The organism is Coleofasciculus sp. C1-SOL-03, from assembly GCF_040220555.1.
GTDB lineage: Bacteria > Cyanobacteriota > Cyanobacteriia > Cyanobacteriales > Coleofasciculaceae > Coleofasciculus.
The window spans coordinates 1-57,671 of the sequence record NZ_JAVJUO010000234.1 but is presented as its reverse complement, the minus strand read 5'-3'; the positions used below and the strand labels follow the sequence as shown (position 1 = coordinate 57,671).

46 protein-coding genes and 1 tRNA gene (1 of these 47 running past the window's edge) are annotated in these 57,671 nt (G+C 44.6%); 30 read left to right on the top strand and 17 right to left on the bottom strand.

Annotated features, from left to right (window positions below; genetic code table 11):
• Together sir and RIE73_RS35630 are read left to right on the top strand one after the other, a co-directional pair.
• Positions 1–446 carry the 3' end of a sulfite reductase, ferredoxin dependent gene (sir, locus tag RIE73_RS35635; RefSeq protein ID WP_446405663.1) on the top strand. Its footprint begins 1,459 nt before the window's first position, so only the last 446 of its 1,905 coding nucleotides appear in the window; its start codon lies off the left edge, out of view; the stop codon is at positions 444–446.
• A gap of 194 nt (positions 447–640) precedes the next feature.
• On the top strand, positions 641–1,264 hold the full coding sequence (locus RIE73_RS35630) for a LysE family translocator (RefSeq protein WP_446405669.1): 624 nt from the start codon (positions 641–643) through the stop codon (positions 1,262–1,264).
• 444 nt (positions 1,265–1,708) lie between these two features.
• Here RIE73_RS35630 and RIE73_RS35625 read toward each other — a convergent pair whose 3' ends face one another.
• The 3 genes from RIE73_RS35625 to RIE73_RS35615 all read right to left on the bottom strand — a co-directional run bounded on the left by RIE73_RS35625 (position 1,709) and on the right by RIE73_RS35615 (position 7,119).
• A complete protein-coding gene (locus RIE73_RS35625) occupies positions 1,709–2,896 on the bottom strand; it encodes a helix-turn-helix domain-containing protein (protein WP_446405662.1) in 1,188 nt (395 codons plus the stop codon).
• Positions 2,897–3,013: 117 nt separating this feature from the next.
• Positions 3,014–5,524 carry a HEAT repeat domain-containing protein gene (locus RIE73_RS35620; protein ID WP_446405661.1) on the bottom strand — a complete coding sequence of 837 codons (2,511 nt, stop codon included), beginning with the start codon at positions 5,522–5,524 and terminating at the stop codon, positions 3,014–3,016.
• Between the two features lie 101 nt (positions 5,525–5,625).
• Complete coding sequence (locus RIE73_RS35615; protein ID WP_446405660.1) at positions 5,626–7,119, bottom strand: hypothetical protein; 1,494 nt, start codon at positions 7,117–7,119, stop codon at positions 5,626–5,628.
• A 1,073-nt stretch (positions 7,120–8,192) separates the two neighbouring features.
• On the opposite strand from RIE73_RS35615, the gene RIE73_RS35610 reads away from it, so the two are divergent.
• Entirely contained in the window at positions 8,193–8,894 is a 702-nt protein-coding gene (locus tag RIE73_RS35610; protein WP_446405668.1) for a DUF547 domain-containing protein, read from the top strand.
• Here the strand turns inward: RIE73_RS35610 and RIE73_RS35605 are convergent.
• Positions 8,876–9,610, bottom strand: coding sequence for a TIGR04283 family arsenosugar biosynthesis glycosyltransferase (locus tag RIE73_RS35605; RefSeq protein ID WP_446405659.1), 735 nt, complete (start codon positions 9,608–9,610; stop codon positions 8,876–8,878). The genes RIE73_RS35610 and RIE73_RS35605 overlap by 19 nt on opposite strands.
• Before the next feature lie 142 nt (positions 9,611–9,752).
• Here RIE73_RS35605 and ubiG point away from each other — a divergent pair, with 142 nt between their 5' ends.
• Complete coding sequence (gene ubiG / locus RIE73_RS35600; RefSeq protein WP_446405658.1) at positions 9,753–10,508, top strand: bifunctional 2-polyprenyl-6-hydroxyphenol methylase/3-demethylubiquinol 3-O-methyltransferase UbiG; 756 nt, start codon at positions 9,753–9,755, stop codon at positions 10,506–10,508.
• A gap of 100 nt (positions 10,509–10,608) precedes the next feature.
• On the opposite strand, the gene RIE73_RS35595 is transcribed toward ubiG, so the two are convergent.
• Positions 10,609–11,622, bottom strand: coding sequence for a rhodanese-like domain-containing protein (locus tag RIE73_RS35595; RefSeq protein WP_446405657.1), 1,014 nt, complete (start codon positions 11,620–11,622; stop codon positions 10,609–10,611).
• Between the two features lie 212 nt (positions 11,623–11,834).
• Here RIE73_RS35595 and RIE73_RS35590 point away from each other — a divergent pair, with 212 nt between their 5' ends.
• From RIE73_RS35590 to RIE73_RS35565, 6 genes are all read left to right on the top strand, one after another.
• Complete coding sequence (locus RIE73_RS35590) at positions 11,835–13,853, top strand: alpha-amylase family glycosyl hydrolase (RefSeq protein WP_446405656.1); 2,019 nt, start codon at positions 11,835–11,837, stop codon at positions 13,851–13,853.
• Positions 13,854–14,413: 560 nt separating this feature from the next.
• Positions 14,414–15,610, top strand: coding sequence for a V4R domain-containing protein (locus RIE73_RS35585; RefSeq protein ID WP_446405655.1), 1,197 nt, complete (start codon positions 14,414–14,416; stop codon positions 15,608–15,610).
• Between the two features lie 84 nt (positions 15,611–15,694).
• Positions 15,695–17,245 (top strand): SpoIIE family protein phosphatase, encoded by a 1,551-nt coding sequence (locus RIE73_RS35580; RefSeq protein ID WP_446405654.1) that lies wholly within the window; start codon positions 15,695–15,697, stop codon positions 17,243–17,245.
• A gap of 2 nt (positions 17,246–17,247) precedes the next feature.
• Complete coding sequence (locus RIE73_RS35575; RefSeq protein ID WP_446405653.1) at positions 17,248–17,832, top strand: slr1658 superfamily regulator; 585 nt, start codon at positions 17,248–17,250, stop codon at positions 17,830–17,832.
• A 33-nt stretch (positions 17,833–17,865) separates the two neighbouring features.
• On the top strand, positions 17,866–18,210 hold the full coding sequence (locus RIE73_RS35570) for a slr1659 superfamily regulator (RefSeq protein ID WP_446405652.1): 345 nt from the start codon (positions 17,866–17,868) through the stop codon (positions 18,208–18,210).
• A 597-nt stretch (positions 18,211–18,807) separates the two neighbouring features.
• Entirely contained in the window at positions 18,808–22,950 is a 4,143-nt protein-coding gene (locus RIE73_RS35565) for a transporter substrate-binding protein (RefSeq protein WP_446405651.1), read from the top strand.
• A gap of 102 nt (positions 22,951–23,052) precedes the next feature.
• On the opposite strand, the gene RIE73_RS35560 is transcribed toward RIE73_RS35565, so the two are convergent.
• Positions 23,053–23,655, bottom strand: a complete 603-nt coding sequence (locus tag RIE73_RS35560; RefSeq protein ID WP_446405650.1) for a glutathione S-transferase family protein — start codon at positions 23,653–23,655, stop codon at positions 23,053–23,055.
• A 339-nt stretch (positions 23,656–23,994) separates the two neighbouring features.
• On the opposite strand from RIE73_RS35560, the gene RIE73_RS35555 reads away from it, so the two are divergent.
• Positions 23,995–24,486 carry a Nif11-like leader peptide family natural product precursor gene (locus tag RIE73_RS35555; protein ID WP_446405649.1) on the top strand — a complete coding sequence of 164 codons (492 nt, stop codon included), beginning with the start codon at positions 23,995–23,997 and terminating at the stop codon, positions 24,484–24,486.
• The gene (locus tag RIE73_RS35550) at positions 24,470–24,817 is read left to right on the top strand and encodes a hypothetical protein (RefSeq protein WP_446405648.1); all 348 of its coding nucleotides are present in this window, start codon (positions 24,470–24,472) and stop codon (positions 24,815–24,817) included. Before RIE73_RS35555 ends, RIE73_RS35550 begins: the two co-directional genes overlap by 17 nt.
• Positions 24,818–24,872: 55 nt before the next feature.
• Here RIE73_RS35550 and RIE73_RS35545 read toward each other — a convergent pair whose 3' ends face one another.
• The 3 genes from RIE73_RS35545 to RIE73_RS35535 all read right to left on the bottom strand — a co-directional run bounded on the left by RIE73_RS35545 (position 24,873) and on the right by RIE73_RS35535 (position 28,340).
• On the bottom strand, positions 24,873–25,730 hold the full coding sequence (locus RIE73_RS35545) for an HIT domain-containing protein (protein WP_446405647.1): 858 nt from the start codon (positions 25,728–25,730) through the stop codon (positions 24,873–24,875).
• 397 nt (positions 25,731–26,127) lie between these two features.
• Entirely contained in the window at positions 26,128–26,733 is a 606-nt protein-coding gene (locus RIE73_RS35540; RefSeq protein ID WP_446405667.1) for a vWA domain-containing protein, read from the bottom strand.
• Between the two features lie 521 nt (positions 26,734–27,254).
• Positions 27,255–28,340, bottom strand: coding sequence for a Fe(3+) ABC transporter substrate-binding protein (locus tag RIE73_RS35535; protein WP_446405646.1), 1,086 nt, complete (start codon positions 28,338–28,340; stop codon positions 27,255–27,257).
• A 408-nt stretch (positions 28,341–28,748) separates the two neighbouring features.
• Here RIE73_RS35535 and dprA point away from each other — a divergent pair, with 408 nt between their 5' ends.
• Positions 28,749–29,873, top strand: coding sequence for a DNA-processing protein DprA (gene dprA, locus RIE73_RS35530; RefSeq protein ID WP_446405645.1), 1,125 nt, complete (start codon positions 28,749–28,751; stop codon positions 29,871–29,873).
• Between the two features lie 453 nt (positions 29,874–30,326).
• A tRNA-Arg gene (locus tag RIE73_RS35525) sits at positions 30,327–30,399 on the top strand.
• A gap of 195 nt (positions 30,400–30,594) precedes the next feature.
• On the opposite strand, the gene RIE73_RS35520 is transcribed toward RIE73_RS35525, so the two are convergent.
• From RIE73_RS35520 to fabI, 3 genes are all read right to left on the bottom strand, one after another.
• A complete protein-coding gene (locus RIE73_RS35520) occupies positions 30,595–31,194 on the bottom strand; it encodes a type II toxin-antitoxin system PemK/MazF family toxin (RefSeq protein WP_446405644.1) in 600 nt (199 codons plus the stop codon).
• A gap of 1 nt (position 31,195) precedes the next feature.
• Positions 31,196–31,675, bottom strand: a complete 480-nt coding sequence (locus RIE73_RS35515) for a type II toxin-antitoxin system antitoxin SocA domain-containing protein (protein ID WP_446405666.1) — start codon at positions 31,673–31,675, stop codon at positions 31,196–31,198.
• 126 nt (positions 31,676–31,801) lie between these two features.
• Positions 31,802–32,578: an enoyl-ACP reductase FabI gene (fabI, locus tag RIE73_RS35510; protein ID WP_446405643.1), complete on the bottom strand. Its 777-nt coding sequence runs from the start codon at positions 32,576–32,578 to the stop codon at positions 31,802–31,804.
• Between the two features lie 284 nt (positions 32,579–32,862).
• On the opposite strand from fabI, the gene ntcA reads away from it, so the two are divergent.
• The 4 genes from ntcA to RIE73_RS35490 all read left to right on the top strand — a co-directional run bounded on the left by ntcA (position 32,863) and on the right by RIE73_RS35490 (position 37,118).
• On the top strand, positions 32,863–33,534 hold the full coding sequence (ntcA, locus tag RIE73_RS35505; RefSeq protein WP_446405642.1) for a global nitrogen regulator NtcA: 672 nt from the start codon (positions 32,863–32,865) through the stop codon (positions 33,532–33,534).
• A gap of 95 nt (positions 33,535–33,629) precedes the next feature.
• Positions 33,630–34,937 (top strand): SWIM zinc finger family protein, encoded by a 1,308-nt coding sequence (locus RIE73_RS35500; protein ID WP_446405641.1) that lies wholly within the window; start codon positions 33,630–33,632, stop codon positions 34,935–34,937.
• 126 nt (positions 34,938–35,063) lie between these two features.
• Positions 35,064–35,492, top strand: a complete 429-nt coding sequence (locus RIE73_RS35495; RefSeq protein ID WP_446405640.1) for a hypothetical protein — start codon at positions 35,064–35,066, stop codon at positions 35,490–35,492.
• Positions 35,493–35,582: 90 nt separating this feature from the next.
• Complete coding sequence (locus RIE73_RS35490) at positions 35,583–37,118, top strand: DUF5691 domain-containing protein (protein WP_446405639.1); 1,536 nt, start codon at positions 35,583–35,585, stop codon at positions 37,116–37,118.
• 156 nt (positions 37,119–37,274) lie between these two features.
• On the opposite strand, the gene RIE73_RS35485 is transcribed toward RIE73_RS35490, so the two are convergent.
• The gene (locus RIE73_RS35485; RefSeq protein WP_446405638.1) at positions 37,275–38,291 is read right to left on the bottom strand and encodes an Rpn family recombination-promoting nuclease/putative transposase; all 1,017 of its coding nucleotides are present in this window, start codon (positions 38,289–38,291) and stop codon (positions 37,275–37,277) included.
• 289 nt (positions 38,292–38,580) lie between these two features.
• On the opposite strand from RIE73_RS35485, the gene RIE73_RS35480 reads away from it, so the two are divergent.
• From RIE73_RS35480 to RIE73_RS35460, 5 genes are all read left to right on the top strand, one after another.
• Positions 38,581–39,687 carry an ATP-binding protein gene (locus RIE73_RS35480; RefSeq protein ID WP_446405637.1) on the top strand — a complete coding sequence of 369 codons (1,107 nt, stop codon included), beginning with the start codon at positions 38,581–38,583 and terminating at the stop codon, positions 39,685–39,687.
• 66 nt (positions 39,688–39,753) lie between these two features.
• Complete coding sequence (locus RIE73_RS35475; protein ID WP_446405636.1) at positions 39,754–40,185, top strand: FHA domain-containing protein; 432 nt, start codon at positions 39,754–39,756, stop codon at positions 40,183–40,185.
• A gap of 1,469 nt (positions 40,186–41,654) precedes the next feature.
• Positions 41,655–44,348, top strand: coding sequence for an MHYT domain-containing protein (locus RIE73_RS35470; RefSeq protein ID WP_446405635.1), 2,694 nt, complete (start codon positions 41,655–41,657; stop codon positions 44,346–44,348).
• Between the two features lie 77 nt (positions 44,349–44,425).
• On the top strand, positions 44,426–46,162 hold the full coding sequence (locus RIE73_RS35465; RefSeq protein ID WP_446405634.1) for a hydrogenase maturation protein: 1,737 nt from the start codon (positions 44,426–44,428) through the stop codon (positions 46,160–46,162).
• Positions 46,163–46,755: 593 nt separating this feature from the next.
• Entirely contained in the window at positions 46,756–49,116 is a 2,361-nt protein-coding gene (locus RIE73_RS35460; RefSeq protein ID WP_446405633.1) for a DUF5682 family protein, read from the top strand.
• Here RIE73_RS35460 and RIE73_RS35455 read toward each other — a convergent pair.
• Positions 49,102–49,395, bottom strand: coding sequence for a hypothetical protein (locus tag RIE73_RS35455; RefSeq protein WP_446405632.1), 294 nt, complete (start codon positions 49,393–49,395; stop codon positions 49,102–49,104). The genes RIE73_RS35460 and RIE73_RS35455 overlap by 15 nt on opposite strands.
• Before the next feature lie 21 nt (positions 49,396–49,416).
• On the opposite strand from RIE73_RS35455, the gene RIE73_RS35450 reads away from it, so the two are divergent.
• Positions 49,417–50,604, top strand: coding sequence for an AAA family ATPase (locus RIE73_RS35450; protein WP_446405631.1), 1,188 nt, complete (start codon positions 49,417–49,419; stop codon positions 50,602–50,604).
• Positions 50,601–51,257 carry a DUF4276 family protein gene (locus RIE73_RS35445; protein WP_446405630.1) on the top strand — a complete coding sequence of 219 codons (657 nt, stop codon included), beginning with the start codon at positions 50,601–50,603 and terminating at the stop codon, positions 51,255–51,257. Before RIE73_RS35450 ends, RIE73_RS35445 begins: the two co-directional genes overlap by 4 nt.
• A gap of 110 nt (positions 51,258–51,367) precedes the next feature.
• On the opposite strand, the gene RIE73_RS35440 is transcribed toward RIE73_RS35445, so the two are convergent.
• Positions 51,368–53,746, bottom strand: coding sequence for an NACHT C-terminal helical domain 2-containing protein (locus RIE73_RS35440; RefSeq protein WP_446405629.1), 2,379 nt, complete (start codon positions 53,744–53,746; stop codon positions 51,368–51,370).
• Positions 53,747–54,299: 553 nt separating this feature from the next.
• On the opposite strand from RIE73_RS35440, the gene RIE73_RS35435 reads away from it, so the two are divergent.
• The 5 genes from RIE73_RS35435 to RIE73_RS35415 all read left to right on the top strand — a co-directional run bounded on the left by RIE73_RS35435 (position 54,300) and on the right by RIE73_RS35415 (position 56,109).
• Positions 54,300–54,566 carry a hypothetical protein gene (locus RIE73_RS35435; RefSeq protein WP_446405628.1) on the top strand — a complete coding sequence of 89 codons (267 nt, stop codon included), beginning with the start codon at positions 54,300–54,302 and terminating at the stop codon, positions 54,564–54,566.
• 48 nt (positions 54,567–54,614) lie between these two features.
• Positions 54,615–54,863 carry a DUF1816 domain-containing protein gene (locus RIE73_RS35430; protein WP_446405627.1) on the top strand — a complete coding sequence of 83 codons (249 nt, stop codon included), beginning with the start codon at positions 54,615–54,617 and terminating at the stop codon, positions 54,861–54,863.
• Between the two features lie 329 nt (positions 54,864–55,192).
• Entirely contained in the window at positions 55,193–55,522 is a 330-nt protein-coding gene (locus RIE73_RS35425; protein WP_446405626.1) for a hypothetical protein, read from the top strand.
• Positions 55,523–55,595: 73 nt separating this feature from the next.
• The gene (locus RIE73_RS35420; protein ID WP_446405625.1) at positions 55,596–55,793 is read left to right on the top strand and encodes a hypothetical protein; all 198 of its coding nucleotides are present in this window, start codon (positions 55,596–55,598) and stop codon (positions 55,791–55,793) included.
• Positions 55,794–55,821: 28 nt separating this feature from the next.
• Positions 55,822–56,109, top strand: coding sequence for a DUF1830 domain-containing protein (locus tag RIE73_RS35415; RefSeq protein ID WP_446405624.1), 288 nt, complete (start codon positions 55,822–55,824; stop codon positions 56,107–56,109).
• Between the two features lie 59 nt (positions 56,110–56,168).
• Here RIE73_RS35415 and RIE73_RS35410 read toward each other — a convergent pair whose 3' ends face one another.
• Both RIE73_RS35410 and RIE73_RS35405 read right to left on the bottom strand, forming a co-directional pair.
• A complete protein-coding gene (locus tag RIE73_RS35410) occupies positions 56,169–56,993 on the bottom strand; it encodes a PhzF family phenazine biosynthesis protein (RefSeq protein WP_446405623.1) in 825 nt (274 codons plus the stop codon).
• A partial coding sequence (locus tag RIE73_RS35405; protein ID WP_446405622.1) for a PD-(D/E)XK nuclease family transposase occupies positions 56,990–57,671 on the bottom strand: 682 nt, incomplete at its 5' end. The genes RIE73_RS35410 and RIE73_RS35405, both read right to left, overlap by 4 nt.

The following is a 57,671-nucleotide window of genomic DNA, read 5'->3' as shown; positions in this document are numbered from 1 at the left end:
ACCATTTTGTCATCCGGATGACGGGATGTCCCAATGGATGTGCCAGACCTTACATGGCAGAATTAGGATTCGTCGGGAGTGCGCCTGGAAAATATCAAGTGTGGTTAGGTGGTTCACCGGATCAGACGAGGTTAGCACAAGCCTACATCGACAAACTGCCGATTGAAGAACTCGAATCCTTCCTCGAACCCATATTCATGCAATTCAAGCAGCAGCGCGAACTGGGGGAAAGTTTCGGTGATTTTTGCGATCGCGTGGGATTTGATGCGATTCGGGAGTATTCTGCCAATTACGAATTCCCCAAACCCACCAAGAAAACCCGACATCGGATTTCCCTCAACGATGATCTGTACAGCCGTCTCAAAGACGCCGCCGCCAGTCAAGGTAAGCCGATTAGCCATCTGGCTGCTGACGCGATCGAGGCGTTTCTCAATCAGTCATCTTGAATTTAGAGGTAACTGATTAAATGAATTAGGTAGGGGCACGATACTATCGTGCCCTTTATCAAATACCGTACTCTCATTGTGCCTTCACATGGTTGGGTTTCGTACCTGATACGGTTGGCGAATTATTTGTTAACATCCACAACGCTTATTCTGTCGTTGAGCGTGTTACACAATTACACAATAATTCAATTGTTATGCAAAGCAGTATGACATTTAGCACCATTGTTGCATTATTCAGTACAATGGTTGTTCTGGCTTCTATTCCCAGTGTTAGTGTATTAACTGTCTCCACCCGATCCGCTACGTCTGGCTTCATTCATGGTGTTTTCACCACTCTAGGAATAGTAGTCGGTGACATTATCTTCATTCTCATCGCCATTTGGGGTTTATCACTGCTGGCGGCAAAAATGGGAGGCTTATTTTTCCTGATCAAGTACCTGGGTGGCGCTTATCTGATCGGGTTGGGAATAGGGTTATGTCGGGCAAACGTGAATAAAGTGGAGACAGCCGCCGTTATAGAATCTTCTTGGCTGTCTAGTTTTATTGCCGGATTATCTATTACGTTAGCCGATCAAAAAGCAACCTTATTTTATCTGGGGTTTTTCCCAGCGTTCATTGATCTTTCCCAAATCTCTTATCTTGATACTATCATCATTATCGCGATTACTACAGTAGCCGTAGGCGGTGTCAAACTCGGTTATGCATTCATGGCGGATAAAGCGAGATTACTGATCAATTCTAGAACAAGAAAAGGAATAAATATGATTGCAGGCTGTATCATGATTGGTGTGGGAGTGTTTTTGATGATCAAACCTTAATTGACCTTTACAGCAGTTGGCAACCGCGTGAGGTACACCGGAATGTAGGGGCGCAAGGCTTGCGCCCTTATCGATGTACCGCATTAGACGGAACATTGCTATAAGAAATTCGGAAAGCTCATTTTTGTTACTGTACCTCATATATAGCAATCCTAAATAGGTTGTGAAAAATCAAAAAATAGAAAAAAGCATTGAAACTCTTTACCATTGCCCATTGCCCATTGCCCATTCCCGAAAATTATCATATTTTTGGACACGACTCAAATAGGATTGCTATAGTAGCGCGAAGTGCTGTATCGAAAAATTATGTTAGCTTGAACAAGCTGTAATGCATTTAAATTGGGTATTAGTAGCGAGCAAGATGCTCGCACTACAAGGACTCACAATTCTTGACATTATGGTTTAAATGCCGAACAGCGTAACTGTGAATTAATCTCATCCTCCTTAACGTCTCTCCCGAACCACCCATTCCTCAAAGAGTTTTGAACCCATCCTGTATCGCTCATCATCTAACTGGCGAATCACACCCGTTCCCGTTAAAACTTCCAGCGCATCCGCAACTTGTCCAAAACTCAATTGCGCTTGTTCTGCTACTGTCTCAGCCGTTCCCTCTCGCTGCTGAACGAGGGTATGATAAACGGTTTGTTCTACCTGACTAAAACCATAAGAACGTTGATCTTCATCCCACCAAGCGGAAAAATCACGGTCATGTTTTCGTTGTTGATGCAGCATAAAACTCTCAGTCGAACGGGATTTACCCATCTGATAATCATCGAAAATTTCATTAATCAGTTGTTGAGTGAGATAGGGATGATATCCAGCCCAATCTAGAATCGTATTCAATCCCAATTCTGTGAGAGGAACACCTTCATTTTGACTCCGTTGAACAATCAGCGATCGCGTGTCGGATTCGGTTAATGTCCCTAACCATTCTACATCGGCAATATTCAGCAGCGGAGAACCGACTCGTTGCTGATAATCTTTCAAGTCACGATAGCCAGAGAAACAGAATCCTAAAAAGGGGTTGATGGCGGTGTCGGTGTCTTTTAATCCCCGCAGATAACTCCAAGCATCATTTGCCCACTCTTGGCGGACAATAAATTCTGCGCCATCTAAGAGGAAGCAAATGCCTTCAAGGTTTTGCTTTTGCAGGTGTTTAATGATTTTTAATAAATCTTGGCGGAAGTCTTCGTGAATTAAACGCCGTTCTTGATAGGGATTGGTAACATTTAATTTAAATCCAGATATACCAAGTTCACCGCCAGAGAACTGTCTGAGTAAGCGGCGATAGGTTCGTCTCAAGCCTAATCGAGATTCGGCGTTGGGTGATTGGGTTTGCTTTTGGATCAGCGCTTCTTGTAATCGGAGAATTAGCAAATATCGGAAGTTATCTAGACTTTCGGGTTGTTCTTGTTGTAAATTAAAGAGAACAGGAAAAGCACGGCTATTGTGATTGAAAAGCGTCCATTGAATAGCATTCAACGTGCTAGTTTTACCCAAGCGGCGTCCACCGAGAATGATTCTCACTTGAAAAGGCGATCGCATGACATTGGCGAGGAGTTTCTGGCGTCCGAAAAAGGAGTCGGGTTTCGAGATGGCGAGTCTAAAGTTATCGAAGGGGCGATTGGTCATTGATAATTGATAATTGACAATTGATAATTGATAATTGATAATTGATAATTGTCAGCTAAAACGACAACATACCCATCATAAACCTCCTGCCTTCTGCCTTCTGCCTTCTGCCTCCTGCTATAGCTGCCATTGTTCAATTTCTTCGGGTTTCATTTGCATCCGTAGCCAGCGGGATAGCAGGGGAACCTGTAACTGATAGTAATCCTTGTGTGCGATCGCGTCTCGATGGATTAATCCTACGGCTTCTAGCCAGAGTAGGGCGTCTAGACATTGGCTTTCGGTGAATTCGGGGTTGAGTCGAGTGAACAAGGCTTCCTCGGTTATCTGTGGCTGAGTCTCTTGGTTACAGGTGAGGAGTTGCAGCAGCGCGATCGCACAGGTAAAATTACGCTTATCTAAGTCTGCCCAAATATTTTGGCTACAGTAGTCTTTGAGTACACCTGAATAGGTAAAGGGTTTATTCAGATAGCGTTGAGCAGCGGATAGGTTAATTTCGCCCTTATTTTCTGGGGCGACTTTTTTACAGAGTAAACTTGCCAATTGTCTGGCAATAAAGGGATGTCCGCCACTTTCTCGATGGATGGCGATTTGAGTCGCTTGATCAAAGGTGACGCCCATTAGTTCACCGATATCGGTTAACATTCGGGTTGTCTCTGACTGGGAAAAGGGAGAGAGAAAGTATTCTTTAAAAAAGCTAAACACTGGATTGGTGGGGACATCCAGTTGTTGCCATTGATTAATCCGATTACAGTCCGCATGAACATCAGCCACCAGTAAGGAGAGTTGGCGCTGTTCCTGACTTAATACCCGCAGTACGCCAAAACAAGCGTTGAATTCTTCGGTGCGTTCTTTGGCGTCAGTTTTTGTGGGAATAATCCGTTCAATTTCATCTAAGAAGCAGAGAATCGGGAGGTGATATCCGGCGGCTTGGAGTAAGGGAGATAAAGTATTAATGTGCTGGGTGAATTCAGAGATTAAATCTGGCGCAGGGCTATCTTGGGAAAAGGGTTTAAAGTTTGTAGTCAGCGCTTTAGCGTTTGTAGTCAGCGCTTTAGCGCTTTTGGCACTAAAGTGCCTACTACGAACCCAGCTTAAGTCAGCACCCTTTGATTGAGGATGGTGTTCATTGACTAACTTGATCAGTTGTTGCAAGACTTGATTAAATAATTCAGCCCCATAACGCTGTTTTCCGCCATAGCGTTGCAGGTCAATATGAACCACGGGATGCTGGCGCATGGCAAAACTTAATTGTAGGAGAATGGAGGTTTTGCCAGATTTGCGTAAGCCAAAGAGTCCAATCCCTTGGTTACGACGCAGTTCTTCTTCCAGACGATTGAGAAGTTCGACACGACCAAAAAACGAGAGAGTATCGCCAATAGCATTCCGATCATCAAACAAGTCAGCACCGGGTAAATAGCGGTCTGTATATTGGGCTAAAAGTCCCGAAGCTGTGCTACCATCTAATAATGCCTGTTCAATCGCGGCAAAAGGAATCGGAATCAGGATAAAATGGTCACGCAGCCTAACTTCTGCCATCCGCATTCGGAAAAGGGTATCTGGTGGTTCTCGATACAATAGAATACCTGCTTTGTGTTGAGAATTGCTCGTTAATTGGCTGGATTGTTTGACTAACTCAGTTACGTCTTCGTCAACAGGTTGGTCAAGGGTTAGCATGATTGGTAAAGGCGTATAGGATTTTAGTCTACCTGGAATCGAAGTAAGTTTGAGACTATGTTTCCCTTGACGGCTGGTGGTTGCGCCTGCGTGTTGGAAGAATTGCTGGACTTGTGAGCGAAATTGGTCTAGTCTTTCTTTCTGTTCTCTCGACTGAACAAGGACTCGACTGAACCGCAAGATTAAGTCAGGGCGACGCCAAACAATTATACCACCGATGATTGATAGTGAGGCGAGAGTGATAAAGATTAATTGAAGGAATTGAGAGAAGACGCGATCGCGCCGTTCAGCGTTCAGAATAGTTAGAGAGTCTCGTATCGTCTCAATGTCTTCCTGTTTAAAGCCTGATTGAATTGGATTGATGCTATCCTCAATCATTTGGGAAGAAATAATAGTATTTTGAGCTTGTTCTAAATTAGAGATAGCCTGCACTAAATCAGACATCGATAGACGCTCTGCCTTATTCTGGCGATGTTCAGCAATTTTAGCGATAGCCGAAGCCGCATTAGTGCGAATGAGTTCAGGCTGACTCTGTAAGGCTTCAGTCAGACTAGGAAAAGCCAGCGAACCCATTTGACTTAGAGCAAAAGTCGCACTATATCTAGCCGATACGTTCTCATGTTTAAGGGTTTCGATTAAGCTGGGAATAGCAGGTGAACCAATCTTGATTAAGGCAAAGGTTGCTCTGAGGCGAACCACTTCATCTTGTTCTGTTTTTAGGGCGGTAATTAACGCTGAAATAGCCGTTTCTGAACGAATTTCTCCCAAAGCCGAAGCCGCTTGACTGCGCTTGCGCCAATCGTCATCATTTTTTAATTGTTCTATATAGGAGGACGTTTCTTTATCAACAGATTCTTGTCCCCATCCCTGACTCACACTCAGCAGAGAGAATGAAAGGCTGATACAGCCAATTATAAGTAAGGTATAACAATTTCCTTTAGCTTGTGTAAGCATAGCTTGGGTTGGATGGTAGGTTCGTAGTGAGCGCTTTAGCGCTCTTTCTGGCACTAAAGTGCCGACTACATACAAATTAGGTTAACATTAAATACTTTGTTCTAATAATTAGGAATTTGCTCAGTGCTATAGGTAAGAGGAAGTGCATTTTGATTTTCTATTCTTTCGGTTAACCATTCAGGTTGCTCACTTAGGGAAATTGACATTGTACCATCAGGAGACACCTGATAAACCCATTCAAGCCCAGGACAAATCTCAGACTCCATATTCGGGACTGACGGGGACCATTTTCCAGCTTTGGCAGCTAGTGCTTTGACCTGCAATATTTTTTGAGTTAATTCTAAGTCAAGCATATAATGGGTTGCTTTACGAGGTTGATTGAACCAGGCTGGTACTATTGTCTGACCAGGAATATTCCACCAGGCTGGGGTTGTATCAATTGTTGCTGATTCGGCTGAATCCGACAAACATATATTCTGTTGCTTAGATTCTGCCAGACGTTTTATTTGTATATTATACGTATCAATTGCAGAAAAGCGAAGATAAGGTTTGAAAATAGGAAATTGGAGTAGTAAAGCCAATAATAAATCTTCCGGACTAAACACCTCTTCAGTTGAATATACAAGAGGTAAATATAAATGTGAACTTCGCATAAAGTTGAATTCAAATAAAAATTCTGTTTCTAGAGAAGTTAACAGTGATTGATGGTAGTCATGTTCTAGCAAGCGCTGTTGCCACTCTACGGGAAGATCTTCAAGCTTTCTGATTACACCTGTATTATATCTGCCCATAATTAAGACAACCAATTGACTAATCAGATAATAGTCGTTACGAAGTGACTGATTGAGTCTCCAGGATACCTCTAGCATTTCTTCGGCTTGTTTAACTTGACCACGGCTATTTTTTTCTAAGACATCCAGTAAAATCACGTTTTGGAAATTAACCAAATTCAAATAACTAGGCAAAGGAAATGAATAATCCCCCTCCACGATTGGAGTTATATCTCTCTCCCACTGTGGAACTTCATTATTTAAGATATGCTGACGAATTGCTTCTATATCTTTCGCATTATCTACTAAGTATTTCCTTAAGTTTTCAGGTATTGGATCAACGTCATCATTAGGTTTGCTGATTTGATCATTCAAATAATCTCCTAGTTCTTCTCGAATTTCCTCAAAAGCTTGTCGGTTACTTTCAGAGACAGCAAAATCTGGATGAGACAGGGTATAGGTGTCGATAGGAAACTCAGGTGTACTACCACCAGACATTCCCAATTTTGCCATCAAAGCTCGCAACTTCAACGCCGAATCATTTGGTTCAGTATCCGGAAACCGTTGAACAAATTCATCTAAATCTTGTTCAATTTCCTTTTCCTGTTGAGCAGCGAGGAAATTACCGCCAATCATCCAAATCGCTAATAATCCAATTACACTCGGTACGAACCAGCGAAGTGACTTGAGGAGAAAAATTAAACTAGGAACTGACCACTGTCTTAATTTAGCCGATGATATACCCATAACTCTAAACAGCCCTTGTTCTATACTTTTGGTTCCCGGAATAGGAGTAAATAAAATTTTAACTATTTTTTCTCGCATGGTTTTATTTCTCTGTGCATCTGTAATTCATTTCTCAAGCTAAATCGCTGCGGATAACTTGTCACCAATAATACCTACAGGATTTACACATCTACACCACGTATCGTGGTAAAGGTGCGTTACGCTACGCTAACACACGATGGCGGACTGACACAGCTAAAATTGTGGAATAGATTTGACATTTAAACTGGGCGCAAGGATGGTGCCCCTACAATTCTAATCCACCAAATAAGGTGTGCCACGACACTACACATAGAACACATAGAGGCTTTGCGTAAGTCCTAACCTAATAATATTTATTTTAAGTCATGGCTAATGCATTAAACTGCTTTTTTGTCAAATTTGTCCCTTTTCGAGTCTTTAAAATTGGGTAATGTAATATATTTGTATTGTTTAATTTTTTTTCGATACTAGAGAGGAAAAATTACGCATTTTCAAGGCATTTAAGCAATTTATGTAAAAAAATGGCTACAAAAAACACCCAATACAGCATTACTGTAACAACATACTACATACTCAAACCCAGGTCAACTCAGGATTTGCCAGTGACTTTTTCTACCCGCCCTAAACCCGATTGACTTGAGAATATTAAAACTAAAACCTAAAATTGAAAAGTTTTCCTTATTCAACCAGGCTTAATCAGCACCAACCTTGACTGAAAGCCAAGACAGCGTAACCACAAGCTAAGTTATCAGGGGTTGGTGGAATAAGTAGGTGGACACAATTAAAGTTAACGGTTGAGATTAGGGAACAGTTTCCGCGTCCGGATTTTCGACGACAGGTGGTGAGGGTTCAACCGTTGAGGAGGGTTCGATATCCGGTTGGGGTGGCGTTGGGTTAGTTTTCATCGTCACGTTTCCTTAATGTCGCTTGCGATCGCAGGATTCGGCGTTAGCCGTTTATGATCGAATAGGATAGATCGACTTATAACACTACGCACTAAGGTTAGGACGTAAAATGAAAATTCAAATCGCTCAATCCCTTGTTAGGTAAGCTTTTGTCTTCACTATTGCCTATTGCCTATTGCCTATTCCCTCTCCCCACCACAAGACTTCCTGAAGCAAACCCTAAGTATGATTGACTTTACAGTTTGGGATCAACTCCTACGCCAATACGTTGATAAAAATGGTCGCGTCAATTATCAGGATTGGTCACAGCAGTCATCCCAAACCCTGATGAATTGGCTATGGACTGTAGAACAACTCGATCCCAAATCTCTCTCCAATCCCGATGAACAATTAGCGCTATGGATTAACCTCTACAATGCCTCTGTTATCGCTTCCATTTTGGCACGCTACCCGATCAACTCCATCCTCCCCCGGATTTTCGGTATCCCTAACTGGTTAGCCTTTCTCTGGTTCTTCAGCCATCCTTTGCCACCCAATCGCCGTTACAGCCTCAACCAAATCGAACATAAAATCCTGCGCCGCGACTTCAACGAACCCCGCATTCATTTTGCCTTGGTTTGTGCAGCAATTGGCTGTCCTTTGCTGCGTACTGGTGCGTATTGGGCAGAATCAGTACGCAGCCAATTAGAGGAAGACGCCAGCCGCTTTATTAATAATCCTGATAAAGTTCGATACGAACCATCGAATCAAACCCTTTACTGTAGTCGCATCTTCAAATGGTACGGGGATGACTTTCTCAAAGTCGCTGACTCCATCCCCGATTATATCCGCACTTACCTGAACACTGAGAGTGCGATCGCGTCTGATACTCCCATTATTTACCTGGACTACGACTGGACACTTAATGATCAGCGAATATCCTCATAAAATTTTTTCAGATAAGCTGCAGGCATACCCAACCCCCACAAGACACCCACATAAACATAAATCGCTGTCGCTTTCAGTGATCCCCAACGTGCCACGCGGCGATCAGAACTCTGAACCACCCGATTCACCAAGCGAATTCGTCCCCGCCTGACCAACTTCAGACACAAATCCGCCTCTTCCATAATTGGTAACGTGCAATCAAACCCACCACAGTCCCAGAAATCGAAGCGGCGAACAAACATCACTTGATCCCCAAACAGCAAGCGCAATCCTCGACCAAATAAATGAGGTCGAAACAGTAGAGGCGCGTAATAGGTTTTCAGATAATTATGCAACGAGATTCCCCAGCGCGTTGTTCGTGAACCCATCATCAGGGAGATAAATCCGCCACAGACAACCGTTGGATCAGTTAAAGTCTGTTGGATGAGTGATATTAAATCATCCGGCACTAATGTGTCAGCATGAAGAAAACAGAGAACCTCTCCCTTTGCCTGCTGTGCGCCTTGGTTCATCTGGATTGAACGTCCAGCGTCCTTTGAGAGGATAACCTGTACTCCGGCGGATGACGCGATCGCGACGGTCTCGTCTTCACTTCCACCATCCACCACAATCACCTCTAAAGCAGGAGGCGTCAACACATTGAGATGGCGCAAGGTGCGTTCTAAACAACTTGCCTCATTTAGGGTGGGAATGATAATGGATACAGAAGATGACATGATTGATCGATAGTGTTGGTCTAAGTAGTCGGAAAAACTGTTGTAATGCGAGCATCTTGCTCGCTACTCATTCCCAATTTAAATGTGTGACCGCTTACTTAGAGCTTTCAAAATAGGATAAATATATAGATTTTGCCTTTAAATGATGAAAAATCAACCCCGAAAACGAAATGATTTAGAGTTTTATGACCGCATGGCTGACCGATGGTGGCAGCCAGATGAAAAAATATATACCCTTTCTTATCTCAATTCACCTCGATTTACTTATTTTGATTCTTATGTTAAAGACTGGCAAGGCTTGAACGTTTTAGACGTTGGCTGTGGCGGGGGATATTCTTGTGAGTTTATGGCGGTAAAAGGGGCAATTGTCAGCGGAATTGACCGCTCTTATCCATGCATTACCAGCGCTCGAAACCATGCAGCAACTCAGGGCTGGGAAATTGACTACAGAGTTGGGCAAGCTGAAGCTTTACCTTGGCAAAATGATACCTTTGATGCTGTCATTTGTGTGGATGTCTTAGAACATGTTGTCGATTGGCAAAAGACAGTGGCAGAAATTTATCGAGTTTTGCGACCGCAGGGATACTTCTTTTTTGATACCATTAATCGAAACTTTAAGTCAAAACTAATATTTATAACAGTCTTGGAAGATATTTTAGAAGAAATACCCCGTGGCGTTCATGATTGGCACAAGTTCATTCAACCCCAAGAATTAAGTGATTTTTTAGCTAAAGTAGGTTTTGATGATATAGATATTAAAGGATTTGACTTGTTTGGCGTTTCCTTGTATCAAAACATTCGTGCCTATATCCACTACAAAAATACTGGAGGATTTCAAGCTAAGATTAGTGATGATACATCTCTGATGTATATTGGCAAAGCCGTGAAGCCGGGATAGGATAAAAATGAATGCACTTATTGAACGAATACAGGATAATTTAGGGGTTGAAATCACGATAAAACTGTTCCCTGTTCCCTTCCTTAAACACAATACTTATTCAGCAACTTCTATTTAGTGGATGAGTTATCGCCGGATAAGCTGACCATTCCCATATCGAACCAGGATAGTTTTTCACACAGGTATACCCTAACTCAGTTAGCACCGCAACAATAAAAGCAGAGCGCACACCCCCTGTACAATAGGTAGCAATGGGAGTCTCGCGATCGCATCCCCGTTGATGTAACCGAGTCATAATTTCCTCTGGGGGAAGTAAGTACCCTTTTTTATCCATCAAATCCCGGAAATGGAAATGCACAGCACCAGGAATATGTCCACCCCGTTTTTCACAGTAGGGGGTAGCGCCAGCAAATTCTTTCGGTGAACGGCTATCAAGGACAAAATACGCTTGGGTTGTCAAATTGTCTTGCAGTTGATGGCGCTGAATCGTCCATAAGGGTGTAGGGTTTACCACAAAGTCTCCAGGTGCTGGACGAGTCAATCCCCAAACCGTGGGAACTCCTATTTTAACTAGCGCCGCCTGTCCGCCATTGACGAAAGCTGCTTGCGGGTGTCCCAGAGTCCGCAACATCCACACCACTCGCCCCTCTTCGCCAAAGTTATTCGGGGGATTGCCAATCACGATAACAGGTTTACGGTTACAGATACCTAACCGCCGCAGTTTTTCTTCGAGTATCTTTGAGTCTTTGAGCAGTTTTCCGTTCGGGGGTAACAGTTGCTCTAAGAATTGCCACCATCCCAACCAAACCGCACCAGGAACATGACTGAAAAACCAGGACATCGGCTGGCGAACATCTAGCACAGTTGCAACGTTTTGTTCAATGAGTTCCTTGGCTTCGGCTGCATTGACGACCCAGCGATGTTGGAGTTGGATCATGATTGGGTTGGTTTTGGGAAGATGGGGTAGGTTTTGTTGTTCATTTATCGGTGAGGAGGGCGGGTTTTGTTGTTCATTTATTGGTGAGGAGGGCGGGTTTTGTTGTTCATTTATTGGTGAATAGCAGAATTTAGTCCCTAAACCCGCCCCTACAATTGTCCCTAAACCTAATGGCACTGACTTAAGCCTTTTGGAATCGCCGAAACCCTTGATATACCGTAGGGTGGGCACTGCCCACCAGCATACCAGTCAGTACCATTCCACCTAAATCCGTCCCTACAGTGGCTAAAGAAAACCCAGACAATTGACTTTTCAAATCTCCAGAATAGAATGGTGGTCGGTTGTATGAATCAACCCGAAGTAAGATTCCCACTCAGGAGACCCATACTATGCTCGTCGATCTATTGAGCCGCAAGCAAACCCACTTCGTCTTGTGGCGTCCGGGTATATCCCAACCACCGCCCAGCGTTTACATTGCCAAACCTTCAGCTAAGGCTTCAGATCGATTCGAGAAAGTTGGGGAATACCCCCTCAGCCAATCTCCAGAGTTTCCGGAGTTGTGGGAAATCTCGGCTCAAGCCTGTGGTCTGACAGACGGACAAGTCTACCTGTACTGGTTTAAAATCCGCAACACGGAACCCTATAACCCAGACAATATTAACAAAGTTCTCTATTGCACCGATCCAACCGCCACAACTGTAGACCGACGGATAATCGCCCCCATTCCTGACGAGGACGGCGGTATTGCCAGTCATGATCCGGCTAGTGTTATTTTGTATCAGAATGGCTCATTAATACCCTGTGATCCGGGGGGACAAACGGTGAATTGGGAAGGAGAACCCCCATTAGACACCCTACCCCCAAACAATCAACTGGTTATCTATGAATTACCAACCCGTTGGACTCAAGGAAAAACAGAGGAGAATCGAGAGGTAGGAATCGGTACGTTTCAGGATGTGCTGTCTTTGTTGCAACCCCAAGCCACATCTCCTAATTTTTGCCATGTTGACACATTAACAGAAGGGAAAGCCTATCTAAGGGAACTAGGAATCAATGCCTTAGAATTATTGCCCCCAGCCGATAGTGATGACAAGCTGGAATGGGGCTATGGTACGGCTAACTTTTTTGCGGCTGATTTTGATTTAGGACATCCAGAAGGTCAAGATGCGCCAACTGCATCCACGGATTTAGCCAATTTAATTAAAGTTTGTCACCAATTGGGGATGCGTTTCTTTGTTGATATGGTGATGGCGTTTTCCCGAAATAATCCGTATCAAAACATCAACTTTCTGGATTTTTATGTTCAATGGCGACCAGCAGGTGATCCCCAACGTGATCCTGAACAAGCGGGTCGTGATGGCTTTGGCGGTGATTTATTTAAGTACAACTATTGGAACGAAGGCTATCATCCAATTCTGGGCAAAAAATCCTGGTTTGTGCCAGCCCGTGAATATATGAAAGCGTATATGGCTCATTGGCTGAACTACTATCGGGTGGATGGTTTGCGACTGGATAGCGTTAATAATGTCGGTAACTATGACTTTTTGCAGCAATTCCGAGAGTTAGCCCGCACCATTTGGGAAAAACGGGGCGGTTCAACTAAGCACTTTTTGGTTATTGGTGAAGAATTAAGTGTTCCCTTAGCCTTAATCCATCAAAATCGCTTAGATGGACTCTGGAACGAAAAGTTTAAGCAGATTCTGCGACAGGTCATTTTAGGCAAGAATGCGTTTAATGACTCTAGCTTTGAATGGAGTGTTCGCAAACTGATTGATTGTCGTTTCCTCGGATTTACTGATAGCGCTCAAGCCGTGAATTATCTCACATCCCATGATGTAGGCGGTTTGGGGAATGAGCGTTTCTATAACTACCTAATCAATCATGGAATTTACGATACTGAACCCCGAATTAAGCTGGCATTTGCCTGTCTTTTAACTGCCGTTGGTATTCCGATGATTTTGGCAGGGGATGAATTTGGGGATCAGCACGATCTCGATATTACGGATGAACATGCGGAGCATAAACAGGTTGATCCAGTTAACTATAGTCGAGTCCAAGAAGATTGGCGACAACGCATCTTCCAGTATGTAGCCCGGTTAGTTCGCTTCCGCACTTCATCAAAGGCGTTAGCGGTGAATGATAATGAGTTTATTCATGCCGATTTCCATGAAGATAAACGGGTTTTAGTTTGGCGGCGTGGTAAAAAAGCAGATGAATGCGTGATTGTTGTGGCTAATTTCTCTGACTATGGAACACCTGTTGGGTCTGAATATAAAGTCCCGAATTGGTCCCCCACTCCAGCAGGCAAGCAGTGGAAAGAAATCACCCAAGACCGCATTGTTCCTCCGGAATGGGTGGGCAGAGAACCGATTTTTCCCTGGGAAGCAAAAGTTTATGCTCTGATTTAATTTTTTTAAACGGTAACATAAGCTACAACATTATCCCTGATTTAACCTTGTAGAGACGTTCCGGTGGAACGCCTCTTTCTTTTGCGGTGGTTGATCCTATTTTTGTATAAACTGATATAATCTCAAACTATAGCCATTTTCGGTTGCATAGAATACACTCTCAGGCTCAGGATTCATCGTTCATGGCAACTTTACTAGGCAATAAACTCTGTATGTAGTATTTTCCTAGTAAATGTGAAAACCTGACCCCTCCTAAACCCTAGGTGCATATCAACGCCAGTAGTAGCGTGACACACCTTATTTGGTGGATTAGAATTGTAGGGGCGCAAGGCTTGCACCCGATTTAAACGTCAAATCTATTCCACAATTTTAGCTGTGTCAGTCCAGTAGGTTGGGTTTCGTTCCTCAACCTAACTTATCCGATTAGTTGGGATATTACGTGCTTTCCCTGACATGCTTCTCCAAACCCTTCGATTAGCCAGGGTAGGGGTAGCGCTAACCACTCGTATGTCTTTTCCCAAAGACTATCCTGAACAACATTATACCGCCACTTACAACCAATGAATACTCCAGCAGCCAAAAACTTAACCCAACGCTTCAATTTAAAGTTTGACCCTCATACCTATCGCCGCATTATTGGCAAAAAAGAGGTCGTGATTCACTGCCATCATTATAATGCCCGTCTGCAAAATATTATCGAAGGCACTAAACAAATTAACGGCAAAGCGATTCTTGTATCGGCGGCTGAAGAAATATTTTCCGATTATATCCCTAATTTTATTGAACCGGAAGATACCTTAGACGATAAATGGCAAATAGCCGCCAAACTCTATGCTCACTTAGGATATGGATGTTTGGACTTTTCCCAAATTAGTCAAGGCATCGTTACCTCCAGTAGTTCCCACTTTGTCGAAGGATGGAAAGCCGGATTTATTGAATCCAACTGTCCCGTTTGTACGTTTACTGAAGGGTATCTGCAAGGCGTGATTTATGGGATTACTGGAGAATCGGTGTATGTCCGCGAAACAGCTTGTATGAATATGGGAGCAGATACCTGTCAGTTTATCATTGATAAATCCCGAACTCATTCGGTAACCTATCCGCCGCAGCGAAATCTCAACTTTAAGCCTAAACCCACGAGTCAATTTGCTGAATCGAATATTGATCAGGAAAAAATTATTAACGCTCTGGTTGAAATGCCGTTTTATGGGAATGATCAGGGATTAATCCCGGCGTTTAATGTTTATTTAGCGAATACCCCAGCGGAATTTTATAATTTAATCTGTATTCGCTTTGTCGAAGCTATGAAAGAAAAAGGTTTATTCAACACAGCCAAAAACCTGCTTTTATTCGCTGGAGAAGTCTGTGCAGTGAACACCCTTCGAGGTATTATCATTTCAGCCGAATGGTATGACTTAATTGCGCCCATGGTTCAACAAGAATCGGATAATTTATATGGATTAATTGCGGTAACCAATGGTTTGGGTTGGGGCAATTGGCATGTGATCAATTATGAACCGGGCGAAACCTTGCAAATGGAAGCCCTGAATGGATACGAAGCGTTAGGTTATCTAGCCTATAAAGGTGAAGCCAAAGAACCTCAATGTTTTACATTAACGGGTGTCGCAGCGGGAATTATGGCATTGCTGCATGGCGAAGGTACGGTTGAGGAACGGGTAGGAACTTATGCTTCGGAAGAAAGTCATTGTATTTGTTGTCAACAAGCCTCTTGTAAATTTCAGGTTGAATTACTTTAAAATGACTATCAATCATAATACTTTAAATAAACAGGAGCTAATATCGTGAAGGATTGTCCTTTATATGCCGTTTATACAGGAGGAATGCTCATTTTAGATGACGCCCTAACCATATTCAATGTTACTTCTGAGTTTTGTGAACATTTTGCCTGTACTCCGGAGTCGATTGTGGGAAAACCCTTAGACAGCTTGTTTAGTCGCAAAGATAAAAGAGGCAGATTCTTATTCCACAAAAAACTCAGTCAATATAAAAAAGGATTCCTGGACTTAACGATTGTCATTTCAATCAACAAAAACGAATTTATTTCCCGTCTACGACTGGTTAAACGGGACAAAGAATGGCTGGCAATCTTTGAGAATATACTCGCTGAAGATGATGATCTGTTTCGAGAGTTTTATTTGGGGCGAGAACGATGGACAAGTATCGTGCGAAATTCATCAGAGGGTATTGCTATCCTGGATAGTGAGGGACGGTTAGTCGAATTTAATAGTCGCTTCTTGGAAATCATGCAATTCCGCTCTGTTCATGGGGTTTTGCTGAATGAATCTGCTATTTTAAATAAATATCTATTTGATTTATCAGACAATGACCAGTTTAATTTCGCCAGAAAATATTTTGAAAAAGCCAAAACCAGCAAACGTAAATCCTACCAAGAGATTCAGCATTCATCCTATTATCTGCGTTTAGAAATAACCCCGATTTATTTACCCGTCAAAGGATTTTCCGGATGTAGTTTTGTTATCAAGGATATAACCCACCAAAAACAGCTTGAATTCATGGCGCAACAGTTGCAAGAGAAGAATCAGGAATTGGAACGTCAGAAACAAGAGTTGCAAGCTGCTCATCAAGAAATTATTACGCTAAATCAAAAACTTCAACAAGAAAACCTGCGGTTGAGTGCTGAACTTGAGGTGACGAAGAAACTGCAACAAATGATTTTACCCAAACAGGAGGAACTGGATTTAATTGAAGGGTTAGATATTGCGGGATTTATGCAACCCGCCGATGAAGTTGGCGGTGACTACTATGACGTAATTCAACAGGATGGTAATGTCAAAATTAGCATTGGTGATGTAACCGGACATGGGTTAGAAAGTGGAGTGCTGATGTTGATGACTCAAACGGCGGTGCGAACCTTACAAGAAAGTGCTGAAACCAACCCGGTGAGATTTCTGGATATTCTTAACCGTACTATTTATAGTAACATTCAGCGGATTAATCCCTATAGGAATCTCACCCTGGCTGTTTTAGATTATACCAATGGCACATTAGGTGTCAGTGGTCAACATGAAGATATTATCATCGTGCGTACTGGCGGAACCGTGGAACGGATTAATACAACGCATCTAGGTTTTCCTTTAGGATTAGAGGAAGAAATTTCTGAGTTTATCGCGCAGGAAAAAATCCAGTTAAATTCCGGAGATGTGGTAGTCTTATACACAGATGGTGTTACCGAGGCTTATAACTCCCATCGAAAACAATATGGACTAGAGCGATTATGTGAAATTGTTAGTCGTCATTGCCAGAAATCGGCGCAGGAGATTCGACAAGTTGTGATTGACGATGTACAGCAACATATTGGTGAGCAAAAAGTGGCGGATGATATTACGTTAGTGGTACTCAAGCAGAGATAACTATGAATCAGAATCAGATATTGGGAAACTTCAGAGACGATATACTGACCGATTACAAACTGTTTACGCTGGAATTGTATGTTCACGCGATTTCCTGCGCCCGCCGCAAGCAAACTCGGTATTTGTCTGTTGCTTTCATGACGGACTATATTGCCAATCTCTTTCCTACTCGGGAGGACGATATTCAAACCTTTGAACGACAACTGAAAATCAAGAGTGCAGCGACTTATATCACCAATGAGTTATTAGAGAATTGCGTCAAATTTCATGATAATCGGTTGAAACATCCAATAAAAATTAGTAGCTGTTTACAGGACAAAAATCTAATATTAATTGCCACAAATTGCGTTAGTTTAGCAAGCTTGGATAAGCTAGAGGCGTTTGTTAATACACTGCTTACAACCGATGTCGATGAACTTTATTTCCACCAATTAGAAAAAGGTGCTGAAGAGGATAGTGAACAATCTCAGTTGGGTCTTCTCAGCATGATTAATGATTATAATGCTAAGTTGGGCTGGAAAATTGAAGATATTAACCTAAACCCGGAAATTAAAATGGTTACCACAATGGTACAACTAACGACCTAATTAAATTGTCAGAAATAAAATGGAGTAGATCGAATGAACATTGAGACCGAAGACTATACAATATGGTATGAACCAGAAACGGCAACTGTGTACTTCAAGGGTTTATTGCGGGAGAGTTTAATTGCTGATTATAAACCCATTGAGGAATTACTGGATCAGGTTATGGTTCAAGAACTTCCCCTAATTATAATGAACCTACAACAGCTTGAATTTCTGAATAGTTCAGGAATGAGTGTTTTGTCTCGATTTGTGATTCGTGTACGCAAGCAAAAAATTACTCAGCTAAAGGTTCAAGGCTCAAGACAAATGCCCTGGCAGGAAAAGCTTTTAAGTAACTGGCAACGGTTGATGCCTAATTTAAAAGTGGAGTGGGACTAGTGAAGGCAGGAGGCAGGGAGCAAGGTGGAAGGACAGGATAACTGTTTAGATGGACATAATCTGACCGATGTTTTATTGAGTTGACTATGAACTCAATATACCTGAATTTACCTGAAATTGCTCTAAAATTACTTAAATCATTAACCTCAATTTTTCTGAAATAATTGAGTTTAACTAAAGTATAATATTACTAGATTCAAAAGTTAGACTTGTATTGACCAGTTTAATTCAGGATTCAGGCTCGTGGTGTCACAGACGTTCAAAAGTCAAAACTGGAGCCTAAAGTAACCATTAGGACAATCTGGGACATCGCTCAAGAAACCGGGTTTCTTTGGGTGAACGGTTGATAGGGCGTTGTCATCCTCATGAGAAACCCGGTTTCTAGGAATACTGGGGGGACTATAACTAAAATTTATAAGTTTGACCAATAGATTTGGCGGCTGGTTTAATAAAAGATAGAGGGTTGATTTTCCCCTGTATTTTTCTGTGAGCAAAATTTAATTTGGCAAAAACTCCTGGTTGCCACTCAATTGGCTTGAAAAGGACTATCTATGGATTCCTCATACACTCTGTATAAAATAACCGTAGGCTTTGATCATGTTGCCTTTAAACCAGCCATCCTCTGCATCTGGAGTGCGAGTTGGTATCTTACATTCCCAAACTGGCACAATGTCTCTAAGTGAGAGACCCTTAATTGATGCAGCGCTGATGGCGATCGCACAAATCAATCAAGCTGGAGGCGTTTTGGGTGAACCGATTGAGCCGCTTGTGGTTGACGGTGCGTCTGATCCGGCAGAATTTGCCCGCCAAGCCCAACAACTGATTCAATTTGAGGGCGTAACTACCATTTTTGGCTGTTGGACATCGGCTACCCGTAAAGCGGTTAAACCCGTCGTTGAGACGTTGAATGCTCTCCTCTGGTATCCGTTACAGTACGAAGGGTTAGAACAGTCTCCTAACATCTTTTATACGGGCGCTTGTCCCAATCAACAAGTGGAACCCGCCGTCACTTGGTTACTATCTCACAAAGGAAAACGCTTCTATCTACTGGGTTCCGATTATGTGTTTCCCCGCACGGTAAATAAGATCATCACCTGTCAACTCAAGCAACAGGGTGGCGAAGTCGTTGGGGAAGACTATGTGGATTTGGCGGAGACAGATTTTAGTGACGCGATCGCCCGCATCCAGCAAGCGCAGCCGGATGTTGTGTTCAATACCCTGAATGGACAAGGAAATCAATTTTTCTATCGTCAATACCGAGATGCTGGGATAACTGCTGAGGATATTCCGATTCTGGCGGTGAGTGTCGCAGAAGTGGAACTGCAAACGATGCAAGATGCGGCGGTTGGACATTATGCCAGTTGGAGTTATTTCCAGAGTTTAAATACGCCGGAAAATAAGCGGTTTGTGCAGCAATTCCAGGCGCGATATGGCACAAATCGAGTTACGTCTGATCCAATTGAAGCGGCTTATAATCAAGTTTACTTGTGGAAATTAGCCGTCGAATCTGCCCAATCCTTTGCCGTGGATCAGGTGCGGTTAGCCGCATACAATCAACGTTTTGCCGCACCGGGGGGACTAATTCAAATTCAACCCAATCATCATGTTGGCAAATATTCTTATATTGGACAAATTTTACCCGGTGGACAATTTCAGGTACTCCACAGGAGTCAAACACCAATTAAACCGTTTCCTTGGTTAGGAGTTGAAGAACTCGACTTTAATAAATCAGACTTGGTGATTGAAATGTTATCTCAAGTCAGCCAAGGGATTCAAGAAACCTGGCTGTCGGAGCAAAAATCTCGCCAACTTGAAGCCTTGACGCAAAAATTACAGCAAGCCGAACAAGCCTTACGGGAAAGTGCGATCGCGCTGCGGAATCATAACCGAGTCTTAACCCAATTAGCCAAAAGTCCCGCTATCCATCAAGGCGATTTAAACAGCGCTTTCGCGGAAATTACCCAAGCGGGTGTGCAAAGTTTGGGGGTTGAACGCACGGGGATTTGGTTATTTGACCAAACGGGAACGAAGCTGCAATGTCTTGACTTATTTGACAAGAATCATAACCAACACAGCCAAGGAATTGAACTCGCTGTGGCGGACTATCCCACCTATTTTCAGACATTACAACAAGACCAACTGATTGCCGCCGATTATGCCCAAACTGACCCCAGAATGCAAGAATTGGCGGCGTCTTATTTAATTCCCTGTAACATCACCTCGATTCTGGATGTACCGATTCAAATCCGAGGAGAAATCGCCGGAATCGTCTGTTTAGGGAACGTAGGAACAGTTCGCCATTGGACAGCAGAAGACCAAAACTTTGCCCGATCGCTGGCTGATTTAGTCTCCTTGGCAATGGAAGCCCAAGAACGCAAACAAGCTGAGTTAGCTTTAGCGGAAAGCCAAAGGAGTTTGGCAACCTTAATGAGCAATATACCCGGTATTGCTTATCGTTGTCTGAATGACTCCGATTGGACTATGCTTTTTATCAGTGAAGGGTGCTATAACCTCACGGGTTATCCCGTTGAAGCTTTCACACAGCAAAAAATACTTACCTATAATCAACTGATTCACCCTGACGATCAAGAGGCTGTATTTGACCAGGTACAAATTGCCCTAGATCATCACCGTTCTTACCAACTGACTTACCGAATTATTACTGCAACTGGACAATTAAAGTGGGTTTGGGAACAAGGTCAAGGCATTGTTGACCCTGATGGTACATTACTTTATCTAGAAGGTTTAATTACAGACATTACCGCTCAAAAACAAACCGAAAAATCGTTACGTAAAAGTGAAGAACGTTGGCAGTTAGTGCTACACGGTACTAGGGATGGAATCTTTGACTGGAACATGTCTACTGATGAATTATTCACTTCAGCTTACTTGGCACAAATGCTGGGTTACACTGACCCAAACATAATCCACAACTACGAAACGTGGCATCGCCTTGTCCATCCAGAGGATATTGAGCAAACCTTAGCCCGATGGCATAAACATTTAGAACAAAAAACGATTCCCTACAAGTCTGAATACCGGATGCGCTGCCAAGATGGTAGTTATAAATGGATTTTGGCGCGGGCACAAGCACAATGGGATGAAAACGGAAAGCCTGTGCGGACGGTTGGTTCTCACCAGGATATCAGCGATCGCAAACAAGCGGAAGAAGAGGTGAAACTCTTATTAACCCTGTCTCAAGCCATTAATGCGGCGTCTGATTTTGATACGGCTTTAGAGGTAGCCTTACAGAAGTTATGTGAAATCACGGGTTGGATTTATGGCGAAGCTTGGATTCCCTCTACCGATGAGTCAATTTTAATCCCTAGCCGTCGTTGGTATTGTCAACGTCAAGGACTTGATCCGGATTTGCACAAAGCCATTGAAGGTTTTCGAGAGTATAGTAAATTACTCACGTTTTATCCGGGAGAAGAGATTCCGGGACAGGTTTGGTTAACGCAACAGTCTCACTGGATCAGCAATTTGAGTCAGATAGACGATGTTTTGTTGCGATTGGAATCAGCAGTACAGTGTGGTTTAAAAGCAAGCTTTGGCGTACCGATTATTGCCAATGTTAAGCCGGAGCAACCGACAACCCAAGGGAACAGTTGTTTGCTGAGTTCTCCCTCTTCAGTATTAGCAATTCTGGTATTTTTTACCCATACCAATAGTTCTGAGAACAAAGGATTAAGCGATTTGGTGAATGGGGTGGCGGCTCAATTGGGAACGGTGCTGCAACAAAAGAAAGTACAAGCTGAAATGAAAGCGCTATTTGCCGCCATGACTGATAGGGTTACCGTGAGAGATGTGTCGGGACGCTGTTTAAATATTATTCCCACGAAGGCGGCAACTATTTACAAATTACCGGAGGCGATGATCGGCAGAAAACTCGATGAGGATTTGCCACGTCCCCAAGCGGATCTGATTCTCCAGGGGATTCTCCAGGCAATATCGACTCAGGAAACCGTCTCGATTGAATATTCCCTACCCATTGATAGTAAGGAGGTTTGGTTGGCGGAAACGATTTCTCCCCTGTCTACAGAAACGGCTATTTTAGTGGCACGAGATATTAGCGATCGCAAGCAAGCCGAACAAGCCCTTTATTTAGAGAAACAAAAGTCAGAACAGTTATTGCTAAATATTTTGCCTCAACCTATTGCCGATCAGCTCAGAAATAATCAAGGCGTCATTGCCGAACAATTTAGTGATGTGACGATTTTGTTTGCTGATATTGTGGGATTTACACCGCTATCGGCTCGGTTAAACCCGATTGAATTGGTTAATTTACTCAATCAGATTTTTTCCCGGTTTGATCAGTTGGTCGATCAATTAGGATTAGAGAAAATTAAAACCATTGGTGATGCTTATATGGTAGCGGCTGGCTTACCGATTCCCCGATCCGATCATGCCGAGGCGATCGCACAAATGGCATTGGCAATGCAAGCGGCGATGAAACGCTTTCAAGTTGAATTGGGTGAAGATATTAAAATCCGCATTGGGATTAATACAGGTGTTGTCGTGGCTGGGGTGATTGGGACGAAGAAATTTATCTATGATTTATGGGGAGATGCGGTTAATATTGCCTCACGGATGGAATCCTCTGGTGAAAAAGGATGTATTCAAGTCACCGAAGCAACATATCAGCGACTTAAGCATAACTATCAGTTGGAAAAACGAGGAGCGATTAATGTTAGGGGGAGAGGCGAAATGGTGACGTATTGGCTTCTGGATCATCAATAATTGTTTAACTAAACTATAAAATCATATCGCTACTGTTATGACTGAGCATAATTTATCAAAACGGCGTACCGTTGTTTATTGATCGGCAAGATTCAATGTTACTTATTTTTGAGTGATGCGAATATGTCTAGGTTGAACCGTAACCCGCTCTAACCAACTTAGGATGCTAGGAAACCTGCTTAAATCGAAGCCGCCTTCCTCGGCAACATGAGTATAGGCAAACAAGCCAATATCCGCGATCGTGTAGCGATCGCCCACAAAAAATCGATGCTTTTGTAAATGAGTCTCCATCACGGTGAGCGCCGCATAACCTGGTTGGCGTTTTTGGGCGAGAGCCTCCTGATACTCCTCTGCCTTTCCCAAGATGGAAATCCAATATCTAGAGGTGGCGATATAGGGTTCGTGGCTATATTGCTCAAAAAATAACCATTGCAGGACTTTTGCTCGCTGCCAAGAGTTATCGGGTAAAAATGGCGTCCCTTCACTCAGATAAAATAAAATTGCGTTTGATTCTGCCAAAAATTTATCCGGTTCAACTTCTAAAACAGGAACTCGTCCATTGAGATTTTTGGGCATAAATTCAGGGGTTCGACTTTCTCCTTGTAATATATTCACCTCTACCCGCTCAAACGGAATTCCTAGTTGAGTCATTAACAAACGTACCTTGTAGCAATTCCCAGATCGTAAAAAATCATATAGTTTCATCTTTTAAGTTTTGTAAATGATGATATTGCTATCGAGTAAGTAGTCGGACAAAAAAACGGTACTGTATTAACTTTTGTAAATTACCCTCAAACCCTTGCTGTTCCCTGTTCCCTAATCTCAACCGTTAACTTTCATGAAAGTCCACCTACTTAGAGATGTTATTTAACCTTTGTTAGGGTAAAAACGTTTTTGAACTATAAAACTGTTCGCCATGAACATTCTATGGCATAATGAATAAAACTTTCAAGAAGTAGATTTAAGAGTTGTTAAATCATATTGAATCGTGGCGGGATTCATGTAAGATATTTCTTTTCAAGAATTGTAACCTCGATAACTGAAATGACAACGACAAAAGCCTTGCAATTTATGCGGAGAACCGCAGAAGATCAAAACTTACAGCAACACCTAGGGGCATTGCTAGGCGTTGGCGATGGGGATATCAGTAGTCAAATGGAACTCGATGTCCAAGAAGCCGAAGCCTTAACCGGCGATCGCGCCCCATTAGTGGTCAAGCTTGCCGCCCAGCAGGGGTTTGATTTTTCCGTTGACGATTTAAGAACAGTCGTTGATGCGTTTGGGCGGTATCAGTTAGGAGAACTGTCTGAAGCAGAGTTTGCCCAACGCATTGGATTATCCAACCTGGATCAAGGAACAAAAGAGAGTATTCCCTCGATTAAAAAGACATTAGAATTTGTCTATCGGGGGACTCGCTATCAACGAATTAATGGGAAACTCGTCCCGGTGATCCAGCCTACTAATTCTACGCCCAGTGTGCTGCAATTTATGCACCACTGTTCCTCAAGTACTACAATTTATGCAGAAAACGGCTGACGATAAACAACTTCAACAACAACTAGGAGCATTACTTGGTGTAGGTGATGGGGATATTAGTAGTTATGCCGAACTCGACGCCGCAGAAGCGCAAGCCCTCACCGATCGCGCCCCGCTGGTAGTGGAGTTTGCGGCTAAACAGGGTTTGGAGTTTTCCCAGGACGATTTACTTCGGGTTGTTGATGCTTTTGCGCGGTATCAGTCCGGTGAATTGTCTGAGAAGGAGTTCTCTAAAATTATCGGTTTTTCCAGTCAAGGCACCAAAGAAAGTTTTCCAGCACTCAAAAAGCTAGTTAATTTTATCGCTGGTGGTGCGGGTTCCCGTAAGTAAACTGAAAAGGTTCTACTCTAGTTTCCCCTCTCCTCAGCTTGGGAGAGGGGCTGACTTAAAATTTTCGTTTGGGAATCGCCGATCTGATGCCACCTTTTTTACCCTGAACATCTCCCTGGTAACGAGGGATAACATGAATACTGGTGTGCATCATTTTTTGTCCGGCTTCTCGATTCACATTGAATCCCACATTAAACCCATCGGGATGAAATTGCTTGGTTAAAAACTCTTGGACTTTGTTAACCATAAACCAGCAAGCCGATTGTTCTTTAAAGTCCAAATCAAAATAATTGGCAACATGACGTTTTGGAATCACCAGAACATGACCTTTGCTGGCGGGATAGCCATCAAACATGGCATACGCCGTTGCTGATTCGGTTAAGACTCGCAGACTTCTGCGAGGGTTACAGAAAAGACACTTATTTTCCGAATGCCGTTGATAGTTATAATGAACGTATTCGTAAATTTCGCAATACTCGTCTAGGTGAATGGATTGGAAGGGAAGTTTGACGATACACTGATAGGTGGGCTTTTTATGAATATAATGTTCGCGAAATCCTTCTTTTTTCAGATCCCGCCTTACCGCATAATAGGCTTTTCCACCTGGTTTTAACAACTGTGAAACGTTCATAAGCACAGTCGCCTGTTCTTCAGCAAAGAGAACATTTAACACATAAAAGCATAGGATAGTATCAAATTTCACAGTAGGGTATTCGGGGAAATAGCAAGGGTCATAGCCGATGATATCAAAGCCTTTTTGCCGCAGAAGTTTGACATCATTGCCCAAGCCACAACCAAAGTCTAGAATTTTACCCTGAAGCCGATTTTGATCAACAAGAAGTTGTCCGGGAAAGGAGAGATAAACTCTGTCTTTAGCGGTGAGATGACTGAATTTATTGGCTTGCTTTTTCATCGGACAGGAATAGAGTTTGTAGTAAGCGCTTTAGCGCTTCTGGCATGCTTCGTGCCTACTACGAACCTAGCTTAAGTCAGCGACATTCGTATTAGGTTGGGTTTCGACTTTGCTCAACCCAACCTCAAACGGTAAAATAAGCGGATTAGCGATTAATCGATGATCGCATTCACCAAAACTTCGGATAGTGTCATATCCGCCATATCGTCTAGAGTTGCAGTATCCGCAATATCAAACTTAGCACCTGCTTCTTGCAGTTCATCATCCAGAATATTGAGGAATCGCCATCTCTAATTCTTCATCAAGGGAACAGACTGTAGGGTGGGCATCGCCCACCAGTTTTGTCAGTTCCATGGGTTTTAGGGGTGAAGGTGATCAAACCCGCCCCGCTTAACGTTTAATCCTGAATCGCATTCAACAAGATTTCAGGTAACGTCATATCTGCCATATCATCTAAAGTAACAGTGTCAACGATATCAAATTTGGCACCCGCCCCTTGCAACTCATCATCGAGAATCTTAAGAAATCGCGTGGCGGTGGGATCGTTACCCACTTGAATCAGGGAAATTGCCAATTCTTCATCTCTATCCATGTGGCGCGATGCTTCCACAATCACTCGCATCACGGCTTTGCGATCATCGGGTTCCCCATCTGTGATGACTAAAATGGTTTCGCCTTGGGGTTTGGTTTGTCCGGCTGATTTGCGCTGAAAGTAGCTATTGAGTGCATCCTGAAGTACACTAGCCAAGTCAGTCCGCCCCATGGGATCATTTTCGAGGAAGATTTGTCCCACTTTGTCTGAGGTAACGTTATCGTAGCGTTTAAACCGACTGGAAAAAAGGTAAACGGTGATACCATCGGGGTCAAACTGTTCACATTTTCGGGCGAGGGCGAGAGTTGATTCTTGGGCGGTATACCAACGGGTTTGTCCACCCGGTTGGTCAGGCGTTGACATACTGCCACTTTTGTCGATGATTAGAGTATAGTCGCGGTTTTCCATAATTGAATCTGCCATAACACTGATTTCACGGATTTATTAGAGAGATTAGGGTAGGGGTTTGGGATTTTGGGTCACACTGATTTCACGGATTTATTAGAGAGATTAGGGTGGGGATGTCCGATGTTGGTTGCACGGATGACATGCTCGGTGTTGGTAGTCAATGACTGACCTGTTGATTACTTTTTAGTTTACCTGTGTGAGTATCTGAGGTTATACACCTTTTGGTTGAATGTCACCGACTGAAGGGTGGTGGGCAATGCCCACCCTACTGGCGTGACACACCTTATTTGGTGGATTAGAATTGTAGGGGCACCATCCTTGCGCCCGGTTTAAACGTCAAATCTATTCCACAATTTTAGCTGTGTCAGTCCACTACAACCTATCCCACTACTTTAGTTGTGTCCGATGACTTAGAGGAGATGAGGGCGGGTTTAGTCATATCCGGGTAGACGAACAAGGATAATCATAAAACCCGCCCCTACCCATTAAAATTATCCTACAATCCCGACTGGGATCATTAAGGATTACTTCCAACCTGCCCGATCCATTAGCTTAACCGCTTCTGGGTTCTTTTGCCCATAACTGACGACATCTAACTCTGATTCTTGGAAGTCGCCAAAGTCAGCCACAACGGAGTTGGGTTCCATATCTGTCACGACAGGATACTCATTCGCTTGATTGGCAAAGATTTCTTGGGCTTCTGGCGTTACTAGGTACTCTAGAAACTTAACCGCATTTTCTTGGTTCGGCGCATCGGTAACCACACCGCCGCCACTGATGTTGACGTGAGTCCCATTGGCGTTTTGATTGGGGAAAAATACGCCCACTTTTTCGGCTACGTCTTGATCTTCTGCCGCATCGGATTTTTTGAGACGGGCTACATAATAATGATTGACGATCGCGACATCACATTGACCGGCGGCTACGGCTTTAATTTGCGCGGTGTCATTGCCTTCGGGGGGACGGGCAAAGTTATCTACTAAGCCTTTGACCCAGTTTTCTGTCTCTTCCATCCCTTTGCCTTCTATCTTAGAGGCGACTAAGGATTGGTTGTAGATATTTTCGGAACTGCGGATGCACACTCGTCCTTTCCATTCGGGTTCGGCTAAGGCTTCATAAGTGGAGAGTTCCTCTGGCTGCACATTCTCTTTGTTATAGACAATGATTCGCGCCCGTTTGGATAACCCAAACCATTCTCCTTGGGGATCACGGAGATTGGCGGGAATGGCTGATTCTAAGGTTTCTGAGGAAATGGGTTGTAACAAGCCTTCCTCTTGCGCCCGCCACAGGCGTCCCACGTCAACGGTAATTAATACGTCTGCTGGACTGTTTTCGCCTTCACTCTTGATCCGTTCGATCAACTCATCCGCATCCCCTTCAATCAGGTTTACTTCGATTCCCGTTTCTTCGGTGAAGTTCTCGTAGAGGACATCATCGGTGTCATAATGGCGGGCGGAGTAGAGGTTAATTTCCCCCGCATCGGCTGTGTTATCCGCCGCGCCATCTGTGCTTACAGTATCGGCGGGTTCGTTGGGACTCGAACAGCCAGCAACGACTAATAGAGCGAGTCCAGAGCAGAGTCCGATTATACTACGTCTAGTAATTTTCATTAGCGACCAGTCTTGTTGTGATTTGGGTTGAGTTCCAGTGAGCCGCGATCGCTGTCCTTTGTGACCCGTTGCCAGATCGCTAAATATCTGAGCCTATTTTGGATTAGGCGACTTGATTTGCCCAGGGTTCACCTCGGTTGACCGGGCTGCACTGGAGTAGACAGATGATTATTGTACCTGCTTAATGCAATTTATTCTTAATTGAGTTCTAATTAGGGGCTATTGAATAAATCTTGTGGTGGGGAGAGGCAACAGGGAACAGGCAACAGGCAACAGTTTCAACCCCCTGTTGAGTGCTTTTTCACCCAATTTTATTGTCCTAACCTCAATACGTAGTGCTATAGATGTTGTCTGAACCTGCAATAGTTCGATTAACTGGAAGTATATATCAATAGGGAGGATAATCCGTTGGCAGACGATCGCGCCTACTGGTTAGCTTGGTCACAAGTCCCGCGTGTAGGACCGATATTACTGCGACGCCTACAGCAACATTTTGATTCATTAGCAGAGGCTTGGGCGTCTCCAGCGAGGGAGTTGGGTCAGGTGGAAGGGTTTGGGCGGCAATTGGTTCAGGCTGTGGAGAAAACGCGATCGCATCTCAAGCCCCAACAGTTTCTCGAACAACACTCTATCAAAAATCCCTGGTTCTGGACACCTGCTGATCCGGATTATCCCCGCTTATTACTAGAGATTCCCAGTCCGCCGCCCGTATTGTACTATCGCGGACAGGTGGATCAGCAGGAAAATCAGGGAATGAAGCCCATGGTTGCGATCGTCGGAACTCGTGAACCGACGGATTATGGTAAACGTTGGACGAGGAAAATTAGTGCAGCGCTGGCGAAAAAGGGCTTTACTGTAGTATCTGGAATGGCAGCCGGGATTGATACCGAAGCCCACAAGGGATGTTTAGAGGCGGGTGGGAGAACGGTAGCGGTTTTTGGCACAGGAATTGATGTGATTTATCCGCCTCGAAATAAACTCCTGTACGAGACGATTTTAGACCGGGGATTGGTATTAAGTGAATATCCAGCAGGAACCAAACCAAATCGCCCCCACTTTCCCCAACGCAATCGAATTATTGCCGGGTTGAGTCGGGCGGTTTTAGTCATGGAAGCGCCAACGAAATCAGGGGCGTTGATTACGGCGTATCAAGCCAATGAGTTTTGTCGGGATGTGTATGCATTACCCGGTTCGTTAGATAATCCCAATGCGGTGGGATGTTTGGGATTATTGAATCGGGGAGCAAGTGTGATTTTGAGTGAAGGGCATTTATTAGATATGTTGGGGGCGATACCGGAATTAGATAGCGGGAAACAGTTATCTTTATTTGAGTCAGAACCCGCTAAAGCGACGCCGGAGTTAGCGCCAGAGTTGGCAAAGGTGTTTCAAGTTTTGGGCATTGAACCGACGCCTTTGGATGTGATTGTTCAGGAAACGGGGATGACAGTAGCGGAGATTTCCGGTGTTTTGTTGCAATTGGAATTAGAGGGGTTAGTGTCGCAGTTACCGGGGATGTTATATCGGCGAAATTGAATCATTATTTTATCGTAGGGGCGCACAGACGTGCGCCCGGTTTTAGGGCTGTGTATTCGCACGTTTTTATTATTTCCCCCTCATCCCCTAACCCCTTCTCCATCCCCCCTCGTTCCCCCTTATTAGATCCCCCTTCCGTCCCCGTTTCGATCCCCCTCCCGTCCCCCTTAAAAAGGGGGAAGCCAGCAGATGCTTCGCTTTTTGTTCCATGGGGAAGCCAATACTTCACAGAAGGGGGAGAATTCAAAGCCTCTCTCCTTGAAGGAGAGAGGTTGGGAGAGAGGTTTTCCAGATCCCGTGAAAAATAAGATCAACATGGGGGAAGTTAACCCAGATTTAGTCTGAGCCATGGCAGGGTAATTTTTTATTTGGCACAGATTGCCGTTTTTTCCAAATCAACGTTATAATCTGATTTGTGCCAGTGTGTTTCCTTGGAAACGCCGCTGCACGCAGGGGCGCGTAGCTCAGTGGATAGAGCACCAGATTCCGGTTCTGGGTGTCGGGGGTTCAAATCCCTCCGTGCTCGTTCAGCCAGAAACTCCTGTATTCTTACTTGGCTAGGATTTCAGCCGATAACTCATTAACTGTCACATTGTAATGTGTGTCAGTTTTTGAGCAAAAAATGCTGGAAGTTCCACGCTGCCGGAGAAAGAGAGTGCTGAAATGGATAGGCGAAATAGTTTGGGGACATCGAATCCCAATATCCTAAAATGCTCTTTGGTCAAAAACCCAGAAATTCATCGATGAGGTTATTTCGCTCATCTGCAGCTAACTGATAAAATACCTGTTTAGCCAACTCTGGAGAGACATTTTGGCAAAACCAGTCACTATCTGGATTATCTTGTATTACCAAAAAATAGTGTAATCGTTTCTCTATAGCCTCTTTGTCGGATTTGTCTAACTGTCCTATGCGTTTTAGCCAATGATGATCAGAATCTTTCAAACAGTTACTATCGACTGTGTAGATTTGATGCACTAAAGCATAAGATTGAGCCTCAAGATCATTCCTTTGGGTTGGATTAATCGGGTAAACGGTTGGTAATCCCTTGTATGTCTCTTTTGAACTTAAGGGAATAATTGCAAATGTTTGTATGTTATCCGAGTCATTTTGAAATTGCTCACTTGTCCAAACAAGGTGAGGATGACTGCCTCTCAAAACTCGACTCGAATTAAGCTGTTCGGTACAAGAGTCATGGCTACACTCGATTTCACCGGGTTCGTTTAAATCATAAATATCAACATGACCCCGCTGGCAACGCAAAGAAACACGATTAGGATTAATCTGGTAAATCCATCCTTGCCGAGGTTTTTGTCCAGCCATTCTACAATCCTAACTCATTCACCAATTTTTCTCGTTCGGCGTTTAAGTTGAGTTTAACTTTTGCTTCGGGTTTATGAATTTCCCTCACTTCGAGGATTGGAGCTGTATTGTTTACATACTCTAATAACTGTTCCAATTTGGCTGCACCAGCCCACTCTCGTCTAATGTTATCAAGCATGAGTTGTAGACCCAAAGGTAAAGTTATATCGTTGGTTATATCGGCTTCCCTACCTAGTCTAATCAAAAGGGTATGTCCTTCAGCGTTCAAGGTAATCTCTTTCCCATCCATTTGACGGAGCGCTGTGTCTATGTCTTCATGCCAGGGACTACGGTGGTAATAACACCAGTTTAATTGAGTAAGTGGTTTTCCTGTCCATTTAACCGTATAAAGATCAGCCAAGTATAAAAAATTAATAAGCTGTGTTTTCGTGATATGCCCTTTTGTCTTATAGACAAAATATTTGATGAGTTGCTTCAACATCATTCCTTTTAATGCTGATGCCTAGAGCGTCGGTCAAGTATTATGAGAAACTGGGTTTCTCGTGAAGATGACAGAAAGAGCAAGCTTTCACCCAAAGAAACCCGATTTCTTGACCGAGGCATCCAATTACATACCCATGATTTCATATCCAGCATCGACATATAAAACCTGACCCGTGATCCCACTGGCGAGATCACTCGATAAGAAGGTGGCGGTATTGCCAACTTCTAGCTGGGTAACAGTTCGTCGTAGGGGGGCTACCTGCTCCACATGATGAATCATATCCAAGATGCCACCCACGGCGGAAGACGCTAGGGTGCGGATTGGACCAGCGGAAATCGCATTGACCCGAATATTACTCGGTCCCAATTCGGCGGCGAGGTAACGGACGCTCATCTCCAATCCTGACTTGGCGATACCCATGATATTGTAATTGGGGATCACCTTCACGCCGCCAAGATAGGTCATGGTGACAATACTGCCCCCCTCCTTCATCAAGGGTTTCGCCGCAGCAGCTAATCGAGTGAGGGAATAGGTACTAATTTCTAAGGCTGTGGTAAACCCTTGGCGCGAGGTTTGGCTAAACTCTCCGGATAAGTCCTCTTTGTTGGCAAAGGCAAGGCAATGGACGAGGATGTCCAGTTTGCCCCACTGCTTCTCAATCGCCTCAAAGGTGGCGTCGATTTGGGCATCATCTTGGACGTTACAGGGTAAGAATACACTGGGTTTTAGGGGGTCTACCAAGTCTCTGACTTTCTTTTCAAAGCGTCCCTTCTCATCGGGTAAATAGGTGACGCCCAACTCTGCACCCGCTTGGTGTAACTGTTGGGCAATGCCCCAGGCGATTGATCGATTGTTGGCAATCCCAGTCACCAGGGCATTCTTTCCAGTCAAATTCAACATAGGTCTGTTAATTCTTCAAGACAATAGAACAATTCGTAAAAGAGTAACCGTTAGGGGCGATGTTCGTTGTATGATAACTCCAAACCGTGAACCGTCAACTCAACTCGTCAGGTGTCCGTTGACACCTCACCTCATTATGTAACAATTGGTACAAAAAACCTATTGGAACTCGTATTAAGTATTCTTGAATACAATATAGGCAACGTTGATTGAGCCGATTTGGGAGCCTCAAGCTTCATCGGCATATACGAAGTCAGTAAGGCTTTGATGCAAGGGTAATAGGTATGGTCGTGACGCAAGATAGACCGTTAGCAGCTGTGTTCCGTCAAATCGGCGGAAGCTCATTTCCTCCCGTTGTCGAAAGCTTTGAACGGGGGAAGACGATTTTTTTCCCCGGAGATCCCGCCGAACGGGTCTACTTTTTAATGACAGGGGCTGTGAAGCTTTCCCGCGTCTATGAGGCGGGGGAGGAAATTACAGTTGCCTTGTTGCGGGAAAATAGTGTCTTTGGGGTATTGTCTTTGATCACCGGTCACCGCTCGGATCGGTTTTACCATGCGGTGGCATTTACCCCGGTTGAACTGCTTTCGGCTCCGATTGATCAAGTCGAGCAAGCGCTCAAGGACAACCCGGAGTTATCGATGTTGATGCTACAGGGACTGTCCTCGCGGATTTTACAGACGGAAATGATGATCGAGACATTAGCTCACCGGGATATGGGATCGCGCTTGGTGAGTTTTTTATTGATTCTCTGCCGTGACTTCGGCATTCCGGGCAAGGATGGGATTACCATTGACTTAAAGCTGTCTCATCAAGCGATCGCAGAAGCAATTGGTTCCACACGAGTCACCGTCACTCGGCTTCTGGGGGATCTGCGAAACGATGAAATGATCTCTATTCAAAAGAAAAAAATCACAGTTCACAATCCTGTGGTGCTGAGTCAGCAGTTCACCTAAGCATCCAAAGCCTTACTTTCAAGGGTTTAAGACTGCTTGTCACCCCTTCAAATCCTAGCCAATATCGGCACTGAATTAAGGGTTTGTCATCAGCCATGCCCATTACCTGGACTCCGGAACAAATCCTCGCACTTGCCCCCGATGCTAAGTCTGCCCAAAATGGTCAAGGCTTGGCACGGTCATCGAAATGGCAAGGATTGGGACGGAATCAGGAGGCAGTGTGGGGAGAGTGTCAAGGAAGTGGCAGTCAACCCTATCAAACCCAAGTCGATTTGGGCGAAACGGCGTTTAAGTGCAGTTGTCCGAGTCGTAAATTTCCCTGCAAACATGGACTTGGACTCCTATTCCTTTTCGCCAATCAACCCGATAGTTTTAACCAAACTCAACCCCCCGACTGGGTCAACGATTGGATTAGCACTCGCCGTCAAAAACAGGCGAAAAAGGCAGAAAAATCCGAAAAAGTGGCTGATCCCGTGGCTCAAGCCAAACGCGCCGCCAAACGGGAGGAAAATGTTGCCGCCGGGGTGCAAGAATTAGATCGTTGGTTACGGGATTTAGTGCGTCAGGGATTAGCCACGTTACCGGAAAAAGACTATCGGTTTTGGGATACGGTAGCCGCCCGGATGATTGATGCTCAAGCCCCAGGATTGGCGCGTCACCTGCAGGAGATGTCGGGAATTCCGTATACGGGGGTGGGTTGGCAAGAACGTCTTTTGCAACGGTTGGGACGCTTGTATTTGTTACTCCAAGGATTCCAACGCCTAGAAACATTACCCCCAGACACTCAAGCTGATATCCGCACGGCGATTGGTTGGGGGCAAAAAGAAGAAACCGCTACCTCGATGATCCGCGATCGCTGGTTAATCTTAGGACAATGTATCGAAGATCAGGATAACCTCAGGGCGCAACGGATATGGTTACAGGGACAACAGACCCATCGATTCGCCCTGATTCTTACCTTTGCTCATCATTCTCAACCCCTAGACACCAGTCTCATCCCCGGTACTCTCCTTGATGCCGATTTGGGATTCTTTGCCAGCGCTTATCCGTTGCGGGCAATTGTCAAAACCCGCCACGCCCCAGCCATACCATTTACACAGATGCAGGGGGAAAGGGCGATCGCCACGGCACTGACTCAATACACAAATGCGTTAGCTTGTCAACCCTGGTTAGACCAATTTCCCCTCAGCTTACAAGGGGTTATTCCCCAGAAGTATAACCAAGGATGGGCATTGCGCGACGGTGACAATCACCTATTACGCCTCGCCCCCAAATTTACAGAGGGTTGGCAGTTATTTGCCCTGAGTGGGGGACATCCCATCACCGTGTTTGGCGAATGGAATGGTGATGACTTTCTCCCCTTAAGTGCTTTTGCCCAACATCAGTTGATTGCCTTTCGATAACACTCAGCAATTTTGGTTCGTAGTAAGGGCTTTAGCCCTAGATTTTGTTAGATCGAGCCAGTACCAAGTTATAGTCCTAATTTCGGTTTCGTTTGAAATTTAGTCTAAACTCCAGAACCCAGTAAAATGCTCAAAATAAAATCTCTCGGTTTATCCATTATTGCCGCCTCAGTTGTTTTCGGTAGTCAAGCACTTGCGTCCGTTCCTACGTCTGTACTAGACCAGTCCACTGACTCATATTTTTGGAATGTTCACCCAGAAATGTTGAACAGGAGTATCCAGCCTCATCAAACTCAGTACAAAAAAGAGTGGTTGGCTATTCGAGAGGTTTTGAGAGACAGGCTTGTTTGGATGGAATTACCTTACTGCTACGCAGAACCCGGAACCTATGGCTATGAAGTGGAGGATTACGGGGAAACAGTTACAGCACTAACAGATGTGGTATTCTATGCCCGTCACCCGGAGTTGAACAGGCGCAAGATAAGACCAGGAGAGACAGCGCTAGTGGAGGAATGGAACGCTATTGCGAGAATGTTCCCGCCAAGCTTGTGTTAGAGTGCGATCGCTTCCGCTGGCGGCTTGTTTTACTGAGGAGGAAGTCGATCCTTAAAATCGATTTAGCATCCTATCTTCGGTAAAGCCTCAATGAGTCTCTGGCAAGACGTAATCACCACCGCCTTAGTTGGCACAGAGAGACGGACTCTCACCCTGACTCCAGCAACAAATCAACTGGGACAACTTTTATCCCAACTGAATCCGACTGACCCAGAAGCCACATTACTCAGCGCGGCTGGGGCAATTTCTCTCTATCACCGCGCCGGACAACGCCCAATTACCGATAACCAACCTTTACCCCAACCCTGTCCACCTGAGGATAAACCTCCCTGTAGTCCCCGCGCCGCCCACTATCTGAAATTAATGCTACAAAAAGACCGGGTAAAACTCTTACCGGAATGGTTAACCGCCGCCGCTACAGCCGGATACCGTGTCCCCGATTATTGTTTACCAGAGTTACTCGAAATTGGACGCACTTCACCCCAGTTACGCCCCGCCATTCTCCCGGTTTTAGGTCAACGGGGACGGTGGTTAGCCGCCCAGAATCCGGATTGGAATTATCTGGGAGAGGAGGATGTCGAACAAACTTGGACAAGCGGAAGTCTAGACGCCCGCCGACTTCTATTACACCATCTACGGCGTGAACATCCAGCCTCAGCACGGGAACGACTTGTAACTGTGTGGCAACAAGAATCATCAGATAGCAGAATCGCCTTGTTAGACACCCTGCAAATTGGCTTAAACCTGGAGGATGAGCCATTTTTAGAGATGGCACTGGATGACCGCCGCCAAGAGGTGCGACATCAAGCGGCTAATTTATTGGCACAGTTACCGGAATCGGGTTTATGTCAGCGGATGAAGCAACGCATCCAATCGGCTATCACATTTCGGCGCAAACGTAACCGTTTACACCTGGATTTTATCCTCCCTGATAATCATGACCAAGAGATAACTAGAGATGGGATTGATAGCAAACAGCCACCTCAGTTATTAGGCAATAAAGCCTGGATGATTTTGCAAATCGTCGCCGCGACTCCCCTTTCTCTGTGGTCAGAACTTCAGGAAGAATCCCCGATTGAATGGATACAAGCCGCGAAGCGGAGTGAGTGGGATCATTCCTTGGTTGAAGGGTGGGCGGTAGCGGCGATACGCCAACGGAATCCAGACTGGGCAGAGAGTTTACTGTCGTGCCATGGTGTGTTTAAGGGCTATTTAATCCCGCAGAATCCATTAATTTCTGGATTAATTAATGTTCTATCCTTTGAACAAAGAGATAGTTTTTTCCTGAATTTATTCCCATCTAGTAAGGTTCCCTTTAATAGCCAACATCCGGCGTTTAGTTTATTAACCCATTGCCATGTTCCTTGGAGTACCGAACTGACAGGTATCGTTTTAGACGGTGTGCGCCGCTATCTGAAGAAGACGGATAATCCTTACGATTGGTCGCTGTCTACTGGACTAAAAGAGTTTGCCTATTTTATGAGTCCTGATATTGTACCCGAACTTTCGACCCGTTTCAGCAATATTGTACCGGAACGGTTAGCTTTAGCCTCCTATTGGACGGAGGTGATTGATGAAGTATTGGCAGTTTTGAGTTTACGCTATGAAATGGGCAGAGAAATTTGAGCGTCAACAGTTTCTTGGTTTAAGTAGTCGGACAAAAGAAAACGGCACGCTCCGGAGCCAGTGCAAGTAAATCAGCCTCAAACCCTTACTGTTCCCTGTTCCCTATTCCCTGTTCCCTAATCTCAACCGTTAACTTTAATTGTGTCCACCTACTTATTAGTTTATATCTGCCAATAAAGTTAACAAATCATCCCAATTATTCAACTCAAACATAGCATCGCTTAACTCTTCTAAAGCAGACAAAGACAAACCTTCTACTAAGTTATTGAGTTCCGCTGTATTGTCTGGAAACCGCTTGTTCAGCAGACGCAGGACTAAAGCGCGTGCTTCTGTAATGCGACCTTCTTGACGACCTTCTTGACGACCTTCTTGACGACCTTCTTGACGACCTTCTTGACGACCTTCTTGACGACCTTCTTGACGACCTTCTTCCCGCGCCTCCTCCCGTGCTTCTTCGGTAGCATATTTGATGCGTCCTATCTCATCTCGCAACTGCATGGCTCGACGACTGACTTCCTCAGCTTCTGCTGGTGTCAGGTTCGCTTGATTGGCTATCGTTAACGCTTTTTCTATTGCTGTAACTTCTGCCAAACTTTCTGGAATTTCTTCTAAGTCTTGAGCTTGCGTCATAAAATAAATCCATTTCTCTGCCAAGGTCTGTAACTCTGGCAATTTTTTCACAAATCTCGGTAATTCTACAAAAATTAGCTGCAATTCATGTTCAGGATAGTCCGATAAGCTTTCTTGGTCTTTGAACACAAAATGATGAATACATTTATGGCTTTCTTTGAACAGAATAAAATCGGTGATTGTCACGGCAATAACTGGCGTAATCTCCAGGTAATAGTCTCCTGATGTCAACTGATTAGCATAAGCTTTGCAGAGATTGTAGGTCACTCGCTTATGAAAAGCAGCTATCCGGGCGACCTGCATTTCAATCAGGACAATTTCTCCATTATTTAGAACAGCCCTGATATCCAAGTAACTATCTTTTAAGGTTTCGACTTGACCGGGATTGTAAGGGTTGACAATGGTTAAGCTAGAAATGACACTTTCCCCATTGTAGACAATTGCATTTAAAAAGCTGATGAGAATGTCTTCACTTTGATCTGAGCCAAATATTTTTTTGAAAGCATAATCTATTTTTGGGCTAATAAATTTACTCTTAGTCATAATTTATTCCTGGTTTAAAGTCTTTCTAAGTACCTGGACGTAAATGTAGGCTGTACTACGTTTTGGAAATAGTCCTCAAACCCTTACAAAGAACGTAGCTTGCTTCTCAAGGGAGCGAGTATGACAAAGGACGAATGACGACTCCACTGTTAACTTTTATTGTACCTACCGACTGACTGGTGTCTATACAGAAGGACTAAATCTAACGAATTGAGATAAATTGGGAGAAAGTTAGTTTAGTATAGCAGGTACGGAAGCTCCTTTTTCAGGATAAACAGGACAAACAACTGTGAATCGTTCAAAGCTAAACACTCAAAACTTTTTATTACGAGAACATGCCGAACAACAGTTTGCCGAAGAGTTGGCGGAATTAGCAAAAGCGGATCAACGCCAGCGCCCACCGAACTGGAATTTATCCCCTTGGGCAGTCACAACGTATCTATTGGGAGGTACACTAGAGAACGGGTTTGTGGTATCGCCCAAGTATATCGGCGATCGCAGACTGATTGAAATAGCTGTAGCTACCCTCACCACCGACCGCGCCTTATTGCTGATGGGGGTTCCGGGAACGGCGAAGTCTTGGGTATCAGAACATTTAGCCGCCGCCATTTCCGGGGATTCAACCTTACTGATTCAAGGTACAGCCGGAACCAGTGAAGAGGCGATTCGCTATGGGTGGAACTATGCCCGTTTACTGGCAGACGGTCCTTCGATGGAAGCGTTAGTGGCGAGTCCGTTGATGGTGGCGATGGAAGCGGGGAAAATTGCCCGTGTGGAAGAATTAACTCGGATTCCGGCAGATGTCCAAGATACCTTAATTACCCTTCTCTCAGAAAAAACGCTACCAATTCCAGAATTGGGAGATGAGGTGCAAGCGATTAAAGGCTTTAATATTATCGCCACAGCGAATAATCGCGACAAGGGGGTCAATGACTTGTCTAGCGCCCTGAAACGCCGCTTTAATACTGTTGTCTTACCATTACCTAAAACCATTGATGAGGAAGTCGAGATTGTTCAACAACGAGTCGCAAGCTTAGGACGTGCTTTAGAACTCCCAGTGCAAGCCCCCGCTTTAACCGAAGTCCGCCGGGTGGTGACGATTTTCCGCGAACTGCGTAGCGGTATCAGCGACGATGGTAAAACTCAACTAAAATCTCCCAGTAGTACCCTGAGTACAGCCGAGGCAATTTCGGTGGTGAATAGTGGGTTAGCCCTAGCCGCCCATTTTGGCGATGGACACCTCAGCGCTGAGGATATTGCCTCTGGATTGGTGGGTGCTGTGGTGAAAGATCCGATCCAAGATACGTTAGTGTGGAACGAGTATCTCGAAACCGTGGTCAAAGAACGCAAAGGCTGGACAGACCTGTATCGCGCTTGCCGAGATGTCGGTTCTTAGGATCAAGTTGTTCCAGTTGGCGACTCCTGTCGCTACCATGATCTGTCGTGCTTGAGTATAAGTGAGATGTTGCCCATTGAACCTTCTCCAGATTCTCCACCCTCATCGGATCACTCATCTACCGATGCGGTAAGTTCTGATACGTCCGATTTTCCGGAGGGACATGTTCTCATTGTTCAAGATGACCGAGGACGACATCGGTTTGTCCTAGACGGTGAACTCTATTCCATTGGCAGAGACCATGATTGTGATATTCGTCTGTTCTCACAGTTTGTCTCCCGTCACCACGCCACGTTAATGCGAGTAGAGGGTGAGGATGGGCATGATGCCTATCGCATTGTTGATGGCAATCTCAAAGGGAAGTTAAGTTCTAATGGCTTGTTAATTAATGGTCAAAAGCACCAAAGCTATGAGCTGCAAAATGAAGAGGAGATTGTCTTTGGTCCTAATGTGAAGGCGATTTACTACCGAGTGCGTCGGGATCAGGGGGAGGGTTAACTCGTCATTGGTCATTGGTCATTGGTCATTGGTCATTGGTCATTGGTCATTGGTCATTGGTCATTGGTCAGCGTTGGAGGACTATTTGCAGAAGTTAATCTCAGTTTAAATAAGTCAAACCTTTTGGACATAAGGGGTCGGTTTTAATGTTCTCAAGTTTATTCGATTTTTCCTGACAATGTTAAGTAAAGTAAACACCTGGCAACCCTGATCTTGCCGTGAGGTGGCGAATGTAGTACGATCAGATTTTCGGTTGGCTTAAGATAATTTGGGTTTTTATTGACTTTTTTCAGGTATTTGTGTCTAGCTGTCGCTTCAAACCCTAACTATTGGTTATATCTGACAGTCCTCAGGTCAGACAACAAAAATACTACATTTACCCCTCAATGACCTAATTTTGCCAACGGCTTCTGTCGCAGACTTGACAAGGATAAGGTTGTATGCGTTAAAAGCCAAAATCAGAACTATTGACGCTAAAAAAAACGAATTAGCCCTTGACTTTGCGAGAGATTTTAGGTACTTTTATATCATGGGAAAATGTGCCGTCCTATAGACCCATATTAACCGTAATTCGTAGCGGCGTGGCACACCTAAAATAGGGCTTTGTTTGTAGTAAGCACGAAGAGTGCTTTAACGCATAGCTAGAGAGGGCTAAAGCCCTCACTACCAAACAAATCTATTTCACAATTTTAGCTGTGTCAGTCCAGTAGGGTGGGTTAGGCGGTAATTAATTCACAACACAAACCCTTTAATTGGCGCTTCGCCGTAACCCACCACGTTATTCGTGCCAACGGGTGAACTAACGATGAGAATTCCTCAACGAAATAATGGATTTCCCGGTAACGATAGTGGGGCGAGTCGAGATAATTAATGGATTTCCCCGTAACGATATGCAGCGACTCGCCCCTACAGCCCCTATTTTTCCTAACTGAATAATATGAAGTTTAAATGCACAACAGCTTAACCCTGTCCTTATGTATATAGGTAACGGTTACTTTACGCCTTCAGATACAGTCTCATCTAAATCCTAAGAGTCATGACAAGAACGGGTTGTTTTTCTTACAGTTAAGCATAGTCAGTTTTCCTGAATAGCTATCCCCATCGTCTCTAAACTGAGTTATGTCAAACTGAATCAAACAGATAGCCAGGATGAGGATAGATTTTGGGGTTCAACGTGAGATTGTAGGCATAACTTAAGCAGCAAACCTGTAGTGATATCATGTCCGTCCAAACAGTCATTATTCCCTTGTACCTTGCAACCTTCCTCCTTCCCTTGGAGCCCTTCTGCCTTCTGCCTTCTGCCTTCTGCCTTGTCTCAACCGATAGTGTAAGTATTCCACCGGACATGATATGACTCCCTCGGCTTAGGCAAAAAAGCAGGGGCGATTGGTGTGGGTGAGTAACTTGAAACCCTACTGCACTAACAGCAGTGATTCAACTCTCTAGTGGTTGGATTCATTTCACCACTAATGGCTGTTAAAGCCATCGACATTTTAGACCTATCCCAACGGGTAAAACGTAATCTAACTCACACGGATACAACTATGACGGCTACCTATAACTTCAACCTCGTTCTTCTTTCCATCGCTATTGCCATCATTGCCTCCTACACCGCACTTGATCGGGTGGGGCGTGTCACTGTGGCAAAAGGACGGACTCGCCAGTTGTGGTTAGCTGGGGGTGCGGTGGCGATGGGGATTGGCATTTGGTCAATGCATTTTATCGGTATGTTGGCGTATAACCTGCCAATTCCGATATCTTATGACCTTTCTCGTGTCTGGGTGTCACTGCTGGTGGGAATTCTGGGTTCTGGAGTGGCGTTGTGGCTGGGTTCTCGTCCTCATATAAGGTGGCTGCAACTGCTATTAGGTAGTGTGTTTATGGGATTAGGGATTGCCGCGATGCACTATACGGGGATGATGGCAATGAAATTAGAAGCAGTTGCCGATTATAACCTGACGCTGGTGGCGGTTTCAATAGCGGTTGCGATCGCAGCCTCTTTTATTGCCTTAGGGTTAGCGTTTCAACTACGGCATATCCAGGCTGATGCGAGAATCTTACCTAAGCTGGCGAGTGCGATGGTTATGGGTTTGGCGATTTCGGGGATGCATTATATCGGCATGGCGGCGGTTCGCTTCCAAGGGACAGATTCCGTTGTGCTGTCTTCATCTTCAATGATTGATAACCTATGGCTGGCTCGATTTATCGCTGTGGCGACGTTGTTTATCTTAGCATTACCCCTAATTGTCTCCTTATTTGATCAACGCCTGAATGTGGAGAAGGCAAAAGCTGAAACCTTGCGCCAAAGTGAAGAACGGTTTCGGGCGTTGCTGCAAAATGCTTCTGATTTCATCACTGTGGTGACAGGCGAGGGGATGATTCGCTATACCAGTCCCTCTTTACCGCGTGTGTTGGGGTATGACACGGAGGATTGGCAAGGTAAAACCATCGGGGAATTTGTCTTAAATGACGATAATCCCATCGCTGATAGTCTGTTAACCCAAGCCCTGGATTCCCCCAACTGTAATGTAACCGTTGAATTGCGATTACCTAACGCTTCAGGTGAGGTGCGCGAGTTTGAAGTCATCGCCAATAACCTGTTGCGTTTGCCGAGTGTGGCGGGGATTGTCCTCACCTATCACGATATTACCGACTGTAAGCAGACGTTTCAGGCACTGCAAGCGTCGGAACAGGAAGCTCATTCCTTTGCCCAACGGGAAGCCTTACTCAATTATCTAGGGCGAGAGATTCGCAATTCTTTGGACGTGAATACGATCCTGGATACGGCTGTTTTCTCGGTTCGCAGCTTGTTAAATCTCGATCGCTGTCAATTCCTCTGGCGTACCCCAGACGGTGGAAAACCCAGTATCGCCATTACTCATGAGGCGCGAAAATCGGGTTTACCCAGTCGCGTCGGGTACTACTCGAATCCAGAAGTCATCTCTTTGATCCAATCCATCCAGGATTTAGATATGATTCAGATTAATGATGTCACCAAAGACCCGGACTTGGATACCGCTCAACGACAACTCCTAACTCGGTCTCAGGTTACAGCTCAACTGATTCTCCCCCTGAAAACGAATTCGGGTCAAATTGGTGCTTTAGTTTGTACCGATTATCGGGAACCCCATACCTGGAGTCAGAGTGAAGTGGAACTCCTGACGGCGGTTGTCGATCAACTGGCGATCGCGATCGACCAAGCCCAACTTTATGCTTCTGCCCATAGCACCGCAACCACGGCGACGGCGCAAGCGAAGGAATTGCAGCAAACTTTGCAGAAGTTACAACAAACTCAGGCGCAATTGATTCAAAGTGAAAAGATGTCCAGCTTGGGTCAAATGATTGCCGGGATTACCCATGAACTGAATAATCCGGTGTCGTTTATCTATGGGAATATTAAACCTGCTAATCAATATGCTCAAGACTTGCTGCGGCTATTAAAGCTTTATCAGCAGTATTATCCCGAACCCCCGGCGGCTATTCAGGAACAAGCTGAGGCAATGAATCTGGAGTTTGTGATCCAAGATTTTCCCAAACTTTTAGGGTCTCTGAAAATGGGGGCGGTGCGTATCCGAGATTTAGTCAAATCTCTGCGGAATTTCTGCCGCTTGGATGAGGCGGATGTGAAGCCAATGGATATCCATCAAGGAATTGAGAATACGTTGCTGATTTTGGGTAATCGACTCAAAGCCAAGGAGAATCATGCTCCGATTGAGATTATTAAACAGTATGGTCAATTGCCCCAGGTGGAGTGTTATGGGGGGCAATTAAATCAGGTGTTTATGAATCTCCTGGATAATGCGATTGATGCTCTGGATGATCAATCCCCGCCGTTACAAATCACGATTAGCACTGAGGTGCTGGAAGAGACGGATCAGGTACGGATTCGGATTCAAGACACGGGTTCAGGTATCCCTGATCAGGTTAAACGTCATTTGTTTGACCCGTTTTTCACCACTAAACCTGTAGGTCAAGGTACGGGTTTGGGGTTGTCGATTAGTTATCAAATTGTCGTGGAAAAACATCAGGGTACATTACAGTGTTTCTCCCAACTTGGCGAAGGGACGGAGTTTTGGATCGATATTCCCATTTCTCAAACTCAAGGTAGAAATCTTGGTGCTTCAGTATCCCCGAAGCAGTTACGGGAACCTTGTGAAGTTTAATTGTCATTGGTCATTTGTCATTTATTTATTATTGATCATGACATCGTTCAAACCCATAGAATCCAGAAGTTGCATCCATGAAGATATTACTTTTAGCCACAGCTTACAACAGTTTAACCCAGCGTACTCATCTGGAGTTAGCCTATCGAGGTGATCAGGTTTCGATTGAATTAGGCTTAAATGACGAGGTGATGATAGAAGCCGTGGAACTCTATCAGCCGGATTTAATTATTGCGCCGATGCTGAAACAGGTGATTCCCGAAACCATTTGGCGACATCATATCTGTATTATTCTCCATCCGGGCATAAAAGGCGATCGCGGACCCTCAGCTTTGGATTGGGCGATCGCGAATAAGGTTGAGTCTTGGGGCGTCACGGCATTACAGGCAAATGGAGAAATGGATGCGGGGGATATCTGGGCGTCGGTTAATTTTCCGATGCAGTCGGTGAGTAAAAGTTGTTTGTATCGCAGCCAACTGACTCAAGCCGCAATTCAGGCGATTCTACAAACAGTGGAACGGTTTGAGTCCGGAACGTTTACGCCCGAACCTTTAGATTATACAAAACCGGATGTGCAGGGATGTTTACGTCCTTATATGAAACAGCGATTTCGAGCTATTGATTGGTGTAGGGACTCCACATCCACTATTGTCCAAAAAATCAGATCCGCCGATAGTCAACCGGGGTTATTGGATTGGATTCATGGCAAAAAATATTATCTCTATGGCGCTCATCCTGAAGATACCTTAACCGGAACGCCAGGGGAGATTATTGCCCAACGCCAGGGGGCGATTTGTCGCGCTACGGTTGGTGGGGCGGTTTGGATTTCTCATCTGAAACCGAAAACCCGGAATCGCTTATCCTTAAAATTACCAGCAGCCTTGGTATTGGCAGATGAATTAACCACCGTACCGGAATCCGATGTCCCGTTAACAGTTTCTCCTCATCGTCAAACCTATAAAGACATCTGGTATGAGGAAAAAAATCAGGTCGGCTACCTACATTTTGACTTCTATAACGGGGCGATGAGTACGGATCACTGTCAACGATTACGCGACGCTTTTCTTTATGCCCGTAGCCAGAAAACTAAAGTGATTGTCTTACTGGGAGGACAGGATTTCTGGTCAAATGGAATTCATTTGAATATAATCGAAGCGGCGGAGAATTCGGCGGATGAGTCGTGGCGCAATATTAACGCGATGAATGATTTAATTCATACCATTCTCACCACGGATAGTCATCTAGTTATTGCAGGGTTACAGGGAAATGCGGCGGCTGGTGGGGTGATGTTAGCGTTAGCAGCAGATCAGGTTTATGCCCGTCGGGGGATTGTTTTAAATTCGCATTATAAGCACATGGGATTATATGGTTCGGAATATTGGAGGTATTCTCTCCCCAAGCGGGTGGGTTCTAAAAAAGCACGGGAATTGACGGATATTTGTATGCCGATGGGGACTCAAGTCGCCCAGGAAATCGGACTGATTGATCAGGCGTTTGCGGATCAACCTGACAGTTTTCGCCAGCAGATTCAATTCGTCGCTGAAGAATTTGCTCACCATCCCGCTTATGGGCAACAATTAGCGCTGAAGCAGGAACAACGGCAACGGGATGAACGGTTTAAACCCTTAGCGGCTTATCGCCATGAGGAGTTAGCTCAAATGAGACGCAATTTCTATGATTCTGACCAATCTTATCATCAACAGCGGTATAATTTTGTCTATAAAGTTACGGCGTCCCAGACACCGCGTCATTTAGCAATTCATCGTCAGAGGGCGGATTCTGAAAAGGTATGTTCGCTGATTTTTGCACAATGAAAGAGTTAATCTACGGCTTGCTCGGTGTAATTTGGTAAGGGCGCATGTTTATTTGCTCGGCATGATTTGGTAAGGGCGTATGTCTATTTGCTCATCGTGATTTGGTAAGGGCGCATGTCTATGCGCCCCTACAAGGTTTCCAACTAATCCGATTTAACCCAGTCGGTAGGGGTTGATTTCTTACAAGAGGAAGGTATCACCTATGATCTGTTTTGAAAGGGTATCAGTATAAGTAAAACTTTATAGTCTGTCGGTTAGCCTTTTAAATCTGTCAAGTAACGCAAATGATACGTTTTCTGTTAAGGAATGTGAACACCTAAAAAACAACTGGAAACCCTGATCTTGCCGTTGTGCCGGGACTGTAGTATGATTTGTGAAGATAAATTAACCATGAGACGTTGGAGTTTTATTGGCTTTTATCGATAAATTGAGTCAAAAAATCCTCCAATTGCCGATTATGCCAACAATCGGGCAGTTTTAAGGATCAAGCACTACAAATATTACACGTCAATCTCAATGACATAATTTTGGCAACGCCATCCGTGGCTGATTTGACAAAAACAACGCTATATGCAGGGGAGTCAGACTGAGAAATGAGTATCCATATCTTTGGCATACGTCATCATGGACCCGGATGTGCGCGATCGCTCTGTCATGCTCTGCACAATCTCAACCCGGATATCCTTTTAGTAGAAGGTCCCCCGGATGGGGATGGGATGCTCTCTTTAGTTACTCATCCCCAGATGCAACCGCCTGTAGCGTTATTAGTTTACCGACCCGACCAACCCCAGAAAGCCGTGTATTATCCCTTTGCTATTTTTTCCCCAGAATGGCAAGGGATTAATTATGCCTTAACTCAAGGGATTCCGGTGCGGTTTATGGATTTGCCCTTGGTGCATCAGTTGGCAGGGGGAGCATGTAGAGACGCGCCATGGCGCGTCTGGGAAGCAGGGGAAGAGGATGAGATTTACTACGATCCGTTGGGTTATTTGGCAAGAATTGCTGGGTATAGTGATGGGGAACGCTGGTGGGAACAGTTAGTTGAACATCGCCAGGAGAGTACGGATGTATTTGAAGCGATTTTAGAAGCAATGACGGCGTTGCGTCAGGATGTACCCCCCAGAGATGATCCGAGGGAAGCGCAACGGGAAGCCTATATGCGGAAACAGATTCGGGCGGCGCAAAAAGAAGGATTTCAACGCATTGCTGTTGTCTGTGGTGCATGGCACGCTCCTGCTTTGGTGGATATGCCTGCGGCGAAAGCGGATAATGCGTTACTTAAGGGATTGGCGAAAACGAAAGTGGAAGCCACTTGGATACCTTGGACTTATGGGCGACTGGCATTGAAGAGTGGCTATGGGGCGGGGATTGAATCGCCGGGTTGGTATGGTCATTTGTGGGATTGTTATCAGGATGGGGGAGATGGGGGAGATGAGGGAGTTGATTCAACCCTGAGTCAGGGCGGGTTTTGTACCAACATTACTATCAATCGCGACCAGAAAGTCCCTAAACCCGCCCCTACAGATACGTCAGGACACATATCAAAACTCAACCATCAACACTCTGCGATCGCGATTCGGTGGTTAATTAAGGTGGCGCAGTTGTTGCGTCAGGAAGATTTAGATGCCTCATCTGCCCATATTATTGAAACGGTACGGTTAGCCGAATCCTTGGCAGCATTGCGCGATCGCGCGTTACCGGGTTTGTCGGAGTTAAATGAAGCGACGCAAACGGTACTATGTTTTGGCTCTGATCTGCCGATGCGGTTAATTCAAGACCAACTGATTGTGGGTGAACGATTGGGAGAGGTTCCCGATGATACGCCCATGGTTCCCTTACAACGAGATTTACAACAGCAGCAGAAACGCTTACGCCTCCGGGCTAATCCCACCGAGAAACAGTATGAACTCGATTTACGCAAAACAAATGACTTAGCGCGATCGCATCTTCTCCATCGTCTCAATTTACTCGGTATTCCTTGGGGGATACGACAATCGACAAGGGGAAAAGGAACCTTTAAAGAAGGATGGCGGCTGCAATGGCATCCAGAATTTGCGGTGAAACTGATTGAAGCCGGAATTTGGGGGAATACGATTGATGCAGCAGCGACGGCGTATGCCCGAAATCAGGCACAACAGGCGCAAGCGCTACCCAGTCTGACTCAGTTAGTCGAAACTGTTTTATTGGCAAACTTACCTGATGCGTTACCCGAAGTGATGCATCGCCTGCAAACTGAAGCCACCCTGAATCGAGATGTCGCCCAGTTAATGGAAGCGTTACCCCCATTAGCGCAGGTATTACGCTATGGCACAGTGCGCCAAACCGATACCCGCATGATTACCGCAGTGGTGGATGGCTTAGTAACTCGGATTTGTCTGGGTTTACCCTTAGCTTGTGCCTCTCTGGATGATCAAGCGGCGCGGCATATCGATCAGCGTATCCAACAAATGAATTACGCGATTTCCCTGTTAAATAATCCTGACTATAAACAATCCTGGCAACAGGTATTATTGCAACTGGCAGATCAAGCCAACCTGCATGGGTTACTCGCGGGTCGAAGTTGTCGATTATTACTGGATGCTGGGGTATTTAAGGGAAATGACGCCTCCCGTCAGTTAGAATTTGCTCTATCTCACGCCAGTGAACCTCCGCAAGCGGCGGCTTGGATAGAAGGGTTTTTACAGGGGAGTGGATTGTTACTCGTACATGACCATACCTTGTGGCAAATTATCGATGATTGGATTATTCAGCTTCCAGGGGAAACCTTTACCGAGATATTACCCTTATTACGTCGTACCTTTGCCAGCTTTTCTACGGCTGAACGCCGTCAAATTGGGGAACGAGTGACACAGGGAACCTCAGTTGAGACACCGGGGAGAAGGGAAGAGGAATTGGATAGCGATCGCGCGAATGCGGTTTTGCCGATTGTGGCGCAATTGTTAGGTGTTAGATAAGTCGGTAGTGGCGTGGTACACCTTAATTGGTGGATTAGCATCGTAGGGGCGCACCGACGTGCGCCCAATTTCACCGTCAAATCTATCCCACAATTTTAGACCAATGACAAATGACCAATGACCAATGACCAATGACCAATGACCAATGACCAATGACCAATGACCAATGACCAATGACCAATGACCAATGACCAATGACCAATGACCAATGACAAATGACCAATGACAAATGACCAATGACAAATGACCAATGACAAATGACCAATGACCAATGACCAATGACAGAACAGAGGTGATAAGATGACGCCGTATCCACGATTAACAGAAGTAACAATTCAAGGGTATCGACCGTTTAGAGAGTTTACGGCTCCATTGGAACGCTTAGAAGTGCTGGTGGGAGCGAATGGATCAGGTAAATCCAGTTTATTTGAATTCCTGAAATTTTTGCGAGACAGTATATACAGTGAAATTCCTCCGGAAATTATTCCCGGTTCGACGGGTCAACAAATTTTTCATCGTCCCGGCTCAGAGAAATTTAAATGGGACATTGAAATTGATATAGGTCATTCAGTTCCTATCCGTTATCAAGGAGAACTTATGGGTCCCATTGGTCGCACCCAAATTGCTTACGAGCGTGTCGAAACCTCTAGACCCTTGAATGAACGATACAATCAACCGTATTTATTTATGAATATTCAAGGAAATAGAGGTATCGTTCAACAGCCTGACAAAGGATTAAAACAGACCGAAATTAAACAAGAGGTCGCCTCAAAACGCAATCAACTTGCACTCAGCAGCATGACGAATCCAGCTATGGTGATTCTCTTTCAACTCAGCGAATATATTCGGAGTTGGAGATTTTACAGTTCATTCAATATCGCGAATGAGAAAATTCGCAAATCTGTACCGATTGAGCAAGACCCTATCCTGCGAGAAGATGGAGGAAATCTTAGTTCAGTCTTGCATTATTTTTTGACTGAGTACCCCTCACTCTTCGATGAACTCCAACACCATTTGCATTTTGTCGTTCCTGGATTTAAAGGGTTAACTGTAAAAGCACGAGGGGGACCCGGAGAAGTAATTACCTTTTGGCAAGAAGGTGGCGTTGACCACGATTTAAGTCTTGCCGATTTATCTGATGGAATTCTGCGTCTGATTTGTTGGATATGTCTGTGTTTACACCCTCATCCTCCCACTTTAATTTGTATTGATGAACCGGATCAAGGGGTTCATCCTCGAACTTTACCCCTTTTAGCTGGCTTATTTGAAAAAGCGTCTGAACGCACTCAGATTATTTTGGCAACTCACTCCTCGTACTTTTTGACCCAGTTTGATATTGCTAAGATTGCGGTTCTCCGCAAAGAAAATGGAGAAGCTAAGTTTATTAAACCCGGTCAGTCGCAGGTTTTAAGAGAGATGTTAGAGGATTTTGGCGGGGAAGAAATTGAGCAACTGCACCGAAGTGATGAATTGGAACGGTTACCATGAGGGTGATTATTTATGTAGAAGGTGCTTCGGATAAAGCAGCACTGGAAGTATTGCTGACACCTCTGATTGCGGCTAAATCTCAACAAGGTATTGGTATTGAATTTTTTCCGGTTAAAGGAAGTGATAATGCGCGAGGTGGCGATGCTAAGAAAGATTTACTGACGAAGGTTCCGATTAAGGCTGTCAATATTCTCAAAAATGATCCAAGTGCAATCGTTATAGCTTTACCCGATTTATATCCCAAAAATAAAGGATTTCCCCATGAAACGGTTCCAGAGTTAGAACGGGGGATAATGAATCAGTTTGCTCAAGGTTTACGAAATAAAGGGATTGACGATGAACGGATAAAGGAGCGTTTTCGAGTTTTTTGTCTTAAATATGAATTAGAAGCTTTAATTCTGGCGGCGGAATCAGAACTAGCGAATCGACTAGAGGTTGATACATTAGAAGTGACCTGGAAAATTCCTGTAGAAGATCAGAATCATGATTTGCCACCCAGCCGAGTTGTAGAACAACTTTTTAGAGATAACGGTAAAATCTATAAGAAAACAGTCGATGCACCTTTGATATTAGAAAATATTGATTATCAGACTATTGTTGAACGATGTCCTCAATGTTTTCAACCCTTTGTTAAATTTATAGAACAACTTTAAAAATTAGAAAATCGGTGCGTTACGCTACGCTAACGCACCCTACAATTGACTGTTACCCATTCCCTATTGCCCATTGCCTATTCCCTATTCCCTATTCCCGAAATACCTACTTATTCCCGATACAAAAACAACTCGTCCTCAATCTGTTGCTGCACCTGAGTATTGAGATCATCAGCGATGGTTACACAATCCACCACTAATTGATTCGCATCATAATAATCCCACAGCGATCGCCTCTGGTTTCTGCTAAACTGCCAATCATGTTCCCCTTGGTCATGTTGTCCCATCAAAAAGCCAACTCGTTTGATCCAAGAGTGACGATGATTAAACCACCACGAGTTCAACCTCTCCCCATTGGATTGAAACTGAAACACCGGATCGAGTAAAGTGTTGAGCGATCGCGCTAATAGACCCAGACGCTCAGGATTATGGGCGAGGTTAAACTTGAGACTATAATCCAGGGTAGCGTTAAGGATTAAAGCCCGATATAACGGTGGCGGTAAAGACGTTGGCGGTAAATAATCCTTCATTTTAAACGCTAAGGCTTCCGGTACTGTAAATTTGGCGTCTAACTTTTGCGGTAAGGACAAGCAGGAGGGTAATTGCTGCAACGGTGGCGGTTCCAACGGTTGCTCAAGCCGAGAGGACTTGAGTGTCTGGGTTAAGCCTTGATCTAAAATTAAAGCCAGGGCAAAATCAAAGGCACGCACAGCGACTGACTTGTGGGATAATGGACTAGATTTGGAGCGATGATCTATCCAGTTCACGAATTGCCCTAATCGCTGATCCGGTATCAATAACTGATCCACCCCTTGTTTCATCGCTTGGATTAATTGTTCAGGGTGACGCAATCGGGTGACAGTGAATAAAAACACCTCTCGCCAGGATGGTTCGGTCAAGTGCGTCACGAATTCCGCGATCGCATCAGGATTCTGATTCGTTTTCGTGGTAAACTCTCTAGCGGTGAGGTATTGCTGAAGACTCCAATTCGCAAAGGAATAAACTCGCCGCGATCGCTCCACCAATACTCCATGGTGACATTCAATCGCTTTTAAAATCCCTTGACTCTGTATCTGTAAGTCAACCGGATCAACCTCCTGATAATTCGGGAGTGTTTGCAGATAATCACCAATATAATGTTCCACCTGAGATTGGGCAAAGCAATACTGCTGTTGGATAAAGGTAACAGACGCCACTTGATCCAACAACTTCAACCGATTCACCAAAGACAAGGGTTGTTCAGCCGAATCTCGCTCAACCCCTTTGCAATCATCCCATTTCTGGAGCAGAATATCCAAACCTTCCTGATAAAGTCTAGCCTGTTGGCGCGGAAAACGGGCTTGGGATTGGAAGACATGACAGATGAAACTGAGTAATAGAGGGGTTCTCGCCATGTCCTGAATCGTCCGGTTTTCCGGATACTCCAGTTGTACCCTAAACTCAGCCGCTTTCGCTAACCCCTTCTCCCAATTCGCACCAGCCACCGCCACAAAGTACTTCTGGGCAAAATCGCCTATTTGAGTCAACGTCCAATCGGCGAGTTCCACTTCAGTAAATCGACCAAACCGATACAATTCCACCCCAGTGCGACAGGTGATCACATAGCGATTTTTAGGATAACGATAACAGAACCACCGCAGTTTGTTAAAGAGGGAAAAACGCCTCGATGGGGATACCTCATCCCAGCCATCTAGCAAAATCAGCAGTTTTCCCGCTTGGAGTAAGGTTTTCACCATTTCCCCAGAGACACCGCGATCGCGAAACTCTTGGCAGATATAATCCAGCAAACTCAGCGTATTGGCATCTTGCACCAAATCCCTCCATTCAATATAAATCGGCACCCGATCCGCCGCAAATTTGCCGTGATTACACTGAGTCGCTACATACTGCAAAAACGTCGTTTTACCCGTTCCCGGTTTCCCCCCTATAATCAGGTGGGTTTGTCTTGCCAATACCGCCATTGCCAACACTCGTTCCGGAGAGGTTCCATCGGGACTCAACTCATAACCCCTCTCCCGATTCACCTGAAAATGTCGCCGCCAATCTGCCAAGTCGAACCAGCATCGGTTGGGGATATCTTGCCAAACCTCCACATCAATATAAATATCCGCTAAGGAAATCGGTTTCGGCACATCCCATAACGGCACAGTATCCAATTGAGTCTCAATCTGATTCTGGCAGCAAGCACGAACCTCTGCAACTAAGGCGTTGAGTTCCACAGGCTGATTTGCCGCAGGATGCATCGGTTGGGATCGCCTCCCGTCTGGAACCTGAGTCGCCACCTCTTGCCAAGATAAATCCAGTTGTCGGCAAATCTCAATGAAAATCCGTCGCTCAACGGGACGACCCGCAAAAAATTTACTGATGGATTGGCGAGTCTTCACGCCTACCTTTTTCGCCAGCACTTGATGAGTCCACTGTTTCCGCGCCATGGCTTCTTTGGCTTGGATGATACCCTGTGCATTTGCCGACAGCGATCGCTTACCCATATTACACCTCCATCCTGCTCGAACACCGATGCCGCGATCGCATCCTGTTGGGGAGGTTCTGACAAAACGGTAACACTGCTATACAATAATCCCTTTGTTGATGTTGAATGGACGCGACAAGGTGCATCTCAACATCCAATCTAGTTCTCCTCAACTGGGATGACTGAATTGGTAGTCGATGATACCTCAATTCAGTTCTCTGATTGGCGCTACCGATTTAGGTGATATAGAAAAAACACACCAAATCATACCAACTTATACATATTGACCATAAATCTCAACGCGATGTTGATATATCACCCTATAGACTAGGATAAAGCTTCTCAAACTAGAGCCTAGCATAAGTTTACCTAAAGTATCATTTTTTTATATTCATTAAAAAAAATAAGCAAATAATTAAGTTATGCAAAAAAGCACAAACACAAACCTTTCTGATTTAAATCATACAAATTCAAATCAACAAAAACATTGACGAACTCCGGGGATCGTGTAGTCTATGAAATAGATAAGGATTACAAACTTTTGAAAAATGAGAAGGTAGGTTTTTCATAAAATGGAACTCTTGCAACAGGTAAGACCCACTGACTCGCCCCAAACTAACTTGAGTCACTTAAAATATGGATTTACCTATAAAATTTCCCAAGAGCTAGAAGAGCAGATGCTCCTGATCAAGATTTTTCTCAAACTCCTGGAAGACTCCCAGGGACACCTAAGCGACGATCAACAGTTAGAGTATCTGCAAATGATTCAAGACTCGGTACACCAGATGACTCAAGCCTTACACGAGGCGATCGAGGATTTTGTCGCCGAAACGGGTTAACCTTTAGTTAACCAGCCGTCTGATAACATTGAGGGAGATAATCATGATATGAACTTAAAAACAGAACAGTCTTTAGAAATCTTGTCCAAACTGGGATTAGCCTATTGGCTGGAAGTGATTACCCATGATCCTTGGTGTGTTTACTACTTTGGTCCTTTTAGCACAATCCAAGACGCTGAATTATCCCAGCACGGTTATCTGCAAGATATTCTCGAAGAAAGCGCCCAACCCATCAGCATAACCATCAAACAATTTCAGCCTCACACCCTAACCATTTTTGAAGATAGTCTGGTTTGATATTGGGGTAAACCTGAGTCATTTGTCTCTGGATTTATGGCATTAATTCCTGTTTAAACATGAGGTAAGCGGGTTAAAACGACAGTATCCTTTTACTGTTTTTATAACCCAATCATTTTTTCTTTAATTAACCCATAGACGTAGATTGCTTCTTTTTTGGAAGCGAGTATGACGATTTTCATCGTTAACCTTAATTTTGTCTGACTACTTATAGACACGAAATGCTGTGTCTAGTCAAGACAATTTTGGGGTTAAAGTTCAACGACTGAATCGATATCCTTGACTTGTGTTACAACCTAAACACCTGAATCGACTTTGACGTTATAACCATGAGCAACAATGTGCCAGTCCAAACCCGCCTCTTGAAAGTCATTCAAGAAGAAATTGAAAATGCCTTAGACGCTTATCCGAACAAATTTTGCCGAATTTTTTTTACCTGTACCAACCTACGCCAGGACTTACTATGCTACGTTTTGTGTAAACTATCGAATGATCCCCAAGCTGTTGCGGTTAAACAAGGCAAAAAACTGTGCAGAAAGCATACGTTTCCCTATTATTCGTTGGAGATGCGATTACACCTGGAATCGTATATTCGTGAAGGCATGAATTGTTTATTGTCAGATACCTACCACGGTTTGAATTTCGGGAATAGGGAATAGGGAATAGGCAATACTATTCTTTCCCTTCTACTTTCATTGAATTCTTTTTTAATCAACCCATTTTAATAAAATCATGAGAACCATCAACTATGCAGTATCAATCTGTCGTCATTGTGGTCACTATCAACCCCAAAAAGGCTGGGGAGGTTACTGTCACCAGCTAGGCGTGGCTGTACAGGGAAAATGGAAAGCTTGTCCTTTAGCCATTTCCCCCTTTGTCACCTGTGCTGAACACCTCAATGGGGTGGACTGTGGCTTAATGCATCGATAATTAGTTCCTTCCTGTGGTATCACTTCCCATGTTTAATTCCTTACCGACTAAATACACCAATCGAATTCTCTGCTACTATACAAATACCAGTAAACAGATCCAGATCATTCGGATTACCGATATTCCCAATTGGTACTTTGAGCGGATTCTATTCCCCCAACAGCGCCTCCTGTTTGAAGCAATTCCCTACGCTCATTTAGAAGTCTATAAAAAGAGATTTGGCGTGGCGGATTTAGCGGCTACGATTCTGTGCGATTTTTTGCAAGTGCAACAGGAAGCAGAAACGCCTTCTCCTTTATATAGTGCTACGCGCTAGGCTTTCTTGCAATAGGCAATACTTGTAGTGCGAGCATCTTGCTCGCTACTGATTCTGCATTAGTCTGTCAATTCCCCCCGCATCACAGTAACCGCTTGTCCGCCCAGAATGACGCGATACGTTCCTTCGGAACAGGCTCCGCCAACGCTCCCGGTATAACGTACCTTGACTACCCCGCCTCGATGGGAGGCTTGATAGGCTAAGAACTCATCTTTACTGATGCGATCGCGCCAGAACGGTGCTAGACAACAATGGGCAGCACCCGTCACCGGATCTTCGTCAATTCCTAAGCCCGGTGCAAAGAAACGAGAAACAAAATCATACTCTGAACCCGAATCAGTCTGACTGGTAACAATAACATCAGATATCGGTAAAGTTTTGAGTAAACCAAAATTGGGCTGTAGATGTCGCACCATCTCTTCCGATTCCACTTCCACTAAATAGCCCAAAGAATTCTGCCAAACGGACTGAATCGGTACACCTAACGCTAACGCAAGGTTTGGGGGGGCGGTTGTAGGTTGGGAATGATTCACCGGGAAGTCTAACTCAATCCATTCACCCTGACGCTGGGCGATGAGTATCCCGCTTTTGGTATAAAAATGAGCGGGTTTCTCCGGGGACAGATGACCCTCTGACCACAAAACATGGGCGCTAGCTAAGGTAGCATGACCACAAAGGGGAACTTCTACTGTCGGGGTAAACCAACGCAGATTAAACCCATCCTCTTGCTGCACTAAAAAGGCGGTTTCGGACAGATTCATTTCCTGTGCTACATTCTGCATCCAGCTATCCGGTTGGGGAGTTGACAAAACACAGACAGCGGCTGGATTACCCGTAAATGGAGTGCAGGTGAAGGCATCAACTTGAATGATTGGCTGGTTCATAGTTTCTCAATCTCTTCCCTAGTCAGTCCGGTTGCTGCTGTGATGGTATCAAGATCAGTCCCTTGTTGTTTTAAGATTCTGGCTATGTTAGTCTTTTCCTGCTGTTTGCCTTGCTCCATACCCTCTTGGATACCTTGCTCCATACCCTCTTTCATCCCTTTCTCCATGCCCTCTTCTAAACCCTCTAATCTTCCCTCTGAGCGTGAACTTTCGATTAGGCTAATTTCGTAGCGTCGATTCTCCATAAATCTTAGGTAGTTGGCTCTTTCTGCTTCACTCAAACTATCGACGAGTAAGTTTTCCTTCGCTTCCGCTAAACCTTGGGCAGTAAACTCATCTTTGATTTGGCTCTTTTTCAAGAAATATATCCATTCATCTAGGGTATCCTTCGCTACCTCGTTAAAGTTGTTGACTTTAATCACATAATACTCTGGAAAAACCTCATAGACATCTTGGATATTAAACAGTTTCCGTTGCTTGATTAATAGACCCAACCGCTCCTCTAAATGAAGACCACAAAAATCGAATTTTCCGTGGTAAATATAATCATCTCCCTGTCCCAGCGAAAAGTAGACGATATTCACTGAATAGACTTTCTTGACGTTGCCGTAAGGTTCTCCTTTTTCCAGAAAGTCGGTAATTAATCTGGATGTGCCATAGAGCATCCGATGAAAATAA

What these genes read in the sequence shown, in the direction of transcription:
- RIE73_RS35630 (WP_446405669.1), top strand. Translation starts at nt 641, where the DNA reads ATGCAAAGCAGTATGACATTTAGCACCATTGTTGCATTATTCAGTACA.
- RIE73_RS35625 (WP_446405662.1), bottom strand. Translation starts at nt 2,896, where the DNA reads ATGACCAATCGCCCCTTCGATAACTTTAGACTCGCCATCTCGAAACCC.
- RIE73_RS35620 (WP_446405661.1), bottom strand. Translation starts at nt 5,524, where the DNA reads ATGCTTACACAAGCTAAAGGAAATTGTTATACCTTACTTATAATTGGC.
- RIE73_RS35615 (WP_446405660.1), bottom strand. Translation starts at nt 7,119, where the DNA reads ATGCGAGAAAAAATAGTTAAAATTTTATTTACTCCTATTCCGGGAACC.
- RIE73_RS35610 (WP_446405668.1), top strand. Translation starts at nt 8,193, where the DNA reads ATGATTGACTTTACAGTTTGGGATCAACTCCTACGCCAATACGTTGAT.
- RIE73_RS35605 (WP_446405659.1), bottom strand. Translation starts at nt 9,610, where the DNA reads ATGTCATCTTCTGTATCCATTATCATTCCCACCCTAAATGAGGCAAGT.
- ubiG (WP_446405658.1), top strand. Translation starts at nt 9,753, where the DNA reads ATGATGAAAAATCAACCCCGAAAACGAAATGATTTAGAGTTTTATGAC.
- RIE73_RS35590 (WP_446405656.1), top strand. Translation starts at nt 11,835, where the DNA reads ATGCTCGTCGATCTATTGAGCCGCAAGCAAACCCACTTCGTCTTGTGG.
- RIE73_RS35585 (WP_446405655.1), top strand. Translation starts at nt 14,414, where the DNA reads ATGAATACTCCAGCAGCCAAAAACTTAACCCAACGCTTCAATTTAAAG.
- RIE73_RS35580 (WP_446405654.1), top strand. Translation starts at nt 15,695, where the DNA reads ATGCTCATTTTAGATGACGCCCTAACCATATTCAATGTTACTTCTGAG.
- RIE73_RS35575 (WP_446405653.1), top strand. Translation starts at nt 17,248, where the DNA reads ATGAATCAGAATCAGATATTGGGAAACTTCAGAGACGATATACTGACC.
- RIE73_RS35570 (WP_446405652.1), top strand. Translation starts at nt 17,866, where the DNA reads ATGAACATTGAGACCGAAGACTATACAATATGGTATGAACCAGAAACG.
- RIE73_RS35565 (WP_446405651.1), top strand. Translation starts at nt 18,808, where the DNA reads ATGTTGCCTTTAAACCAGCCATCCTCTGCATCTGGAGTGCGAGTTGGT.
- RIE73_RS35560 (WP_446405650.1), bottom strand. Translation starts at nt 23,655, where the DNA reads ATGAAACTATATGATTTTTTACGATCTGGGAATTGCTACAAGGTACGT.
- RIE73_RS35555 (WP_446405649.1), top strand. Translation starts at nt 23,995, where the DNA reads ATGACAACGACAAAAGCCTTGCAATTTATGCGGAGAACCGCAGAAGAT.
- RIE73_RS35550 (WP_446405648.1), top strand. Translation starts at nt 24,470, where the DNA reads ATGCAGAAAACGGCTGACGATAAACAACTTCAACAACAACTAGGAGCA.
- RIE73_RS35545 (WP_446405647.1), bottom strand. Translation starts at nt 25,730, where the DNA reads ATGAAAAAGCAAGCCAATAAATTCAGTCATCTCACCGCTAAAGACAGA.
- RIE73_RS35535 (WP_446405646.1), bottom strand. Translation starts at nt 28,340, where the DNA reads ATGAAAATTACTAGACGTAGTATAATCGGACTCTGCTCTGGACTCGCT.
- RIE73_RS35520 (WP_446405644.1), bottom strand. Translation starts at nt 31,194, where the DNA reads ATGGCTGGACAAAAACCTCGGCAAGGATGGATTTACCAGATTAATCCT.
- RIE73_RS35515 (WP_446405666.1), bottom strand. Translation starts at nt 31,675, where the DNA reads ATGTTGAAGCAACTCATCAAATATTTTGTCTATAAGACAAAAGGGCAT.
- fabI (WP_446405643.1), bottom strand. Translation starts at nt 32,578, where the DNA reads ATGTTGAATTTGACTGGAAAGAATGCCCTGGTGACTGGGATTGCCAAC.
- ntcA (WP_446405642.1), top strand. Translation starts at nt 32,863, where the DNA reads ATGGTCGTGACGCAAGATAGACCGTTAGCAGCTGTGTTCCGTCAAATC.
- RIE73_RS35500 (WP_446405641.1), top strand. Translation starts at nt 33,630, where the DNA reads ATGCCCATTACCTGGACTCCGGAACAAATCCTCGCACTTGCCCCCGAT.
- RIE73_RS35495 (WP_446405640.1), top strand. Translation starts at nt 35,064, where the DNA reads ATGCTCAAAATAAAATCTCTCGGTTTATCCATTATTGCCGCCTCAGTT.
- RIE73_RS35490 (WP_446405639.1), top strand. Translation starts at nt 35,583, where the DNA reads ATGAGTCTCTGGCAAGACGTAATCACCACCGCCTTAGTTGGCACAGAG.
- RIE73_RS35485 (WP_446405638.1), bottom strand. Translation starts at nt 38,291, where the DNA reads ATGACTAAGAGTAAATTTATTAGCCCAAAAATAGATTATGCTTTCAAA.
- RIE73_RS35475 (WP_446405636.1), top strand. Translation starts at nt 39,754, where the DNA reads ATGTTGCCCATTGAACCTTCTCCAGATTCTCCACCCTCATCGGATCAC.
- RIE73_RS35470 (WP_446405635.1), top strand. Translation starts at nt 41,655, where the DNA reads ATGGCTGTTAAAGCCATCGACATTTTAGACCTATCCCAACGGGTAAAA.
- RIE73_RS35465 (WP_446405634.1), top strand. Translation starts at nt 44,426, where the DNA reads ATGAAGATATTACTTTTAGCCACAGCTTACAACAGTTTAACCCAGCGT.
- RIE73_RS35460 (WP_446405633.1), top strand. Translation starts at nt 46,756, where the DNA reads ATGAGTATCCATATCTTTGGCATACGTCATCATGGACCCGGATGTGCG.
- RIE73_RS35450 (WP_446405631.1), top strand. Translation starts at nt 49,417, where the DNA reads ATGACGCCGTATCCACGATTAACAGAAGTAACAATTCAAGGGTATCGA.
- RIE73_RS35445 (WP_446405630.1), top strand. Translation starts at nt 50,601, where the DNA reads ATGAGGGTGATTATTTATGTAGAAGGTGCTTCGGATAAAGCAGCACTG.
- RIE73_RS35440 (WP_446405629.1), bottom strand. Translation starts at nt 53,746, where the DNA reads ATGGGTAAGCGATCGCTGTCGGCAAATGCACAGGGTATCATCCAAGCC.
- RIE73_RS35435 (WP_446405628.1), top strand. Translation starts at nt 54,300, where the DNA reads ATGGAACTCTTGCAACAGGTAAGACCCACTGACTCGCCCCAAACTAAC.
- RIE73_RS35430 (WP_446405627.1), top strand. Translation starts at nt 54,615, where the DNA reads ATGAACTTAAAAACAGAACAGTCTTTAGAAATCTTGTCCAAACTGGGA.
- RIE73_RS35425 (WP_446405626.1), top strand. Translation starts at nt 55,193, where the DNA reads ATGAGCAACAATGTGCCAGTCCAAACCCGCCTCTTGAAAGTCATTCAA.
- RIE73_RS35420 (WP_446405625.1), top strand. Translation starts at nt 55,596, where the DNA reads ATGAGAACCATCAACTATGCAGTATCAATCTGTCGTCATTGTGGTCAC.
- RIE73_RS35415 (WP_446405624.1), top strand. Translation starts at nt 55,822, where the DNA reads ATGTTTAATTCCTTACCGACTAAATACACCAATCGAATTCTCTGCTAC.
- RIE73_RS35410 (WP_446405623.1), bottom strand. Translation starts at nt 56,993, where the DNA reads ATGAACCAGCCAATCATTCAAGTTGATGCCTTCACCTGCACTCCATTT.